At 65.1% G+C, this 57,671-nt stretch carries 46 protein-coding genes (1 of these 46 running past the window's edge); 16 read left to right on the top strand and 30 right to left on the bottom strand.

The genetic code is table 11. From position 1 onward, the window contains the following. The 4 genes from ABXH26_RS14730 to ABXH26_RS14715 form a co-directional block, all read right to left on the bottom strand. A protein-coding gene (locus ABXH26_RS14730) for a type II secretion system F family protein (protein ID WP_353567851.1) crosses the window boundary here: on the bottom strand, window positions 1-129 show its 5' portion. It extends 1,176 nt beyond the left edge of the window; only the first 129 of its 1,305 coding nucleotides appear in the window; it begins with the start codon at window positions 127-129; the stop codon falls past the left edge of the window. Between the two features lie 82 nt (window positions 130-211). Continuing rightward, window positions 212-1,888, bottom strand: coding sequence for a GspE/PulE family protein (locus ABXH26_RS14725; protein WP_353567850.1), 1,677 nt, complete (start codon window positions 1,886-1,888; stop codon window positions 212-214). Between the two features lie 27 nt (window positions 1,889-1,915). Continuing rightward, window positions 1,916-3,568, bottom strand: a complete 1,653-nt coding sequence (locus tag ABXH26_RS14720) for a GspE/PulE family protein (RefSeq protein WP_353567849.1) — start codon at window positions 3,566-3,568, stop codon at window positions 1,916-1,918. 174 nt (window positions 3,569-3,742) lie between these two features. Next, window positions 3,743-4,543, bottom strand: coding sequence for an ion transporter (locus ABXH26_RS14715; protein WP_353567848.1), 801 nt, complete (start codon window positions 4,541-4,543; stop codon window positions 3,743-3,745). A gap of 96 nt (window positions 4,544-4,639) precedes the next feature. Between ABXH26_RS14715 and ABXH26_RS14710 the strand changes: the two genes are divergently transcribed. From ABXH26_RS14710 to ABXH26_RS14700, 3 genes are read left to right on the top strand one after another with little or no spacing between them, the layout of a single operon-like run. Beyond that, the gene (locus ABXH26_RS14710) at window positions 4,640-8,095 is read left to right on the top strand and encodes a translocation/assembly module TamB domain-containing protein (protein WP_353567847.1); all 3,456 of its coding nucleotides are present in this window, start codon (window positions 4,640-4,642) and stop codon (window positions 8,093-8,095) included. After that, window positions 8,095-10,080 carry a BamA/OMP85 family outer membrane protein gene (locus ABXH26_RS14705; protein WP_353567846.1) on the top strand — a complete coding sequence of 662 codons (1,986 nt, stop codon included), beginning with the start codon at window positions 8,095-8,097 and terminating at the stop codon, window positions 10,078-10,080. Before ABXH26_RS14710 ends, ABXH26_RS14705 begins: the two co-directional genes overlap by 1 nt. A gap of 15 nt (window positions 10,081-10,095) precedes the next feature. Then, window positions 10,096-10,752, top strand: coding sequence for a hypothetical protein (locus ABXH26_RS14700; protein ID WP_353567845.1), 657 nt, complete (start codon window positions 10,096-10,098; stop codon window positions 10,750-10,752). A gap of 3 nt (window positions 10,753-10,755) precedes the next feature. Here ABXH26_RS14700 and ABXH26_RS14695 read toward each other — a convergent pair whose 3' ends face one another. After that, entirely contained in the window at window positions 10,756-11,322 is a 567-nt protein-coding gene (locus ABXH26_RS14695; protein ID WP_353567844.1) for a hypothetical protein, read from the bottom strand. Window positions 11,323-11,425: 103 nt separating this feature from the next. Here ABXH26_RS14695 and tyrS point away from each other — a divergent pair, with 103 nt between their 5' ends. Together tyrS and ABXH26_RS14685 are read left to right on the top strand one after the other, a co-directional pair. Further along, the gene (tyrS, locus tag ABXH26_RS14690; RefSeq protein ID WP_353567843.1) at window positions 11,426-12,598 is read left to right on the top strand and encodes a tyrosine--tRNA ligase; all 1,173 of its coding nucleotides are present in this window, start codon (window positions 11,426-11,428) and stop codon (window positions 12,596-12,598) included. A gap of 39 nt (window positions 12,599-12,637) precedes the next feature. Further along, window positions 12,638-12,880 carry a glutaredoxin family protein gene (locus ABXH26_RS14685; protein ID WP_353567842.1) on the top strand — a complete coding sequence of 81 codons (243 nt, stop codon included), beginning with the start codon at window positions 12,638-12,640 and terminating at the stop codon, window positions 12,878-12,880. 649 nt (window positions 12,881-13,529) lie between these two features. Here ABXH26_RS14685 and ABXH26_RS14680 read toward each other — a convergent pair. From ABXH26_RS14680 to ABXH26_RS14645, 8 genes are all read right to left on the bottom strand, one after another. Further along, window positions 13,530-13,943, bottom strand: a complete 414-nt coding sequence (locus tag ABXH26_RS14680) for a hypothetical protein (RefSeq protein ID WP_353567841.1) — start codon at window positions 13,941-13,943, stop codon at window positions 13,530-13,532. 68 nt (window positions 13,944-14,011) lie between these two features. Then, the gene (locus ABXH26_RS14675; protein ID WP_353567840.1) at window positions 14,012-15,736 is read right to left on the bottom strand and encodes a diflavin oxidoreductase; all 1,725 of its coding nucleotides are present in this window, start codon (window positions 15,734-15,736) and stop codon (window positions 14,012-14,014) included. Window positions 15,737-15,853: 117 nt separating this feature from the next. Beyond that, window positions 15,854-16,945: a glucose-6-phosphate dehydrogenase assembly protein OpcA gene (locus ABXH26_RS14670; protein ID WP_353567839.1), complete on the bottom strand. Its 1,092-nt coding sequence runs from the start codon at window positions 16,943-16,945 to the stop codon at window positions 15,854-15,856. A gap of 10 nt (window positions 16,946-16,955) precedes the next feature. Further along, window positions 16,956-18,488 (bottom strand): glucose-6-phosphate dehydrogenase, encoded by a 1,533-nt coding sequence (gene zwf / locus ABXH26_RS14665; RefSeq protein WP_353567838.1) that lies wholly within the window; start codon window positions 18,486-18,488, stop codon window positions 16,956-16,958. A gap of 727 nt (window positions 18,489-19,215) precedes the next feature. After that, window positions 19,216-19,827 carry a 30S ribosomal protein S4 gene (gene rpsD / locus ABXH26_RS14660; RefSeq protein WP_353567837.1) on the bottom strand — a complete coding sequence of 204 codons (612 nt, stop codon included), beginning with the start codon at window positions 19,825-19,827 and terminating at the stop codon, window positions 19,216-19,218. 19 nt (window positions 19,828-19,846) lie between these two features. After that, window positions 19,847-20,413 (bottom strand): 30S ribosomal protein S11, encoded by a 567-nt coding sequence (gene rpsK / locus ABXH26_RS14655; protein ID WP_353567836.1) that lies wholly within the window; start codon window positions 20,411-20,413, stop codon window positions 19,847-19,849. 19 nt (window positions 20,414-20,432) lie between these two features. Then, a complete protein-coding gene (gene rpsM / locus ABXH26_RS14650; RefSeq protein WP_353567835.1) occupies window positions 20,433-20,801 on the bottom strand; it encodes a 30S ribosomal protein S13 in 369 nt (122 codons plus the stop codon). Window positions 20,802-20,938: 137 nt separating this feature from the next. Beyond that, a complete protein-coding gene (locus tag ABXH26_RS14645; protein WP_353567834.1) occupies window positions 20,939-21,592 on the bottom strand; it encodes a 3-keto-disaccharide hydrolase in 654 nt (217 codons plus the stop codon). 109 nt (window positions 21,593-21,701) lie between these two features. On the opposite strand from ABXH26_RS14645, the gene ABXH26_RS14640 reads away from it, so the two are divergent. The 6 genes from ABXH26_RS14640 to ABXH26_RS14615 all read left to right on the top strand — a co-directional run bounded on the left by ABXH26_RS14640 (window position 21,702) and on the right by ABXH26_RS14615 (window position 29,494). Next, window positions 21,702-22,730 (top strand): AAA family ATPase, encoded by a 1,029-nt coding sequence (locus ABXH26_RS14640; protein WP_353567833.1) that lies wholly within the window; start codon window positions 21,702-21,704, stop codon window positions 22,728-22,730. Further along, on the top strand, window positions 22,727-23,626 hold the full coding sequence (locus tag ABXH26_RS14635; protein WP_353567832.1) for a DUF58 domain-containing protein: 900 nt from the start codon (window positions 22,727-22,729) through the stop codon (window positions 23,624-23,626). Before ABXH26_RS14640 ends, ABXH26_RS14635 begins: the two co-directional genes overlap by 4 nt. A gap of 339 nt (window positions 23,627-23,965) precedes the next feature. Continuing rightward, entirely contained in the window at window positions 23,966-24,445 is a 480-nt protein-coding gene (locus ABXH26_RS14630; protein WP_353567831.1) for a hypothetical protein, read from the top strand. Between the two features lie 3 nt (window positions 24,446-24,448). Further along, window positions 24,449-26,440 carry a BatA domain-containing protein gene (locus tag ABXH26_RS14625; RefSeq protein WP_353567830.1) on the top strand — a complete coding sequence of 664 codons (1,992 nt, stop codon included), beginning with the start codon at window positions 24,449-24,451 and terminating at the stop codon, window positions 26,438-26,440. Further along, the gene (locus tag ABXH26_RS14620; RefSeq protein ID WP_353567829.1) at window positions 26,437-28,635 is read left to right on the top strand and encodes a hypothetical protein; all 2,199 of its coding nucleotides are present in this window, start codon (window positions 26,437-26,439) and stop codon (window positions 28,633-28,635) included. Before ABXH26_RS14625 ends, ABXH26_RS14620 begins: the two co-directional genes overlap by 4 nt. 58 nt (window positions 28,636-28,693) lie before the next feature. After that, complete coding sequence (locus ABXH26_RS14615; protein ID WP_353567828.1) at window positions 28,694-29,494, top strand: ATP-binding cassette domain-containing protein; 801 nt, start codon at window positions 28,694-28,696, stop codon at window positions 29,492-29,494. A gap of 6 nt (window positions 29,495-29,500) precedes the next feature. On the opposite strand, the gene ABXH26_RS14610 is transcribed toward ABXH26_RS14615, so the two are convergent. From ABXH26_RS14610 to ABXH26_RS14595, 4 genes are all read right to left on the bottom strand, one after another. After that, window positions 29,501-30,415 (bottom strand): transglutaminase family protein, encoded by a 915-nt coding sequence (locus ABXH26_RS14610; RefSeq protein WP_353567827.1) that lies wholly within the window; start codon window positions 30,413-30,415, stop codon window positions 29,501-29,503. Next, window positions 30,412-31,437 (bottom strand): alpha-E domain-containing protein, encoded by a 1,026-nt coding sequence (locus ABXH26_RS14605; protein ID WP_353567826.1) that lies wholly within the window; start codon window positions 31,435-31,437, stop codon window positions 30,412-30,414. Before ABXH26_RS14605 ends, ABXH26_RS14610 begins: the two co-directional genes overlap by 4 nt. 3 nt (window positions 31,438-31,440) lie before the next feature. Beyond that, entirely contained in the window at window positions 31,441-32,871 is a 1,431-nt protein-coding gene (locus tag ABXH26_RS14600; RefSeq protein ID WP_353567825.1) for a circularly permuted type 2 ATP-grasp protein, read from the bottom strand. A gap of 72 nt (window positions 32,872-32,943) precedes the next feature. Then, the gene (locus tag ABXH26_RS14595; protein WP_353567824.1) at window positions 32,944-33,591 is read right to left on the bottom strand and encodes a lipoyl protein ligase domain-containing protein; all 648 of its coding nucleotides are present in this window, start codon (window positions 33,589-33,591) and stop codon (window positions 32,944-32,946) included. A gap of 81 nt (window positions 33,592-33,672) precedes the next feature. On the opposite strand from ABXH26_RS14595, the gene ABXH26_RS14590 reads away from it, so the two are divergent. Further along, window positions 33,673-34,488, top strand: a complete 816-nt coding sequence (locus ABXH26_RS14590; RefSeq protein WP_353567823.1) for a CbiX/SirB N-terminal domain-containing protein — start codon at window positions 33,673-33,675, stop codon at window positions 34,486-34,488. Beyond that, complete coding sequence (locus ABXH26_RS14585) at window positions 34,485-35,132, top strand: DR2241 family protein (protein ID WP_353567822.1); 648 nt, start codon at window positions 34,485-34,487, stop codon at window positions 35,130-35,132. Before ABXH26_RS14590 ends, ABXH26_RS14585 begins: the two co-directional genes overlap by 4 nt. A 272-nt stretch (window positions 35,133-35,404) precedes the next feature. Here the strand turns inward: ABXH26_RS14585 and sucB are convergent, their stop codons facing one another. Further along, complete coding sequence (sucB, locus tag ABXH26_RS14580) at window positions 35,405-36,808, bottom strand: dihydrolipoyllysine-residue succinyltransferase (RefSeq protein WP_353567821.1); 1,404 nt, start codon at window positions 36,806-36,808, stop codon at window positions 35,405-35,407. Between the two features lie 24 nt (window positions 36,809-36,832). After that, window positions 36,833-39,604 (bottom strand): 2-oxoglutarate dehydrogenase E1 component, encoded by a 2,772-nt coding sequence (locus ABXH26_RS14575; protein ID WP_353567820.1) that lies wholly within the window; start codon window positions 39,602-39,604, stop codon window positions 36,833-36,835. A gap of 141 nt (window positions 39,605-39,745) precedes the next feature. Here ABXH26_RS14575 and ABXH26_RS14570 point away from each other — a divergent pair, with 141 nt between their 5' ends. After that, window positions 39,746-40,678: an ABC transporter ATP-binding protein gene (locus ABXH26_RS14570; protein ID WP_353567819.1), complete on the top strand. Its 933-nt coding sequence runs from the start codon at window positions 39,746-39,748 to the stop codon at window positions 40,676-40,678. Between the two features lie 245 nt (window positions 40,679-40,923). Further along, window positions 40,924-41,751: a PEP-CTERM sorting domain-containing protein gene (locus ABXH26_RS14565; RefSeq protein WP_353567818.1), complete on the top strand. Its 828-nt coding sequence runs from the start codon at window positions 40,924-40,926 to the stop codon at window positions 41,749-41,751. An 8-nt stretch (window positions 41,752-41,759) separates the two neighbouring features. Here ABXH26_RS14565 and ABXH26_RS14560 read toward each other — a convergent pair whose 3' ends face one another. From ABXH26_RS14560 to ABXH26_RS14545, 4 genes are all read right to left on the bottom strand, one after another. Further along, complete coding sequence (locus tag ABXH26_RS14560) at window positions 41,760-43,304, bottom strand: cyclic nucleotide-binding domain-containing protein (protein ID WP_353567817.1); 1,545 nt, start codon at window positions 43,302-43,304, stop codon at window positions 41,760-41,762. A gap of 7 nt (window positions 43,305-43,311) precedes the next feature. Beyond that, the gene (locus ABXH26_RS14555; protein WP_353567816.1) at window positions 43,312-44,598 is read right to left on the bottom strand and encodes a type II secretion system F family protein; all 1,287 of its coding nucleotides are present in this window, start codon (window positions 44,596-44,598) and stop codon (window positions 43,312-43,314) included. Window positions 44,599-44,614: 16 nt separating this feature from the next. Further along, entirely contained in the window at window positions 44,615-46,324 is a 1,710-nt protein-coding gene (locus tag ABXH26_RS14550) for a GspE/PulE family protein (RefSeq protein WP_353567815.1), read from the bottom strand. A 328-nt stretch (window positions 46,325-46,652) separates the two neighbouring features. Beyond that, window positions 46,653-47,003 (bottom strand): nucleotide pyrophosphohydrolase, encoded by a 351-nt coding sequence (locus ABXH26_RS14545; protein WP_353567814.1) that lies wholly within the window; start codon window positions 47,001-47,003, stop codon window positions 46,653-46,655. Window positions 47,004-47,170: 167 nt separating this feature from the next. On the opposite strand from ABXH26_RS14545, the gene msrB reads away from it, so the two are divergent. Then, window positions 47,171-47,638, top strand: a complete 468-nt coding sequence (gene msrB / locus ABXH26_RS14540; protein ID WP_353567813.1) for a peptide-methionine (R)-S-oxide reductase MsrB — start codon at window positions 47,171-47,173, stop codon at window positions 47,636-47,638. 684 nt (window positions 47,639-48,322) lie between these two features. Here msrB and ABXH26_RS14535 read toward each other — a convergent pair. From ABXH26_RS14535 to ABXH26_RS14505, 7 genes are all read right to left on the bottom strand, one after another. Further along, window positions 48,323-49,525 carry a Tm-1-like ATP-binding domain-containing protein gene (locus tag ABXH26_RS14535; protein ID WP_353567812.1) on the bottom strand — a complete coding sequence of 401 codons (1,203 nt, stop codon included), beginning with the start codon at window positions 49,523-49,525 and terminating at the stop codon, window positions 48,323-48,325. Between the two features lie 4 nt (window positions 49,526-49,529). Next, window positions 49,530-50,393, bottom strand: a complete 864-nt coding sequence (locus ABXH26_RS14530) for a phosphoenolpyruvate hydrolase family protein (protein ID WP_353567811.1) — start codon at window positions 50,391-50,393, stop codon at window positions 49,530-49,532. A gap of 79 nt (window positions 50,394-50,472) precedes the next feature. Beyond that, window positions 50,473-52,023 carry a hypothetical protein gene (locus ABXH26_RS14525; RefSeq protein ID WP_353567810.1) on the bottom strand — a complete coding sequence of 517 codons (1,551 nt, stop codon included), beginning with the start codon at window positions 52,021-52,023 and terminating at the stop codon, window positions 50,473-50,475. 53 nt (window positions 52,024-52,076) lie between these two features. Further along, a complete protein-coding gene (locus tag ABXH26_RS14520) occupies window positions 52,077-53,351 on the bottom strand; it encodes a 3-deoxy-D-manno-octulosonic acid transferase (protein ID WP_353567809.1) in 1,275 nt (424 codons plus the stop codon). A gap of 12 nt (window positions 53,352-53,363) precedes the next feature. Continuing rightward, complete coding sequence (gene rsmD, locus ABXH26_RS14515; RefSeq protein ID WP_353567808.1) at window positions 53,364-53,921, bottom strand: 16S rRNA (guanine(966)-N(2))-methyltransferase RsmD; 558 nt, start codon at window positions 53,919-53,921, stop codon at window positions 53,364-53,366. Window positions 53,922-53,930: 9 nt separating this feature from the next. Further along, the gene (locus tag ABXH26_RS14510; protein WP_353567807.1) at window positions 53,931-54,665 is read right to left on the bottom strand and encodes a hypothetical protein; all 735 of its coding nucleotides are present in this window, start codon (window positions 54,663-54,665) and stop codon (window positions 53,931-53,933) included. Window positions 54,666-54,864: 199 nt separating this feature from the next. Continuing rightward, entirely contained in the window at window positions 54,865-55,560 is a 696-nt protein-coding gene (locus tag ABXH26_RS14505) for a hypothetical protein (RefSeq protein ID WP_353567806.1), read from the bottom strand. Between the last annotated feature and the right edge of the window lie 2,111 nt (window positions 55,561-57,671).

Below are 57,671 nucleotides of genomic sequence, written 5' to 3'. Positions count from 1 at the left end.
GACCACTTGGAGCGGATAGTAGCCTTGGGTGCGGAGCTGGTTGATGGCCTCGGCCTCCGATGTGGCGTCGACGGTCCCCGAAAGTTGCTCGCCTTTCGCGTCGGCGGCGGTGAATTGATACTGCGGCATGGTGGTTTTTTGAAAGTCGTTTGCTTTTTGTGGCGGATTTCCGGGTCCGGAGGCGAATCGAAAATGCGTCTGAAGAAGAAAATCAGGTGTATTTCAGGACTTCTTCAATGGTGGTTTTGCCGAGGTAAATGTTGCGCAGGCCGTCCTCCCGCAGGGTGGTCATGCCGTGCTCCATGGCCTTCTGCTTGACGACCACGGTGGGCGCGCGATCGGTGATGAGTTCGCGGACCGGTTCGTTGATATCGAGCAGCTCGTAAAGGCCGGCCCGGCCCTTGTAGCCGGTCTGACCGCAGACGTCGCAGCCCTTGCCCGTGTAGAAGTCCTTGTCACCCAACTCGTGCGGCGAGACGCCGAGTTGCGTGAGGATGGCTTCGCTCGGCTCATAGCTGGTTTTGCAGTTCGAGCAGATGGTCCGCACCAGACGCTGGGCCAGCACACCCTCGAGCGAGGCCGCGACGAGGAAAGGCTCCACGCCCATGTCAATGAGACGCGTCACCGCGCCGGGCGCGTCGTTGGTGTGCAGGGTGGAAAGCACAAGGTGCCCGGTGAGCGAGGCCTGGATGGCGATCTGCGCCGTTTCCATGTCCCGCATTTCCCCGACCATGATGCGGTCCGGGTCCTGCCGCAGGAACGCCCGCAGCACCCGCGGGAAGGTCAGGCCGATGCCCTCGTTGCAGGGAATCTGAATGATGCCATCAATGTCGTATTCGACCGGATCTTCCGCGGTGAGAAGTTTGTGGTCGATGGTGTTGATGCGGCGCAGCGCGGCGTAGAGTGTGGTCGTCTTGCCGGCCCCCGTGGGCCCGGTGACGATGAAGATACCGTTCGGCTTCACGATGGTGTCGCCGATGTACTCGTAAATGTGTTCGGGCAGGCCGAGGTTTTCCAGCGACAGGTTCACCGACGAGCGGTCGAGCACCCGGAGCACGACCGATTCGCCGTGCTGGGTGGGCAGCGAGGAAACCCGCATGTCCACCTGCCGTTCACCGACCTGCTTGACGATCCGGCCGTCCTGCGGGATCCGGCGTTCGGCGATGTTCATGTTCGCCATGACCTTGACCCGGGAAATGATCGGCAGGGCCAGGTGGATCGGCGGCGGCGCCATTTCGTAGAGCGAGCCATCGACCCGGTAGCGGATCTTGAAGTCGGTCTCGAAGGGCTCGAAGTGGATGTCCGAAGCCTTTTCCTTGATCGCCTGGTAGAGGACGAGGTCGACGTAGCGGATGATGGGCGCGGAGTTGGCCTCATTTTCCAGCTCGGCGGCGCTGAGTTCACCGTCCGGACCCCCGAACTCGAGCTGCTCGAGGATCGAATCCATGGCCGAACCGTCGCTGCCGTAGACCTCGTTGAGCTTTTCCTCGACCATGTAGTCGGGCGCCACGGCGAGGACCAGTTCGCGATCGAGCGCGAAACGAAGGTCCTCGAGGGTCTGCGGGTTCATCGGATCGACGAGCACCACGTGCAGGCCTTCCTCGTCGAAATTGATCGGCAGCGCGCCGTGGAGGCGGGCGGTGGCGGCGGGGATCAAGGCCGCGAGTTCCTCCGGCGGAGACCAGCCCTTGAGTTCGACCAGCGGGGCTCCGAGTTCGGAGGCGACGACCGGCCACACATCCTCGCGGTGCTGCACGACCTGGAAGTCCGCCAGCACTTCGGCGGCGTCCTTGCCGCTGTTGCTCGATTCGTTGAGGATTTCCTGTCCCAGCGAGCGGTCGATCATCCCGCGGCTGATGAAGAGTTCTACCAGTTGGTTGTTATCCATGGAAACGGGTTTTCAAAAAGTGTGCGATCAATCGGCGTCGGACATGGTGACGTGCAGCACCTCCTCGGCCGAGGTCAGGCCGGCGAGGACCTTGCGGATGCCGTCCTCGCGCATGGTCCGCATGCCGAGTTCGCGGGCGCGCTTGCGGAGCTGGGCGGAGGCCATGTTTTCATTGATCAGGTGGCGCACCTCGTCGTCCACCTGGAACAACTCGAAGATACCCATCCGACCTTTGTATCCCCCGCCGCGGCATTTTTCGCAGCCGACGGGGCCCATGATGGTCGCATCTCCGAGCCGGCTGGGGTCGAGATTCAGCGAGCGCATCTGCTTTTCGGTGAGCTGGGCCGGCGCCTTGCAGGCCGGGCACAGCTTGCGGGTCAGCCGCTGGGCGAGGATGGCGCGCACCGCCGAGGCGATGAGGAAGCGCTTGATGCCGATGTCGGCGAGACGGGCGACCGCGGACGGGGCGTCGTTGGTGTGCAGGGTGGAAAGCACCAAGTGACCGGTGAGCGCGGCGTTGATGGCGATGTTGGCCGTTTCCGCATCCCGGATCTCCCCGATCATGATGATGTTCGGCGCCTGGCGCAGCATGGCGCGCAGGGCGGCGGCGAAGGTCATGCCGACGTCCGCCTTCACCATCACCTGGTTGATGCCCGGCAGCTCGTATTCGACCGGATCCTCGACGGTGATGATCTTGCGGTCGGGGCGGTTGATGACGTTGAGGCAGGTGTAGAGCGTGGTCGTTTTCCCCGAACCGGTGGGACCGGTGACCAGGATGATGCCGTCCGGCAGGCCGATGAGTTCCTCGAAGGTCGCCTGGTCGTCGGAAAAGAAGCCCAGCTCCGGCAATCCGAGCACCAGGGCCGATTTGTCGAGGATCCGCATGACGATCGACTCGCCGTGGTTCGAGGGCACCGAGGAAACCCGGAGGTCGATCTCCTTGCCGCCGACCTTGAGCTGGATCCGGCCGTCCTGCGGCAGGCGCTTTTCCGCGATCGACATGCTGCCGCTCATGACTTTGAGACGGGCGATGATTGCCGGCAGCAGCTTCTTCGGGTGGTTGTCGACCTCCGCGAGGCGACCGTCGACCCGGTAACGGATGCGGACGGACGTTTCGAGCGGCTCGATGTGGATGTCCGACGCCCGCATGCGCATGGCTTCGGAAAGGAGGTTCTGCACCAGCTTGATGATCGGCGCGTCGCTGTCCTCGCCTTCCGCCCCGGGGGCACCGGCGACGTCGAGCATGTCGTGCTTGTCCTTGGCACCGTAAAACTGCTTCAGGAACGAGGCGATCTGGCTGTGGTTGGCCACCACGAACAACACCTCGCGGCCGAGCACCTGCGGCAGGCTGTCCATCGTTTCGAAATCAAACGGATCGGCGACGGCCACGCTGAGATAAACACCATCGTCGGCCACCGGCACCGCGCGGTAGCGGCAGGCGATGTCGTCCGGAATGGCGGAATTGACTTCGGGACTGATGGTCACGCCATCCAGATTCACCACCTCAAGACCCGCATTTTGGGCCAGCACGGCGGCCACGGTCGATTCGGTGAGTTCGGTGTCGGCGAGCAAGGTTTCGACCGGCGAGCCACCCTTGGCTCGGGCGTGGTCCACTTGTTCCTGGGTCACGGCACCCGCTTCCACGAGCAGGTCGGCTAGGTAGTCTTCGTTGGAGAACACTGTGGGTTTGGGAAGATCGTTCGAGGCTCTGCGGAGGTCCGGAATCCAAGGATTTCCAGCATCAGCAGTGCCGGACATTGGTCGAGCCGCCTCACCTTTGTCAACCTGTGCGGGTGCGCATTCGAGAATAGTCGTAGCTGCGGTAGGAACACGGTATGCACCATGCGCCTCCTTTTATTTCAGCGTAGCGCCGCAGCGGCGGCAGAACCGGGCATCCGGGAGGTGTCCGTGCGCCCCGCAGGAGGGACAGGTGCCGGAGCTGTCATCCCCGTCCGTGCGGGTCAGCTCCGCCGTCACGATCCCCGTGGGCACGGCGATGATCGCATAACCGGTCAGCGCCAGGAACGCCGTCAACACCTGGCCCCAGCCGGAACTCGGCGTCACGTCGCCATAACCGAGCGTGGTGATCGTGACCACCGCCCAGTAGACGCCGACCGGGATGCTGGTGAAGCCGCCCTTTTCCCCCTCGATCAGATACATGAGCGTCCCGGCGATCAGGGAAATGGTGGCCAGCACCATGAAAAAGACGGTGATCTTCGCCCGGCTCGCGACCAGGGCGCGCATCAGGTGCTCCGCTCCGTTCACATGGCGGGCCATTTTCAACACGCGGAATATCCGCAACAGGCGCAGCACCCGCACCACCATCAACGCGTGCCCGCCGGGCAAAAAGAGGCCCAAGTAACTGGGCAGGATGGAGAGCAGGTCGACGATCCCGTAAAACGACCGCGCGTAGGCTCCCGGGCGCCTCGATGCCCACAGGCGGGCCGCATACTCGACCGTGAAGAAGCCGGTGAAAATCCATTCCAGCACATAGAGTTGCGGCCCCACGGCTTTCCGGACCTCCTTCACGCTCTCCGCCATCACCGCGATCACGCTCAGCGAAATCAGGACCAGCAGCACCACGTCGAAGGCCTTCCCGGCCGGGGTTTCCGCCTCGAAAATAATCTCCCGCCACCTTTCCCGCCGCGTGGTCATGAGGTCACGCTGCCAAGCCTCCCCCACGCTAGCAAGTCCGCCCGACCTCCAAAGCGAAGGTTGCGCGATGCCGGACTCCGGTCATCGTAGCCGAGGATGTCCGACGCGGAAGCCCCCGAAACGCCCGAAAACGACCAAACGCGTCGCCGCTTCTGGAAGAAGAAGCGGTGGGGGTTTCTGGGCTTCGTGGCCGCCGCCTTGGTCTGGCTCAATGGACCCGGCTGGCGCTTCATTGCCACGAGAGTCGCCCAGCACTACCTGCCGGGGCTCGGTCTTGAAGGCGGCTTCGAGCTGACCGGCAGCCTGCTCGGCGGCGAGATCGGCATCCGCAAGCTCGACCTCAAGGGCGACGGCTCGGTCACCATCGCCGGCCTCGACAAGGCCGACATCCGCTACCGGCTCGGGGAGGTGGTCAAGGGCAAGGTCGCGAGCGTGGAGGTCGACGGGCTTTTCGTCGATGTCGACCTCGCCGCCCCGAAGATGGAAAAACCGCCGCAGGAGGACAAGCCGCCGACCGATCCCGTCGAGCTGCTGCGCTCGCTCCACCAGCGGTTGGTGCCGATGAATCTCCAGCTCACCGACCTCAGCGCGAACATCCACCGCGGGGCGGAAACGGTGGTCTCGCTCGCTTCGTCCGACCTGCGTCACAATCCCGGCAGCCCCGAGTTCAGGCTTTCGCTCGGCGATGTGCAGCTGCCCGGCGGCCGCGCGCTGCCGGCTCAGGACGCGCAACTCACCTGGGCTGAGGACTCGCTTTCCCTCGACCAGCTCAACCTGCTGCCCGGCGTCGGGATCCGCGACCTCACCGCGGTCTATCCGGAAAACGAGGACACCCGTTTCTCGGCCGGCCTGGTGATCGATGACAGCCGCCTCGACCTCGAAAGCGACCTCAAGCAGGCGACCGCCACCTTGTCCGGCGCGCCGCTCGGCATCCCGGAAACGCTGGCCCGTTTCGATCTGGAGCTGCCGATCCAGGGGAAAGTCACTTCGCTCGATGCGACGGTCACCGGCCTCGACGACGGCTTTTCCAACCCGGACATCACGGCAAAACTTGGCACCGAGGGCTTGGTTTACGACGGCTGGTTCACCGACACGCTCGAACTCGACGCCAAGCTGGCCGACCACCACGTCGATGCCGTTCTGCAGGGCAGAGCCCTCGGCTCGCCGGCCACGCTGAAGCTCGATGGCGACCTCGACCCCTCCGGCAACTGGCAGCCGCTCGCCGCCATCGCCTCGCTCGAGGTCGAGCAGGCCGTGCCGCCGCTCGATTACGTCCGCCAGCGCTTCGACCTCTCGCCGGACGCGCCTTCTCCCCCACCCTCCTCGCTTTCCGCCAAGGCCACGGCAAAGTTCGCGGAGGGCAAGCTGAGCCAATCCGCCCTGGTGCTCGACGCCACCGCCCGCGACGACTCGCCGCCGCTCCACCTCGAGGCGACCTGGGCACCCGACGCACCGCTCGGTGCCACGCTCAGGATCCCCGACGCCACCGTGGCGGGCAGCTTCGATTTCGCGGAAAAAACCTACACCGCCGACCTGGCGACCCAAGACTGGCGGCCCGAGCGCCTCAATCCCTGGACCGTGCCGTGGGGCGTCGAGCTGCCCGCCGGCATGCAAGGCACGCTGACCTTGAAAGGCAGCGGCAACCTCCCGGCGCAGACCCACACCGGCGAGCTCGAGGTCGGCTCCTTCGAGTGGCAGCGGGAGGGCGAAGGCCAGCCGCTGAAGGTCTTCGCCGAGGCGAAGTACGACTGGCCCCGTAGCGTCGATATTTCCTCGCTCAACGTCCAGCAGGGCCCGCAGAAGATCGAAACGCGCGCGCAGCTCGCGGACCAAAAGCTCCAACTCGAGGAGCTGTCGTGGACCGATGGCAGCGACGTCCTGCTCAACGGCCGCGCGACCGTCCCCGTCCCGGAAAACCCGGCCGACTGGAAGGCCATCCTGCGCTCCGACGAGAAGGTCGACGTGGACATCACCAGCACCGAGCTGCCGTTTGCGAAGCTGCATCCCTTCCTGCCGGAAAATGTCCGCTTCCCCGAGGCCAGCCGCGGCAGGATCTCCATCCAGCTCACCGGCAGCCCCGCCGAGCCGCTGCTCGACGCCACCTTCACCGCCAGCGACCTCAAGCTCGACCGCTTTTCCGATGCTCCACCGGTCGACGTGGACCTCCAAGCCACCGGCCGCGAGCACACGCTCAAGCTCGAGGGCAACCTGCGCGCACCCGGCTACCCCCCGGCCGTGATCGACGCGGTGACCAACTGGGAGCCCGAGCAATGGGCGGACGATCCGGAGACCGTCAAGCAAGCCCCGCTCGATGCCAGCGTGAAGGTCGCCGACCTCAACCTCGAGCTGTTCAAGGACTTCGTCCCGAAAGCGCGGGCTCTGGAGGGTGAGGTGAACCTCACCGCCGAGGTCACCGGCACCGTCGGCGATCCCAAGCCGCTGGCCACGCTGACCCTCGAGGGCGGCCGCTTCGAGATGAAGGACCCGGGCATGCCCCGCCTCAAGGACGGCAGCCTCCGTTTCACCGCCACCCCGACGCACCTGGAGCTGGAAAAAATGTCCGCCATGCTGTCGGGCGGCTCGCTCGACCTTTCCGGCTCCGCCGATCTCGCGGAGGGTCAGCTTTCCAACCTGAACTTCAACATCGACGGCACCGGCCTTCCCGCCGTGCGCAACGATTCGATGATCGTCCGCATCAACCTCGACCTCGGACTGCGGGGCGATTGGGAAACCGCCACCTTGTCCGGCAACATCGGAGTGATCGACAGCCTGTTCCACAAGGACATCGAGATCCTTCCCCTCGGCGGCCCGGTCCGCACCGTGGCCGAGCCGCAACTCGCGCGGGTCGATTCCGCCAAGCCGGCCGACGTCACCTCGTCGATCCCCGAGCCCTTTCGCGACTGGCGGCTCGATCTCACGGCCAAAACAGTCAACCCCTTCCTCGTCCGCGGCAACCTGGCCGGCGGCGAGGCCTACCTCGACGCCCGCGTCGGCGGCACCATCGGCAGCCCCCGCCCGGATGGCCGCGCGACGCTGCGCGAGGTGACCGCCAAGCTGCCCTTCAGCACGCTCAACATCGACAAGGGCTACGTGGTGCTGCGCCCCGACCACCCCTTCGATCCGGTGCTCGACATCAAGGGCCACTCCTCGGTGCGGCCCTATGAGATCGACATCTACGTCTACGGGCCCGTTTCCGACCCTCAGATCCAGCCGACCTCGAATCCGCCGCTGCCGGAAAGCGAGATCTACACCCTGCTGGCTTCCGGCACCACCACCGAGGGCATCGAGGATACCGATGCCGCCACCGCCCGCGCCGCGCAGCTGCTGATCGAGGAGTTCCGCCGCGGCCGGCTGGGCAACGTGCCGGCCCTGAAGCCGCTGTTCAAGGTGCTCGACAAGGTCGATTTCCAAGTCGGCGAGCAGGACCCCTACAGCAGCCGGAAATACAACTCCGTGGCCTTCGAGCTGGACGACAACTGGCTGCTCACCGCCGGCATCAGCGAGCAGGGAAATACCCGCACCAAGGTCACCTACCTCTTCCGCTTCCGCTGATGCTCCGCCATCCGATCACATTCGCCGCGGCGCTCACGCTCACCTCGCTGGCGCAGGACACCGAGATCCGCATCGTCGGCGACGACAGCATTTCGGAAACCGAACTGCGCGCCGCACTCAGCGGTCGCCTCGACCACATCCGCGCCAATCCCGCCACGCCCTTCCGCGCGGCCGACGCCGCCTTCCTGATCGAGCAGACCTATCGCGATGCCGGCTTCAACGACGCCACGCTCTACTGGAAAATCCTCGGCCCCCGGACGATCCAGATCCGCGTGGAGGAAGGCCGCCGCGACCTGCTCGGCGAAGTGGAGGTGCGCAACGTGCCGAACGAGAAGCTCAACGAGACGCTGGTCGATCTTTTCAAGCTCAACCCCACCAAGCGCGCCACGGGCTTTTCCGAAGTGCCCTTTCAGGAAGGCGACGAAGACAAGGGCCTCGACCTGATGCGCAAGCAGATGCGCAGCATTGGGTTCTACGACGCCGAGGTCTCGGTGGTGAGCCGCACCGAGCACCCGGACAGCGGCGAGATCGACTTCGTGTTGGCCGTGGATGCCGGCTCGGTGGCCACCATCGCCTCTCCCACGCTGGAGGGAAAATCAGCGCCCGGCACGCAAGCGGCGCTGGCCTCGGTGACCGGCAAGCCCGCCACCACGGGCAACCTCAACCTGCTGCGCTCGAAGGTCGTCGAAACCTACCAGAGCGAGGGTTTCCTCCGCGCGGAGGTCCGCATGACGCTCGACCAGGAAGATGGCCACGTACGGCCTCGCTTCACCGTGACCGAGGGCCAGCGCATCGTGCTGCGCGACATCAAGGTGACCGGCACGGAAAAAACCGACCCCTCCCGGATCGAAGTTCGCCTGAAGGATCTGAAAGGCACCGCCGTCGATGGCAACCTGGCCCGCGAGCGCGTCAGCGACCTGATCGCCACCGGTGCCTTCGAGTCCGTTCGCACCGAATTCGAGCCGGTCGGCGACGGCATGGTCGATGCCCTCTTGCGGGTCCGCGAAGCCGATGCGCGCGGCATTTCCGTCCACGCCGGCGTGGACTCCTACGAGGGCTTTCTGGTCGGGGCCGGCTATTACGATCGCAACCTGTGGGGCCGCATCCTCAACTTCAGCTCCGGCTTCGAGGCCTCGCAGCGCTCGCTGCTGGGGGAAATCTCGCTTACCAACCCATGGATCGCCGGCAGCGACATTTCGGGGAAAGTCCGCTTGTTCGCCAACTCGCGCGACAACGAAGGCTACAACGTGCTCCGGACCGGCCTGGAAGCCGGCGTGGTGTGGCCGGTCAGCGAGCACTACGACCTCGAGGCCACGGTCGGCTGGTCCTACAACCACCTGACCAATGACGGCCTGCTGCCAAGCGAACTGGGCGAGACGGACTACCAGAACCCCTACCTCCGCTTCAATCAGAAGCTCGACTACCGGGACAGCGCGATCACGCCGACCAAGGGCTGGTATTTTGAAACCCCCCTCGAACTCGGGGCGGCACTCGGCAACGACAGCTCCACCTACGCCAAGGCCGGCTTCGCGACCGCCTGGTTCCGCAAGGTCGGCTCGTCGGGCTTGCTCGGCCTGGGTCTTCGAGGCGACCTCCTCGTCCCCCTGTCCGGCGGCGAGAACCTGCCGATCGACCTGCGGCTCTTCAACGGCGGGGCCCGCAGCGTCCGCTCCTTCCGCGAACGGGAGCTCGGTCCTTGGTCGATCACCGGCTACCCGGTCGGCGGCCAGGCCTCGTGGGTGGCGAATGTGGAATACAGCCACCTGATTGCCGGCCCGCTGCGTGCTGTGGGCTTCGTCGATGCCGGCGGACTTACTCGTGATTGGGAAGCCTTGGGTTTCGACTCGCCGGAGGTTGCCATCGGCCTCGGTTTCCGGCTCGATCTGCCCATCGGCCCGGTGCGTTTCGAATACGGCCACAATCTCACGCGTGACGGCCATGACCCATCGGGCACTTTCCACTTCGCCATCGGGGCTGCTTTCTGAGCCCCGCCCCGACTCATGACCGCGATCATCCCGTCCTGCGAAACCGCCGTTTCCACCGTTCCCGAATGGCATCGCGCCGATGCCAAGGGCCACGAGGAGTTCATCGCCGCCCACGGCTGGTCCCCCGGCGCGCTGAACCTCGCCCAGGGCGTGGCCATGCAGGTCCACTCGCCGCTGATCCATGCGGAAAGCACGCGGCTGCTGATCGACCTCGGCCGCCATCCGGAAAGCGACGACCGCTGGAGTCAGCTCAGCCGGTCGCTCACCGAGGACCAACGCCGCCGCCTCGACGAGCGGCAGAAGAAGAACTACCTCGACACCCTCGCCAACCGCATCCGCATCCCGATGATGCGCCGGGAAACGACCGTCCACCTCTCCGTCGATACCGCCGACCTCGGCGGCGCAGCGGTCGAGATCGCCTGCGATGGACGCCGCACCGACGAGTTGGACTGGATCGACCGCTGGATCGCCGCCCTGCGCCAGGTGCTGCCCGCTGATCAGGTCCGCTCCGGCACCACCGGTTCGAACGACCTCCAGAGCTACCTGCGCGACAAGTTTCCCGGGCTGATGTCGGTCCGCCTCACCGCCGCCACCTCCAGTTTCCTGGAAAACCGGCCCGTCCGCTGGAGCGAGCTGCGCAAGGCAGTCCTCGCCACCATCCCGCGCGACTGAAACTCAGCGCCCGAGCATCGAGTTCGTCTCCTCCACCGTCAGCGAGCGTTCGCTGCGGTAGTCGCGGATCTCCGGCTGTTTCCACACCCGCCGGCGCAGGTCGGTTTCCGCATCGGAGGTCGTGGCGATGCCCTCCATCCCCGCCTCGCGGGCCGCGCCCGTGCCGATGGCATCGGTCGTGTAGTTCCGCCCGCTGTCGCGGGAAACCATCGCACCCTCGCGCGCCCCGGACGAACCCTCGCGGGCGGCGGTCATGAACCGGCTGCCATCGGTATCGCCGCCATAAACTTGCTTGGCGTAGTCCTTGGTCCCCCAGAACGACTTTTTGGCATAGTCCTTGGCCACGAACTCGCGCTTCGACAGCTCGCCTTCATACATCGAGTTGGCCTGCGAGTTCTCCATAGCCGACTTGCGGGCCCCGCCCGAGTAATTCGGATTGTAGGTTCCGAAGTCCTCCAGCGTCTTCTTGTGGGCGGCCGCCGCCACCGGCTGCTCGGCCGATTTTTCCCCGGCACACGAGGCCAGGCATCCGACCAGGACACAGGCGGTGGGAAAAAATCGATGGCTCACGGCGGGCGACGCTGCCAAAACGCCCCCCCGCCCGCAATACGGGATTTGCAGGCCTTTTCCTCGCCACTTGTCACGCGCCCCGAGCTGCCCTAGACCCACCGCCGTGACGCCCGAAGAACAACTCGCGATCCTCACCGCCGGCACGGCGCAGGTGATTTCGGAAAAGGAACTGCTCGAAAAGCTCAAGTCCGGCCGCCCCCTGCGCATCAAGCTGGGGCTCGATCCCACCACGCCGGACATCCACCTCGGGCACACGGTCGTGTTCGAAAAGATGCGCCAGTTCCAGAAACTCGGGCACCAGATCGTGATCCTCATCGGCGACTTCACCGCCACCATCGGCGATCCCTCCGGCCGCTCCGCCACCCGCCCGCCGCTCAGCCGCGAGGATGTGCTGGTCAACGCCAAGACCTACACCGACCAGATCTTCAAGCTGCTCGATCCCGACAAGACCGAGGTCGTTTACAACGGCGACTGGTTCCGCAAGATGACCTTCGAGGACGTCCTGCGCCTCAACGCCCGCGTGACCATGCAGCAAATGCTCCAGCGGGAGGACTTCAAGAAGCGCATCGCCGAGGGCACGGAGGTCCGGCTTCACGAGATCCAGTATCCCATCGTCCAGGGTTGGGACTCGGTCGAAGTCCGCGCCGACGTCGAACTCGGCGGCACCGACCAGCTCTTCAACCTGCTCGTCGGCCGCGACCTGCAGAAGGAAGAGGGCCAGGAGCAGCAGATCGTCATGACCATGCCGCTGCTCGAGGGCCTCGACGGCGTGAAAAAGATGTCCAAGTCCTACGGCAACTACGTCGGCGTGAACGACGCGCCGCAGGACATGTTCGGCAAACTGATGAGCGTCTCCGACGACCTCATGGCGCGCTACTACCTGCTGCTGCTCGGCCAGACGCTCGATCCCGCCCAGCACCCGATGGAGGCCAAGAAGTCGCTCGCCGAGCAGATCACCGCCCGCTACCACGGCCCGGAGGCCGGCAAGGCGGCGCGCGATGACTGGGACACCCGGTTTTCCAAAAAGGACCTCGCCGCTTCCGACCTACCGGAAATCCCCTGTCCCGGGGAAACCACGGTGCTGGCCCTGGCCGCGCAAAGCTTCGAGAGCGCGTTTGGCATCACCAAGTCGAACGGCGAGCTGAAGAAGCAGTTCATTTCCTCCGGCTCCGTCCAACTGAATGGCGACAAGCTCTTCGACCCGAACGCCACCGTTTCTCCGGCTGCCGGGGATGTGTTGAAGCTCTCGAAAAAGCACGCGGTCCGCTTCATCTAACGGCAGCGGCGTGGATCTTCATCCGTGCGATCCTCCACCATGCTTCCCATCCTCTACATCAAGCCCGGCTGCCCGTGGTGCATCGACGTCGAAGCCTACCTGCGCCGCCAAGGGATCGACTACGAGACGGTCAACGTCTCCCGCGACCGTGACGGCATGCAGGCGATGATCGAGCTCAGCGGCCAGACCAAGGCCCCCACGATGGACTGGGACGGCCAGGTACTGGCCGACTTCGGCGTCGACGAGCTGATTCCCTTCCTGGAAAAAGTCCGCCGGATTTAAGGGACGGCGGGCATCGACCCGGGACGGCGGGCATCGACACGGGGACGGCGGGCATCGACACGGGGGCGGCGGGCATCGACCGCCGGGCAGGGCCCCCGACGTGGGCCCGCTCAAAAAACGTCCTCCGCGCCCGGAAAAGCCCGCTTCAAAGACCTCGAAGCCTCTCCCCAAGCCCCCGCGCTGCCACCCTCCTGCCCGGCGCGCTCCCGCTCAAAAAACGTCCTCCGCGTCCGGAGACGCCCGCTTCAAAGACCTCGAAGCCTCTCCCCAAGCCCCCGCGCTGCCACCCCCCTGCCCGGCGGTCAATGCCCGCCGCCCCAACCTCATCCACTGCAGAAATTTGCCGGCCGGAGTCCACTTTTTAGAAAAAGTCCGCTGAGCGTGAGACGTCACGACCGCGAAGGGGACGGCGGGCATCGACACGGGGACGGCGGGCATCGACACGGGGACGGCGGGCATCGACACGGGGACGGCGGGCATCGACACGGGGGCGGCGGGCATCGACCGCCGGGCAGGGCCCCCGACGTGGGCCCGCTCAAAAAACGTCCTCCGCGCCCGGAAAAGCCCGCTTCAAAGACCTCGAAGCCTCTCCCCAAGCCCCCGCGCTGCCACCCTCCTGCCCGGCGGTCAATGCCCGCCGCCCCTTTCATCACTCTTGCGCGTCCTCGGCGGTACGTTCGATCCTCTCGCCCATCCGCTGCAGAAACTCGCCGGTTTTCTCGGTGGCCGTTCGAACGCCCTCGCCGGTCTTTTCGATGGCGGTATCGATCCCTTCCCCGGTCCGCTCGCCGATGGTTCGGGCGCGCTCGTCCGTCGTCTCGATGGCTTCGTCCAGCTCCTCCCCGGGCTCAACCGGCTCCTCCTCGACTTCGCCGATCCGATACTCCATTTCGCCCGCCGCTTCCTCAGCCTCGTCGCCGGCTTCCTCAATCCGGTCGGCGACTTCATCGCCATTCACGGAAACCTCGTGGTCCTCGATCACCACCGCCTTCGGAGGCTCCTCCTTTTCACAGGAAACCGACACGAGAACGAGGGCCAGCGGAGCAACACAAAGAGCTTTCATGATGCCAAGATGGCGCGCCTTGTCCGGACGCGCCATCGAAAATCCAACCGTCCGGGAACGCCCCGTCGTCAGTAGACATCGCGCTGGTAGCGCTTGTCCTTCTTGAGCTGCTTCACGAACTCGGCGGCCTCGTCCTCGCTCATGCCGCCATGCTTCACGGCCACGGCGTGAAGGGCGTCATCGACGTCCTTGGCCATGCGCGAGGCATCGCCACAGACGTAGAACGCCGCTCCCTTTTGCAGCCACTTCCACAGCTCCTCGCCGTTCTGCTGCATCAGGTGCTGCACGTAGACCTTCTCCTTCTGGTCGCGTGACCACGCGAGGTCGAGGCGGTCCAGCGTGCCATCCTTCACGTAGCCTTCCAGCTCGTCTTTGTAGAGGAAATCGGTGGCCTGGTACGGATTGCCGAAAAGCAGCCAGTTGCCGCCCTTGGCACCTTGGAGTTTCCGCTCCTCGAGGAAAGCACGGAAGGGCGCGATGCCGGTCCCGGGGCCGCACATGATCAGCGGCGTGTCCGGATTTTCCGGCAGACGGAAGGCCTTGTTCGAGTGGACGAAAACGCCGGGCGTCGCTCCCGCCGAACGGTCCGCGAGGTAGCTCGTGCAGATGCCGCCGCGCTTCCTACCATGACTCTCGTAGCGAACGATGCCGACGCACAGATGCACCTCGCCCGGGTGGGCGTTCGGGCTGGAGGCGATCGAGTAGAGCCGGGGTTGGAGCTTCTTCAGGATGCCCACGAAGTCCTCGCCATCGGCGAAGTCGGCCGGGTGGTCGATCACGAGATCGATCAGGTCGCGCCCCCAGCAGAACTCGGTGTAGGCGGCCTTGTCATCGGCCTCCACCAGCGCCCGCAGGAAGGGTGAGCCGCTGCGTGGCTGCCACTTCTTGATGATCGACTTGTTAAGGGTGCCGATGTCGTAATGCTTCAAAAGCGCCTCGCGCAGCGGCGCCTCCTTGCCGTTCGGCAGCGGTACGTCGGTATGGGTGTTGAAAGCCAGGTTGGCGAGGATCTCATCGACGACCTTGGGGTCGTTCTCGGGCACCAGGCCGAGCGCATCGCCGACCTCGTAGACAAGGCCGGATCCCTCGAGGGAAAACTCGATATGGTGGGTTTCCCGGGCCCCGCCCTGGTTCATGTTGAAGTTTTTCAGGATGGGCGACGGGAACGGCCGGTTTTTCGAAAAACCTTCCTCCGTCTGGTCGAGGGTTTCCTCGCCGGCGGGCACGGTCACCGTTTCCGGGGCCAGGACATCGACCACGGCCTCGCTCCACTGCTTGAACTCGGCATCGAATTCCACGTCGCAGTCCACCCGCTCCACGATCCGGGTGGCTCCCAGCTCGCTGAAACGCACGTCGATGTCCACGCCGCACTTGCAGAAGTCCGGGTAGTTCGAGTCGCCGAGCGCGAGCACGGAAAAACTCACTCCTTCGAGCTTCGGTGCGTCGGCCGAGAGGATCCAGTTGTAGAAATCCGCGGCGTTGTCCGGCGGTTCGCCGTCGCCATAGGTGGAGGTGATCACCAGGACGTTCTTTTCCTGCGGCAGCTGCGAGCGATCGTAGGTCGCCAGGTCGGCCACGGTGGGCTCGAAGTTGCCCTTCTTCAGGCGCTTGAGGAGCTTCTTGGCGAGCCCTTCGGCGTTGCCGGTCTGGGAGCCCCACAGCACCGTCACCGGCACGGCCGGCCCGGTCGGGGCACTGGGGATCGAAACACCGGCGAGGGTCTTGGTCAGGAATGCCTCAAGCCAAGCCCGCTGCTCGGCGGTGAAGGGGGCATCGTCGGGAAGTCGGATCATGGTCGGAATGCAGGAATTCGGCGGCTCCGCCGAGGGAGGCGGACCATGGAGTTAGAAAGATGGGGATTCAAGCGCGTTTCATACCATCCGCGGAGTGCAGACGCAGCGCGGATCAGACTAGGAATCGGCCTCCAGCAATCGCAGGAAGCACGGCAGGATTTTCCGGAACAGGGAGTTTTTTCCCCCGCGGGAAAGCTGCTCACCGACCAGCCCGGCGCACGACTCGGGATCCACCGGTCCGGGCTCCTCGATGTGGTGCCCGGGGGCCTCCAGATGACGGCAGAGATAGTTGTCGCCCTCGCAGCGGATGACTTCGATCGTCACCTCCCCGCCCCGCAGGCGGAAAAGCTGGATGGGCGGCCCGGCGTCCACCGCCTCGAGGGTCACCGTGATGCCCTGGCCGCCGCGGCTTTCGAAGGAAAACGACCGCGCGCCGCCTGCGCTCCGGTCGTCGCGCAGCGACAGCTCGCTGGCCTCCCGCCAGCCGGCTTGCGTGACCAGCCAGGCGAGCAGTTGCAAGGCCGCCATGCGATGCTTGGCATGATGGCGGATGGTGACCGTGTCGATCTTTCCAAGCACCGACTGCGCCACCGGGTCGTCGAACAAGGCTGCGGTCGAAACGCGGATCTGGAAACTGCGCGTCCACTCGAGGTCCTGCACCACCAAGGCATCGCGCGACTCGAGGGCATGGTGGATTTTTCCAAACGAAGCGACCGGCGTGGACCACTCGGAGCTGTCGAAAATGAAGCGATCCACCCCGCGGGCGAAGCGGTCGTCGAACACCCAGCTCAGCTCGCCCTGCCACCACAGCGTCAGCGGCAGGTCGGAGGCCAGGTGGGCGAAGACCGTGTTGTGCAGGCGACCGGTCGAGCGGCCGGACAGCGCGAAGGCGAGCTGTTCGCAGCACACCGACTTGCGACCGTGATGCAGGTGGCAGTGGGCGGTGATCCAGGCCCGGATCGAGGCCTCGGGGGCGTCGAAGTCCATGCTGATCAGGATGGCGCGGCAGGCGTGCTCGACGGTCAGCTCGCGCACCGCCTTCGAGTTCCGCTCGAGGCTGTCGGGCACCTCGGAATAGATCGCCAGGTTGATCAGCGAGGCGTTGGTGCGGGCATCGTCCTCGCCCCACAGCTTCTTCAGCTCGTGATCGATCGTGCCGACCGGCACTTCGCGGCCGAGTTCGGGATGGACGGAAAGGGTCTCGCTCATGACTTTCTCCTTACAGTCGACGCCATTCGTGGCCGTCCTCCTTCAGCAATTGATCGGCTTCCTTCGGTCCCCACGAACCGGCGACGAATTCTGTCATCGCCGGCGGCTGATCGGACTGGTGCCAGGCATGCTCGATGTGGTCGATGAACTTCCAGGCCTCCTCCACCTCGTCGCGGCGGGCGAACAGGGTGGCATCGCCGGCCATCGCATCCAGCAGCAGGCGCTCGTAGGCCTCCGGGCTGCTTTTTCCGAAGCTCGTCGAGTAGTGAAAATCCATCTTCACCGGCTCCAGGCGCAGACTGGTGCCCGGGATCTTGGAAACCATCCGCAGCGAGATGCCCTCGTCGGGCTGGATGCGGATGACCAGCACGTTGTTTCCCGGCAAGCCGCCGGGGGTGGCATTGAAAAGCACGCCCGGCGGCGACTTGAAGTGCACCGAGATCTCGGTCGCCTTCTTCGGCAGGCGCTTGCCCATGCGGATGTAGAACGGCACGCCGCTCCAACGCCAGGTGTCGATCAGCAAACGCAGCGCCACGTAGGACTCGGTCATGCTCTCGGGATCCACGCGGTCCTCCTCGCGGTAGCCGGGGACCGACTCGCCATCGACGTGGCCGGCGGTGTACTGGGCTCGGATCACGTTGCGGGCGACCTTTTCCGCGGTGTCCCACTGCCGCAAAGAGCGCAGCACCTTCACCTTCTCGTCGCGCACGCCGTCGGCGCTGAGATCGGTCGGCGGCTCCATCGCCACCAGACTGAGCAGCTGGAGCAGGTGGTTCTGCACCATGTCACGCAGCGCGCCGGCCTTGTCGTAGTAGCCGCCACGACCGCCCTCCATGCCGAGGTTTTCCGCACAGGTGATCTGGATCTGGGCGATGTGATTGCTGTTCCACAGCGGCTCGAAGATCGCGTTCGCGAAACGCAGCACCATCAGGTTCTGGGCGGTCTCCTTGCCGAGGTAGTGGTCGATCCGGAAGGTGTCCTTTTCCTCGAAGGTCTTGCTGACCACGTGGTTGAGGTGCTGTGCGGTGGCGAGGTCGGTGCCGAAGGGCTTCTCGACGATCACGCGCGACCAGCAGCCGTCCTTGGCCTTGTTCAGGCCGGCCTTTTTCAGGTGTTCCAGGATGTCATCGAAGAACTCCGGCGCACTGGCGATGTAGAACAGCCGGTTGCCCTTGCCGCCGCGCTCGCGGTCGTATTCGTCGAGCCGCTCGGCCAGGCGGCGGTAGCCGTCGTCATCGTGAAACTCGCTCCGGTGGTAATGGATGCTCTGCACGAAGCTCGACCAGACCTCGTCGTCGTGCCCGGAGCGCGAGACCTTGCGGTTGAGTTCCTCGAGGCCCTCGCGGAATTCCTCGTCCGATTTGTCGCGACGGGCGAAACCGACGATCTTCACGCCGGGTGGCAGTTCGCCATCGACGGCCAGGTTGTAGAGCGCCGGCACCAGCTTGCGGTGGGTGAGGTCGCCGGTGGCGCCGAAGATCACCACCGTGCACGGATCGGGGCGGGTGCGGGAAACGAGGTCTTCGCGAAAGGGATTGCTCATGAAAACGGGGCGCTGATTTGGCGGATTGGGCGGGCGAGGAAAAGAGAAATGGGTATGAATTTCGGTCAAGCGGCAGATGAGCGCAGTCGGCCTTTTGCCGCGCACCGCGATTTCGCCGGCCTCACCCCTGGGGGCGGCGGGCATCGACCGCCGGACAGGGCCTGCCGAGCCCTTCCCCCAGCCCACGTCCTCCGCGTCCCGCCCAGCCCTCCGCGGAGCCCCTCCGATTGGAAAAAGCCATCCACCCACGGGGGCGGCGGGCATCGACCGCCGGACAGGGCCTGCCGAGCCCTTCCCCCAGCCCACGTCCTCCGCGTCCCGTCCAGCCCTCCACGAAACCCCTCCGATTGGAAAAAGCCATCCACCCACGGGGCGGCGGGCATCGACCGCCGGACAGGGCCTGCCGAGCCCTTCCCCCAGCCCACGTCCTCCGCGTCCCGCCCAGCCCTCCACGGAGCCCCTCCGATTGGAAAAAGCCATCCACCCACGGGGGCGGCGGGCATCGACCGCCGGACAGGGCCTGCCATCTGACTTGATCTCGACCCCGACTTCAGCTCCCCACACGGAGGCTGCCAGGGTCGCCAAGCGAGTGCAGCAGCCGTCGAGCTTCACCGGCCCTGCCCGGCGGTCGATGCCCGCCGCCCCGCTCCATGCCCGCCGCCCCGACGCAAAACGCCCGACCACTTGCGTGGACGGGCGTTTTGAGAAAAATCGTCGGAAGGTCCGATCAGCGCGAGTAAAGCTCGACGATCAGCTGCTCGTTGACGAGCGGGTCGATTTCCGAGCGATCCGGAACCCGCTCCACGGTGCCCTCGAGCGAGTCGCGGTCGAGCGTGAGCCAATCCACCAGCGGGACCGACTGGGTCAAGTCCATCATGCGCAGGGCGAGCTGCTGGGCGGAGGGCTTGGAGCCGACCTTGATCTTGTCGCCCGGCTTCACCTGATAGCTGGCCACATCGACACGAGTGCCGTTGACGTAAACGTGGCCGTGGTTGACGAGCTGGCGGGCGGCGGCACGGGTGTTGCCGAAGCCGAGGCGGTAGCAGACGTTGTCGAGGCGGAGCTCCAGCAGTTGCAGGAGGATCTCACCTGTCACGCCGCGGCGGCGGGCGGCTTCCTCATAGTAACCGCGGAATTGCTTCTCGAGGACGCCGTATTGGAAACGCAGCTTTTGCTTTTCGCCGAGGGCGATCGAGTAGTCGCTCTTCTTCTTGCGGCCGGCGCGGAGGCCGTGCTGGCCCGGCGGGAAGCTGCGGCGTTCGAGAGCCTTGGAGGAGCCGAAGAGAGCCACGCCAAAGCGGCGGCTGATCTTGGCGCGGGGTCCGGTGTAACGTGCCATGGTAAAGGAAAAGTGGGGATTAAACGCGGCGGGCCTTCTTCGGGCGGCAGCCGTTGTGCGGAATGGCGGTGACGTCCTTGATCGAGGTGATCTCGACGCCGAGGGCCTGCACGGCACGGACGGCGGACTCGCGACCGGAACCCGGGCCCTTGACGCGGACATCGGCTTCCTTGAGGCCGTGGCCCATCGCCTGGCGGCAGGCATCCTGCGACACGACCTGGGCGGCGTAGGCGGTGCTCTTGCGGCTGCCCTTGAAGCCCATCTTGCCGGCGCTCGACCAGCCGATGGTGTTGCCGCTGGCGTCGGTGACGCTGACAATGGTGTTGTTGAAGGTGGCCGTCACGTGGACGATGCCCTTCGAGACGTTCTTCGATCCCTTGGCCTTGTGGATCTTGATCTGACCCTCTTCAGCGCCGGCGATCTCGGCGAAAATGTCGCGCTTCTCCTCTTTCTTGGGAGCGGCGGTTTCTTCAGCCTTGGCTTCCTCGGCGGGAGCGGCGGCGGGAGCCGCGGCCTCGGCGGCCGGGGCGGCTTTTTCCGGAGCCTCGGCGGCCGGAGTTTCAGCTTTGGTTTCTTCGTCAGCCATCTTGGAGAAAAGTCAGAGGTTATTTCTTCACGCCCACCGTCTTGCGCTTGCCCTTGCGGGTGCGGGAATTGGTGCGGGTGCGCTGGCCACGGACGGGCAGGCCGCGCTTGTGGCGGATGCCACGGTAGCAGTTGATCGAGGTCAGGCGCTTGAGCTGGGCCTGCTTCTCACGGCGGAGGTCGCCTTCGATGATGATGCCCTCGCTCTGGATCACGGTGCCGATCTTGACCAGTTGGTCTTCGGTCAGCTGGCCGGCACGGATGTCCGGATCGATGCCGGCGTGGTCAAGGATGCGCGACGCGGTCGTCGCGCCGATGCCGTAGATGTAGCGGAGCGATGCTTCGATCCGCTTTTCGTTGGGGATTTCGATGCCGAAAATACGTGCCATGGGAGCTTTGGGTAAGCGAGTGTCGCCTGGGGACCGGAAACCAAGAATCGCGTGCTCCGGTCCGGAGCGGGCGGGCTGTTTAGCAGAGGAATTCGGGCTGACAAGCGGGAAATCTGAATTTTCCGACGGATTTCCGCTCACAGCGGACGGATCCGCATCGCCCGGAACCAGACCTCGTCGCCATGGTCCTGAACCAGCAGCCGGCCGGGCTCCGCCGCGGCGAAATCCACGACCTTGGAGAACTTGCTGTCGCTCTTGAGCTTCCTCCACTGCTCCGAGCCGAGGTCGACCTCCACGACCTTCTCTCCGTTGAGCCAGTGGACGATGGATTCGCCCTTCACCACGATCTTCGACCGGTTCCATTCGCCCGCCGGCTTGTCCGCGCCCTTTTTCGCGGCGACCACGTCGTAGAGCGAGCCCGCGCGCTGGTCATCGGTCCTGCCATTGGGGTGACGCTCGTTGTCGAGGACCTGGTATTCCGCGCCAATCCAGGCCGGCCCTTTTTTCCGCACCCGGTATTTCACGCCGCTGTTCCCGCGCTTGGAGATCTTCCATTCGAACTCCAGTTCGAAGTCGGTGTAGCGGGCCTTTGAAATCAGGTCCCCGGAGCCGGAGACCCGGTGCAACATGCTGTCCTCCAGCAGCCACCCTTTTCCCGGTGCTCCGCCGCTCGCGGAAGTCCAGAGGGAGGCCAGCGGCGACTCCAGCAGATACTCCCATTTCCCCTCGGCGGCGATGGCCGGAGCCGCACTCATCATCACCAGCAGCATGGATCGTCGGAGCCCGTTCATGGCAGGGCCTACGCCCCCCGCCGCGCACTCCTTTCCCGGATGCCATCCCTACTCGACAAACCCCGCGCCCACCCTAGCGTCGCCCTTATCCTACTTCGCATCCGTTTCCATGGACGATCCCACCCTCTCACCCGCGCCCACCTCCGATCTACCCCCCGACGACGTCGCCGCCATCGACGAGCTGGGTAAAACCTACGCCGCCTTCCGCGAAGAACTGGCCAAGGCGATCGTCGGCCAGGAGGACGTGATCGAGCGGCTGGCGATCTGCCTTTTCGCCCGCGGGCACGCCCTGCTGATGGGGGTCCCCGGCCTGGCCAAGACCCTGCTCATTTCCACCGTTGCCCGGACCTTCGACCTCAGCTTCAACCGCATCCAGTTCACGCCCGACCTGATGCCGGCGGACATCACGGGCACCGATATCATTCAGGAAACCGACGCCGGTCACCGCGAGTTCGAGTTCGCCGCCGGCCCGGTCTTCGCCAACCTCGTGCTGGCCGATGAAATCAACCGCGCGCCGGCGAAAACGCAGTCGGCGATGCTCGAGGCGATGCAGGAAAACAAGGTCACCGTGCTCGGCCGCACCTACGACCTGCAGCCGCCGTTTTTCGTGCTCGCGACCCAGAACCCGATCGAACAGGAAGGCACCTACCCGCTGCCCGAGGCGCAGCTCGACCGCTTCATGTTCCTGATTGAGGTCGACTACCCCAGCGCCGAGGAGGAAAAGCAGATCGCCCGCGCCACCACCGGCTCCGCCAAGCCGCAGCTCCAGAAGCTCCTCGATGGTTCCAAGATCCTCGCCTACCAGGCGCTGGTGCGTCGTGTGCCGGTCCCCGATCACCTTTACGACCACGCCGTTTCCATGGTGCGAAAAACCCGCCCTGCCCTGCCCGAGGCACCCGGCTGGGTCAAGGAGCTGGTCGCCTGGGGTGCCGGTCCGCGCGCCGTGCAGTACCTGATCCTCGGTGCCAAGGCGCGCGCCGCGCTCAAGGGCCGCTACATGGCCAGCCTGGAGGACCTCGAGGCCGTCGCACCCTCGGTCCTCTGCCACCGCGTCATCACCAATTTCTCCGCCGAGTCGCAGGGCATGACCTCGCGCAAGGTCGTCGAGCGGCTGATCGACGAGCTCCACGCATCGTGAGCCACAACGCCTACGAGTTCCTCGATCACGAGCTGCTCTCGCGCCTCGGCTCGCTGCCGGTCGAGAGCCGCACGGCGATGATCGGCAACGTCGCCGGCCGCCACGCCTCGCCCCACCGCGGCTCGTCGGTCGAGTTCGCCGAGTATCGGAAATACGTGCCCGGCGACGACACGCGCCGCCTCGACTGGAAGGCCTTCGCCCGCTCCGACCGCTTTTACATCAAGGAATTCGAGGCGGATACCAACCTGCGCGCCTACTTCGTGGTCGATGCCTCCGGCTCGATGGCCTTCGCCGGCAAGGGCGAGTCGAAGGTGGCGTATGCACGGCGCCTCGCCGCCTCGCTCTCCTACCTGATGGTCAACCAGGGCGATGCCGCCGGCCTGTCGGTTTGCACCGAAAAGGTTCACCTCGAGGTGCCGCCCAGCCGCCGCCCGGCCCACCTGCAGCGGATCTTTAAAACGCTGGCCTCGCTGGAACCGGAGGGCGAAACCGGCTTGGTCGCAGCCCTTCACGAGATCGCCGAAAAAATCGGCCAACGCGCGTTCGTCGTGATCCTCTCCGATCTCTTCACCGACACCGGCGAGTTGTCCGAGGCGCTCCAGCACCTCCGCTACCGCAAGCACGACATCTCCGTTTTCCACCTGATGGACCCCCAGGAGCTGAACTTCGACTTCGAGCGGCCGCACCGCTTCGTCGATCTCGAGGACGGCACCGCCCTGGTCGCCGAGCCCTCCCTGATCGCCGATGAATACCACGCCGCGCTCGACGACTTCATGAGGAACGTCCGCGCCAAGTGCAACGACGCCACCGCCGACTACCAGCTCGTCGCCACCGATACCGCACTGGAGCCGTTATTGCGGGAGTTTCTGATCAATCGGATTCCGAAGGGGAGGTGAAGCATGGGACGCAATCGAACCGAGTTCACCTGCCAGCAGAAAGCGGAGATCTATAAGCGTGATCGAGCGACATGCTGCTTTACAGGAGCAAATTTGTGGCTGCTCGATGCTCCTCTTCGCTACACAAGCGAGACGGATTGGGTTGATCACATCATACCTGCCTCAAAAAAGGGGCTTTCGGACCCAAAGAATGGAGTTTGTGCATCTCATACATTCAACTCAAAGAAACGAAACAACTGCTCTGATACCGCCTACCTTTTTAGGAATGGCACACCCACCCCGCTTTACTACTCCCTCTACGGCCCCCCACCTCCGCTCTTACTTCAGAGACTCGAACGTATGAAGAGACTTCGAAAGCGCGACTGGTTTTTCAATGCAATGGTCGTCAACGTATTGAGGTCACTGAACTACCGCTGGTGGGGGGAGGACTATGTCCGAACGGATACCTACTGGAACAAGGCCGGATTTACGCGACTTGTGAAGTTCAAATCTGAAGGAGGAACAGCATCCGACTTGATTGACAGGGAGCTTGCAGACCCCACGTCGAACCACCAACAACAAATCCTTGCACTCATTGAATCCGAGGATCTCAGCACGTTTACGCGGCGAACACGCCGCCTCTACCCTAGCTTCCACCTTAACTCTCAAATTTGGTATAAATATTTCAATCCAGACGAATACCATACCGATCTTGCACGCTTCGACATCCATCGCATCAAGATCTACAAGGAGGCACTTAAGAAAAAGGACCGCCTTAGCGGCGACACCTTCGACTGCATCCATGCCGACTTCGCCGTCCGAGGCCTCAGCCTTACCTGATCCATGGTCTTGCTTTCTCCAACTTTTCTCTGGCTTGCGCTGGCTGCGATCATTCCGATCGCGATCCACCTGCTGAACCGGCGGCGCCACCGGACCGTGAAATGGGCGGCGATGCAGTTCTTGCTCAAGGCCAGCCGCGAGACCCGCGGGAAAAAACGGCTGCGCCACATCCTCATCCTCACCTGCCGGGCTCTCGCGCTGGCCGCGCTGGCCTTCGCCGCGGCGCAACCGGTGATCGGCGGGTTTTTCGGCCTGGGGGCCGGGAAGCCGGACGTGATCGTGGTGATCTTCGACCGCTCCGCCTCGATGGAGGCCTCACCGCTCAACACCGGCAACAGCCGCCGCGAGATCGCCATCGGCCGGCTCAAGGGCGCGTTGGACGATTTTTCCGGCAGCCGCATCGTGCTGATCGACAGCGCCAGCGGCACGCCGCAGGAGCTGCCCTCGCCTGAGGTGCTCGACGAGCTCTCGACGACCGCCGGGACCGACACGGAGGCTCATTTCCCCGCCCTGCTCGCCCGTGCGGCGGAGTATCTGATCCACACCCAGGGCCGGTCGGAGATCTGGGTCGTGTCCGATCTCCAGGCCTCGAACTGGCGCCCCGAGGACGGCCAGTGGGAGGCCACCCGTGCCGCGCTGACCACCCTGCCGCAGCCGCCGCGGATCCGCATTTTGGGAATGGTCGGCCGCAATGCCGCCAACCAGGCCATCCGGGCGCTGGGTGCCCGCCGGGCCGGAGATTCCCTCGTGCTGAGCATGGAAATCGTGCGCACCGATGAAGCCACGCAGCCGATCACGCTGCCGCTTAGCATCCAGATGGACGGAGCGGTGATCTCCGAGTCGGTCGCCATCAGCGGCCAGCAACTCCAGCTTCAGAAAACCGTGCCGGTCCCGGCCGACCGCGAGCAGGGGCATGGCTGGGTCAGCCTGCCTGGCGACGGCAACCTGCGGGACAACGTGGCCTTCTTCGCCTACGGCCCCGCGCGTCCGGTGAAGTCCCTGGTGGTCGGCGATCCCGGTGAAGCCAGCACCTATCTCACGCTGGCCGCCGCGCCGGATGGCTTCGGCGGCCAGTCGGCGACCCTGAGCCCGCCCCAGGCGCTGCCCGAGCTGTCGGAGATCTCCACGGTGTTTTGGTCCGCCCCGCTGCCCGCCGGTGAAGCAGCGAAGAGCCTCGAGCGCTTCCTCGATCGCGGAGGCCAGGTGGTCTTTTTCCCGCCTGAAGCTGACGAGGGCGGCGACTTCCTCCAGCTCGCATGGCAGGCCACCACCGAGTCGCAGGCCGACCAATTCTTCATCCTCTCCCAGTGGGACCATGGCGATGGCCTGCTGCGCGACAGCCTCGATGGCACTCCGATTCCCGCCGACCGGTTGCGCTCGATCCGCCGCCGCGTGCCCACCGGCGAGGCGGCCGTGCTCGCGTCCTGGGACGACGGTCAACCGTTCCTGACCCGCCGCGTGATCGGCGACGGAGTCGTCTGGATGGTCGGCACGCGGCCCGACTACACCTGGTCGAACCTCGGCGATGCGGACGTGCTCCTGCCCCTCGCCCAGCGCGCGGTGGAGGCCGGCAGCAAGCGTTTCGAGACGGGACTGCTGGCCGAGGTCGGCTCGCGGCGGGCCTTGGGGGCGGGAAACGAAGCGCACGAGCGGGTCGACCGCTATCCCCAGGAAGACCGGGCCGCCGAGTCCTACCTCGCCGGCGTGTTCCGCACCGGAGACGGCCTGCTCGCCGTCAACCGCCCGGCGGACGAGGACGTGGTCGGCGTGCTCGATGAGCCCACGCTCGACCTGCTCTTCGAGGGCACCGACCACTCGCTGTTCGAGGACCAGCGCGCCTCGGCCGCCGATTCGCTGGGCCGGCCGGTGTGGCAGGCGTTGATGGTCGCGATGCTGCTGTTCCTGCTCTCCGAGGCGCTGCTGTGCCTGCCGAAAAAGGCGGCCGCCGAGGCCGCGCAGACCGCCTCCACCGGACACCTCCGCTCCTTCCGTTGAACTTCACCCTCCAGAATCTGAACTTTTCGCCGAGTCCCTCCATGCTCGTCATCGGGGTGGTCGCGCTGGTCGGGGTGGCGGTTCTTTCTTTCCTGATCTGGAAACGCAGCCTGCACCCCGGACGCACCGCGGCGGTGGAGGCCCTCCGGCTGCTGGCTACGGTGCTCGCCGTACTTCTGCTGTGGAAGCCGGAGTGGCGGACGGTGATTCACCCGGAGTCCAGCCCGCAGGTCATGGTGCTGACCGATGCCTCGGGCTCGATGGACACCGTGGACGCCGAAGTGGCGGGCGGCGAGGTCATTTCGCGCCGCGAGTGGGTCGACCAGGTGGCCACCGAGTCGCTGGTCGAGAAGCTCTCCGCCAACGGTGCCAATGAAGTCCAACGCCGCGCCATCTGCGTGCCGGATGAGGACGTGCCTTTGTCCGGCACCGACCTCACCGCCCCCATTTCCGACCTGCTCGAGGAAGAGTCGAACCTGCGGGCGGTCGTTTTGTTCTCCGATGGCGATCACAACCTCGGCCAGCCGCCGGTGGTGGCCGCCCAGCGCCTGCTCCAGCGTGGCATTCCGCTCTTCGCCGTGCCGGTGGGCAGCGAGCAGCGGCTGCCCGACCTCGACCTGATCGCGGTCAACGCCCCGACCTACGGCATCGTCGGCGAAAACGTCCAGATCCCGTTCACCATCCGCTCGTCGCTGGACCGCGAGGTGCGCACCACCGTCCGCATCCACGATGCCACCGGCCGCTTGCGCAGCAAGGAAGTGACCCTCCAACCAGGGGTGGAAAACTACGACTCGATCCTGTGGCGCATTGAGGACGAGGGCACCACCACGCTGACCATGGAGTTTCCCATGGCCGATGGTGAACGAGTCCGCGCCAACAACCGCCGCGAGTTCAACCTCACCGGCCGGCCGGAATCGATCAAGGTGCTGGTCATCGAGACCCTGCCCCGCTGGGAATACCGCTACCTGCGCAACGCCCTCTCTCGCGACCCCGGCGTGGAGCTTTCCTGCCTGCTTTTCCACCCCTCGCTGGGCATGGGGAAAGGGCCGGACTACATCGAGCAGTTCCCGTCCCAGCCGGAGGAACTCGCCGCCTACGACGTGGTGATGATCGGGGACGTCGGCACCGGACAGCTCACCCCGGACCAGTGCGCGATGATCGCCGGGCTGGTCGAAAACCAGGCCAGCGGCGTGGTTTTCCTGCCCGGAGACCAAGGCAACCAACTCAGCCTGCTCGGCACCGCGCTGGGCGAGCTGATGCCGGTCATTCCGGATGCCAACCAACCGCAGGGCATCGTCGATCCGACGCCCTCGCCGCTCGAGCTGACCAGCGAGGGCCGCAGCTCGCTGCTCACGCTGCTGGCCGACACCGAGGAGACCAACCCCGAGGTGTGGAACTCGCTGCCCGGCTTCACCTGGCACGCCGCCGTCACCCGCGCGAAGGGCGGCACGCAGGTCCTCGCCGTCCACGCCAACCGCCGCAGCCAGTTCGGCCCCACGCCGATCATCGTCACCTCCTCCGCCGGCTCCGGCAAGGTGCTCTACATGGGCATCGACTCCGCCTGGCGCTGGCGCCGCGGCGTCGAGGACAAGTACCACTACCGTTTCTGGGGCCAGGTGGCGCGCTGGATGTCGTACCAGCGGAACATGGCGCCCGGCCAGCGCATCCGCCTCTACTACACGCCCGAGCGTCCCGAGCCGGGCGATGGGGTCACCTTTCACGCCAACGCCTTCGATGCCAACGGTGCCCCGCTTCAGGACGGCGAGGTGGTGCTGGAGGCGGTGGCGCCGGACGGCTCGTCCACCAGCATTTCGCTGGAGGAAAGCGATGCCGCCTGGGGCTCCTACAGCGGCCGGGTGAGGATCACCCAGCCCGGCCAATGGAAGATTTCCGCGCGCATCGTCGGCGATGACGGCTCGTCCGTGGAGACCAAGCTGCTCGCCCAGGGCGTGGAGCTGGAAAAGGTGGGTCAGCCGGCCCGCCCCGAGGTGCTGGAGGAAATGGCGCGCATCACCCGCGGCCGCGTGATCCGCCCGGCCAACCTCGGCGCGCTGGCCGATGAAATCCGCGCCCTGCCCGCCCCGCGGCCGATCGAGCACCGGCTTCCGCTGTGGTCGAACTGGACGGTGGTTACGATCCTCGTTCTCGTGCTCGGCGCTTTCTGGACCGGCCGCAAACTCAACGGCACGTTCTGAGCTTTCCATCCGCCGGTCGGCGCTTGCCGGCCTCCCCACCAACCTGCAGCTTCTCCCCGTGGCCTACCTGGAAATCGACGACCTCAAAACCTACTTCCACAAGAAGAGCGGCATGCTCTTTTCCTCAACGGTGGAGACCATCAAGGCCGTCGATGGAGTCAGCCTCCACGCCGAAAAGGGGGAAATCCTGGGCCTGGTCGGCGAGTCGGGCTGCGGCAAGTCCACCCTTTCCCGCACGGTCATGCAGCTCCAGCCCGCCACCTCGGGCCGGATCGTGCTCGATGGCGTCGAGCTGACCGCCCTGCCGTCCCACGCGGTGCGCCGGCGGCGGCTGGACTTCCAAATGGTCTTCCAGGATCCCTACGCCTCGCTCAACCCGCGGATGAACGTCTTTTCCACCCTGGCCGAGGCCATCCGCCAGCGGCATCCGTCCGCGAGCGGGAAAAAGCTCGCCGGCCGGGTGGCCGAGCTGATGGAAACCGTCGGGCTGGATCCGCGGTTCCAGAGAAAATACCCGCACGAGTTCTCCGGCGGCCAGCGGCAGCGGATCGCCATCGCCCGCGCCCTCGCGCCGGAGCCGAAGCTGATCATCGCCGACGAACCGGTCTCGGCGCTGGATGTCTCGATCCAATCGCAGATCCTCAACCTGCTGAAGGAACTCCGCCAGCAGTTCGGGCTGACGATGATCTTCATTTCCCACGATCTCGGCGTGGTGCGCTACCTGGCCGACCGGATCGCCGTGATGTACCGTGGAAAAATCGTCGAGGAAGGCGAGGCGGAACAGGTCTTCCGCTGGCCGAAGAACGCTTACACCAAGGAACTCATCTCCGCGATCCCGAGCATGAGCACGCTGCACTGACGCGGCTCAGAGCTTTTCCACATCGACGGTGACCGACAGCCGGCAATGCGCCGTGCCTCGATAGCTGCCCTTGATCGGTGCCACATCGTCGTAATCACGGCCGACCGCCACCTTGATGAAGCGCTCGTCGGCCAGGCAGTTGTTGGTGGGGTCGAAGCCCACCCAGCCGACCGCCGGCAGGTAGACCTCCGGCCAGGCGTGCGAGGCCTGGGCGCCGACCAGCGAGTCCCGCGGGCCGTTGTAAAGGTAGCCGGAGGCATAGCGGGCCGGGATGTCGATGGCCCGGCACAGGCCGAGCATCACGTGGGTGAAATCCTGGCACACGCCCCTGCGCCCGGCGAAGGCCTCCTCGAGATGGGTGCTGACGTGGGTACTACCCGCCTCGTAGGTGAAGTTCTCGTGGATCCATTCCATGATCCGCGTGGCGCGGTCGTAGACCTTGGACACGTCGCGGGTGAGATCGATCGCCTGCCGCCACAGCTCCGGATGGCGGGAAACGAAGCGGCTTTCCTGCAGGTAGGCCCAGATGCGCTCCTGCGTTTCGGCATCGGAGTAGCAGTCCATCTCCGCCTCGCGGGCGGCGGCCGGGATGTCCAGCGGCAGGTTCACGACCCGGAAGCGGCTCTCGATTTCCAGCCGCTCGTGGGGCTGCAGCACCTCGAAGTAGTGGGTGATGTTGCCGAACAGGTCGGCGTAGTTCCGCAGCCGCGTGGCCGGCAACACGCGGATGGTGGCCATGATCGTTTTCTGGAACGGGAAGGTGCGCGGCTCGAGGTGCAGCGAGTTCACGCTGTCCTTCACCGGCGCGCCGTAGATGAAGGTCGTGCGGTGGACGACGTTGAACTTCGGCCCCGTTGCCGGCTTGCCCGAGGACTGCTGCTGATGACCGCCCGAGGATTGTTGCTGGAACGCGGACATCATTGCTGCTGCTGCTCCATCTGCCAGGCTGCCACCGCCGACACGGTGCTCGTCGGATACGATGGCTTGACCTCGGCCTTGTCCGGCAACAGCACGTAGGTCTCGAACACCTCGGATCCCACGTCGTTGATCCCGCTCTGGAGTTCGTCGAGGTAGGGGTGGAGGCCGTCGCCTGCGATCGCGGTCAGGTCGCTGAATGAAAGCTCCGACAGCAGCTTGCCCGAGCAGCGCTCCGCGGCATCGCCGTAGCCACCCCGGGGGCGGCCGGAGATGTTGTGAAGACACTCGTCCACGCGATCGATGCTGAAGGCGACCGAGCGTGGGAATGATTTCTCGAAGAGCAGGAATTTCACCACCCCGTCGCGGTCCACCGGGCCCCGGTTGAGCGTGCGGTAGGCATCGAGTGCTCCACAGGACTTGAGGATCGACATCCAGTGATCGGAAGAAGCCGCGTATTCCGGCGGCAGGAAGTAGGCGACGTCGAGGAAGCGCGTGGTTTTGTCCGCCCGTTCGAGATAGCGGCCGAGCTCCATGAATGCCCAGGCCTCGCGCCGCAGCGTGGTGCCCGCGGCGATGCCGTGGAAGCAGAAGGTGCTGCGGCGGATGGCACTGAAATAGTCGGCCCGGTCACTGCTCAGCATGCGCTGCGCCGCGTCGGAATTGACGAAAAGATAGAGCGAGTTGATCTCCTCCCACAAGGCCTCCGACAACTGGTCGCGCACCATGCGCGCGTTCTCGCGGCCCAGGGCGATGCAGGAGACGATGCTGTTCGGGTTCTTGCGGTCGCTGGTCAGGAAATGCACCACCGACCCGGGGCCGTCCCCGCCGGGATTGAGCTCGGCGTAGAGTTCCTCGTCCCCCGTGCTGGCGATGATCGGGCGCCAGAAGGTTTCCTCCCGGCTGCCTTCATCGCTGCCGAAATCGAGCAACACCCGCTCGTTGACCTCGATCAGGCGCGCAAGGTTGTCCGCCCGCTCGATGTAGCGGACCATCCAATAAAGACTGTTGGCGACTCGTGATAGCATGACTCAATCCCTCAAAACCCAGGTATCCTTGCTGCCCCCGCCTTGCGAGGAATTCACCACCAGCGAGCCTTCCCGCAGGGCGACGCGGGTCAGGCCGCCGGGCACGATTTTCACATCGCTGCCATAGATGATGTAGGGCCGCAGATCGACGTGGCGGCCGGCCATGCTGCCATCGCAGGCCGTCGGACAGCGGGAAAGGGAAACGACGGGCTGGCCGATGTAGTTGCGCGGGTCGTTCAGGATCAGCTCGCGGAACTTCGCGATCTCCTCCCTGGTGGCCGAGGGGCCCATTAGCATGCCGTAGCCACCCGACTCGTTGGCCGCCTTGACCACCAGCTCCGGCAGGTGGTCGAGCATGTATTTCCGGTCCTCCTCCTCCGAAGCGAGGTAGGTCGGCACGTTCGGCAGCAGCGGCTCCTGGCTCAGGTAGTAGCGGATCATGTCCGGCACGAAGCGGTAGATCACCTTGTCGTCGGCCACGCCGGTGCCGACCGCGTTGGCCAAGGCCACGTTGCCGGCCCGGTAGGCATTCATCAGGCCGGGCACGCCGAGCACCGAGTCCTTGCGGAAAACCGTCGGGTCGATGAAATCGTCGTCGATCCGCCGGTAGATCACGTCCACCCGCACCAGGCCCTTGGTCGTGCGCATGTAGACGAAGTCATCGACCACCGTCAGGTCGCGGCCCTCCACGATCTCGATGCCCATCTCGCGGGCCAGGTAGCAGTGCTCGAAATATGCGCTGTTGTAGCACCCCGGGGTGAGCAGCACGCACACCGGATCGCCTTCGCGGTGGGGCGACACGTGGTGCAGCATCTTCCGCAGCTCCACCGGGTAGGCATCCACCGGCCGCACCTTCGAGCCGGAGAAGATCTCGGGAAACGCCCGCTTCAAGGCGTTGCGGTTTTCCAAAAGGTAGGAAGCGCCGGACGGGCAGCGGCCGTTGTCCTCCAGCACGTAAAACTGGCCGTCATCGCCGCGGATCAGATCGGATCCGCAGATGTGGATGTAGATGTCGCCCGGCACATCCACGCCGCGGAACTCGGGACGGTAGTGCTTGGCGCCCTTGATGTGGTACTCGGGCACCACGCCGTCCCGCACGATCTGCTGGCCGTGGTAGATGTCGTGGAGGAACAGGTTGAGCGCGATGATGCGCTGGGTCAGGCCGGCCTCCAGCATTTCCCACTCATCGGCCGGAATCACCCGCGGCACGGGATCGAAGGGGAAGATCCGCTCGGTGCCTCGGTCGTCGTGATAAACCGTGAACGTGACGCCCTGGCGGAGAAAGTGCTCGTCGCAGGCGGCCCGCCGGCGCTCGAAATCGTCGTCGGACATCTTCTCGAACTTGGAGAGCACGTCCGCACAACTCGTCCTCACCTCGTCGGAAGAGGCGAACATTTCATCGTAGAATTCTCCCGGGTCGTAACCTTCAAACATGGGCCTTGAGTGGAATGGGAAACCCTGAGCATGGCTTGGGCCAAGTGTTTCAAAAGCATGGTTTCATGACACTCAGCGCCGATGGTTCCAAGCTCCATCTCCATAGCGCAGGTTCACCAGTTCGGCCACTCTCCCCGGATCGGGCTCGACCTCGGTCTCCCGCACCCCTTCCGCCAGCTTGCGGGCGAAGCTCCAGGCCTCCTCCGGCCGGAGAGAAACGGCGAGCGACCCCTGGTGCAGCAATCCCTTTCGCGTCCTTCGCTGCCCCGCCCCGGCGAGCTTCCGACCCGTGGCATCGACCAGATCGTGCTCCACGGCGGTGGTGAAACACGCCCCCCCCCGCGCCGGCGGGCGCTCCCCCGCCAATGACACGCCCCGGCCAGACAGCGCCGCCGCCAGCGCCGCATGGATGATCCGGTAGCTGCTGCTCCCCTTGGCCTCGGCCAGCCTTTCGCCACGGGGGATCACCAGGGTGTAGGTCCAGTCCGCACGATGATCGACGATGCCGCCGCCGGTCCAGCGCCGGACCCATGGGATGCCGCCGAGCAGCGCCTCGACCTCTCCGGCAGGCACGAAGTAGCCACAGGTCCCCCACTCGCCCCGCCAGCCGTAGATCCGCAGCAGCGGGGCCTCGACCGTTTCCAGCAGCCATTCATCGACCGCCATGTTTTCCGGCCCCTCGCGCGGCATCTCATCGAACCACAGCTTCAGCAAGCTCACACGGCGATCCTCTGAATCCGCCACGATCTCGGCAACCCTCAAACGGCTTGCATCCTCGCCCCGCCCGCGCAGCTTCGGCGCATGCCCATCGCGCCCAAACCCGACTGCGCCCTGCTCATCGTCGGCCACGGCTCCACCGAGAACCCGGACTCTTCCACGCCCTATTTCGACCACGCCGACGAGCTCCGCCAGCGCGGCCAGTTCGCCGAAGTCCACTGCTGCTTCTGGAAGGAGGAGCCCTCCATGCGCGAGGCCCGCTTCCTGATCGACGCCGCCGAGGTCTACGTCATCCCCGATTTCATCAGCGAGGGCTATTTCACCCAGGAGGTCATCCCGCGCGAGCTCGAGCTGGACGGTCCGACCACCGAGCGCCACGGGAAAACCTGGCACTACACGCTGCCGGTCGGCGTCCATGATTCGATGACCGACCTGCTCCTCCGCCGCGCCCGCGAGGTCGCCCCGGACGTCGATCCCGCGCAAACCACCCTCTTCATCGTGGGCCACGGGACGGGCCTCAACCAGAACTCGACCAAGGCCATCAAGGACCAGGCGGCGCGCATCACCGAATCCGGTGCCGGCTACGCCGCGGTGCTCGATGCCTACATGGAGGAGCAGCCCTTCATCGCCGAGTGGGACCGGCTCGCCGAAACGCCGAACGTGGTCGTCGTCCCTTTCTTCATCGCCGACGGCCTGCACAGCTATCAGGACATCCCGGTGCTGCTCGGCATCGAGCCCGAGGTCGGCCCCGCCGCCAGCGAGCGCGAGGTTTTCCGCCACAACCCCCACTCCCTGCGCGGCAAGACGCTCTACTACTCGTCCGCCATCGGCACCGAGCGCCACATGGCCGACGTGATCCTCGACCAGATCGCCGACTTCGACCGCACCCACCGCTCATGATCGCCGAAAAGCTTGCCCAGGCCCTCCGCGACGGCATCCGCCAGATCGGGGAAATCGCCATCCTGCCCGATGCCGCGGGTGCCGCCTTCGCGCTTTGTCACCTGGAGGATGTCGATCGGCTCGACGCCCTCGAGGTCCGTCGCGATCCCGCCGCGGCGCGGGATTTATCCACCTGGGCGGCGGACGGCCACTACCGCTTCACCAAGAGCGAGCTGTCGCTCAAGCGCGGCTGGCTGCTGCTGCTCGATGATGTGGGCCAACTCCGCACCGCGCTCGACCTCTTCTACCCTGCCGCCCTCGGCGTATGGCTGGCGCACCAGTCGGGCGATCCCGGCATCGAGAACCTGCGCGACAAGCTCAACCGTCAGACCGGCATGTATCGCTTCGCCAGAAACCTCAGCACGCCCGGCGCCCAGCGTCTTGTTAGAGAAACTTGCGGCCCGGAGAACTGCTGTGTGAAGAGGATCCTGTGGCAGATCGACGACGAGACGCCGCTCGAAGACAGCGAAGCCAGCCGCTTCCCCGGCTATCTTGAGACCGGCCGCCCGGCGATCCCGCTGCTTTGCCGCGAGGCCTGCAACCACTTCGTCGCCGAAGCACGAAAGGCGTCAAAAGCCGAAGCGGACGCCGCGAAGGCGCACTAAAGGGGGCGGCTGCCACCGGCTGCCGGACAGGAAAACCGCAGCCCAACCGCTCACCGCGCCCCTTCGAGTCCCCCGCAGCCCAACCGCTCAAGGGACCACTCAAGCCGACTTCACAATCGGCGCTCCAAAAGGGGGCGGCTGCCACCGGCTGCCGGACAGGAAAACCGCAGCCCAACCGCTCACCGCGCCCCTTCGAGTCCCCCGCAGCCCAACCGCTCAAGGAACCACTCAAGCCGATTTCACAATCGGCGCTCCAAGCAGGCCCTCCCTCATCACATCTCCAACATCAAGCGCGTCGGATTCTCGATGCACTCCTTGATGCGGATCAGGAAGGTTACCGCCTCCTTGCCATCGACCAGGCGGTGGTCGTAGCTGAGCGCGAGATACATCATCGGGCGGATCTCGACCTTGCCGTCGACCGCCACCGGCCGCTGCTGGATCGAGTGCATGCCGAGAATCCCGCTCTGCGGCGGGCTGAGGATCGGCGTGCTGAGCAGCGAGCCGTAGGTGCCGCCGTTGGAGATGGAAAACACCGCACCTTGCAGGTCGTCGAGCTGCAGCTTGCCCTCGCGGGCCTTGGTCGCGTAGCCAATGATGTCGGCCTCGATTTCGGCAAAGCTCTTCTTGTCGCAATCGCGCAGCACCGGCACGACCAGGCCCTTCTCGGTGCCGATCGCCACGCCGATGTCATAAAAATGGTTCTCGACGATGTCAGTGCCGTCGATGCTGGCATTGACCTGCGGCACGTCCTTGAGCGCCTGCACCACGGCCTTCACGAAGAAAGACATGAAGCCGAGTTTCACGCCGTGTTTGGCCACGAAGCTCTCTTGCACGTCCTTGCGCAACTTCATCACCTGCGACATGTCGGCCTCGTTGAAGGTCGTCAGGATGGCGGCGGTCTGCTGGGCGTTGACGAGGTGTGTGGCGATCTTGCGCCGCAGCATGCTCATCTTTTTGCGGGTTGTGCGCCCGCTGTCGTCCTTGGCCGCCGGCTTTTCCTCTTCGGTCTTTTCCACCAGCGAAATCTTCGGCGCCGCCGGCTTGGCGGGCGGGGCGGCCAGCTTGGGCTCGGATTTTTCCTTCGCAGTCTCGGGCTTCGGCGCCGCGGCCGGTTTTTCCGCCGGGGCGGCCCCGGTGGTGATGCGGGCGATCTCGGTGCCGATCGACACCTCCTCGCCCTGCGCCACCAGGATCTCGAGCGTGCCCGCGGCGTCGGCTTCGAGTTCGCTGGAAACCTTGTCCGTTTCTAAGGTCACCAGCACCTCGCCCTTGGCGACCCGGTCACCGTTGCGCTTGTGCCAGTTGGCCACGTTGGCGGAAGTGATCGACTCCCCGGCCGCCGGCACCTTGATCGAGATCACCTCGCCTTCCCCGCTCGCGGCCGGAGGCGCGTCGTCGTGCTTTTCCGACGACGTTTCCTCCTGCTCGGTGGCGGGCGCGGCCTCGGTGTCGATGGTCGCGATGACCGCGCCGATCGCCACCTCCTCGCCTTCTTCAGCCAGGATGCGGATCTGGCCAGAGGCCTCGGCGGTCAGCTCGTTGGAGACCTTGTCGGTTTCGAGCGTCACCAGCACGTCCCCGGATTTCACCGGGTCGCCGTCCTTCACCCGCCAGTTGGCAACGCTGGCCGAGGTGATCGATTCACCGGCGGCGGGGACTTTCACTTCGATAGCCATGGAATCAGGAAATGGGATGGAAAGTTAGACCGAGAAGGCTTGTTCGATGAGCGACTTCTGCTCGCGGTAATGCATCGCCTTGGAGCCCGCGGCGGGGCTGGAGGCGCGGCCGCGGCCGGCGTAGCGCACGCGATGGTCGAGCACCTTTTCCAACCGCGGGAAGATGTAGGACCAGGCGCCCATGTTGAGCGGTTCCTCCTGCGCCCAGACGAACTTGGCGGCGTTCGGATACTGCCCCACCAGCGCGGCGACCATTTCGTCATGGAAGGGATAGAGCTGCTCCATGCGCAGGATCGCGGCATTGCCGATCTCCTGCTCCTCGCGGTAGGCGGCCAGGTCGTAGAACAGCTTGCCGGTGCAGAAGATGATGCGGTTCACCTGCGACGGATCCGCGAAGGTCTTCGGATCCGGCAGCACCTCTTGGAAACACGAACCCTCGAGGAAGTCGCCGATCTTCGAGACCGCCTCGGGCCGCGTGAGCAGGCTCTTCGGCGTCATCAGCACCATCGGCTTGCGGAACTCCCGCTTCTTCTGGCGCCGCAGGGCGTGGAAATACTGCGCGGGCGTGGTGAAGTTGCCGACGATCATGTTTTTCTCCGCGCACAGCTGCAGGAAGCGCTCCAGACGGGCGCTCGAGTGCTCCGGACCCATGCCTTCGTAGCCGTGGGGCAGCAGCAGCACGATGTCGCTCGGCGTCTGCCACTTCGACTCGGCGGAGGAGATGAACTGATCGATGATCACCTGCGCGCCGTTCGAGAAGTCGCCGAATTGGGCCTCCCACAGGGTCAGCATGTTCGGGGCGCCGAGCGAATAGCCGTAGTCGAAGCCGAGCACCGCCATTTCCGACAGCAGTGAGTTGTAAACGCAGAACTTCGCCTGATCCTCCGACAGGTTCTGGAGGGGGATGTAGCGCTCGCGCGTTTCGGAGTCGTAAAACACCGCGTGGCGCTGGGAGAAGGTCCCGCGGCGACAGTCCTGGCCGGAAAGGCGGACCGGGTTTCCCTCCACCAGCAGGGTGCCGAAGGCGAGCGCCTCGGCAAAGGCCCAGTCGATCGGAGTGCCCTTCTCCAAGCCCTCGATCCGGCGCGGCACGAAGCGTTTGGCCAGCGTCGGGTGCAGGTGAAAGCCGTCCGGCACGGTCGTCAGCACGCGGCCCACATGGTCGATCCGCTCCTTGGACACGCCGGTCGGCACCGGCGCGTGCTGGTATTCCGGCTGGGCCACCGCGGTGGAGCCGGAAAACACGTTGCGGTCGCCCTTGGCCTCGTGCTCGCGCATCTTTTCGTAGCCCTCGTCGAGGCGCTTCTGGATCGTCTGCTCGATGCCGTCCGCCTCTTCCTGCGACAGCGTGCCGCTCTCGATGAGCCGCTTTTTGTAGAGCTGGCCGATGGGTTCGCGACTCTGGATCTGGCGATAGATGTGCGGCTGGGTGAACGCGGCCTGGTCGGTCTCGTTATGGCCCTGGCGACGGTAGCAATACATGTCGATCACCACGTCGCGGCCGAACTTCTGGCGGAATTCCAACGCAAAGCGGGCGGCCCAGTAGAGCTCCATCGGCTCCTCGCCGTTCACGTGCAGGATCGGGGCCTCGATCATCTTCGCCACGTCGGTCGCATAGGAGGACGACCGGGCGTCGGCCGGCATCGTGGTGAAGCCGATCTGATTGTTGATGATCAGATGGATCGTGCCGCCGGTGCGGTAGCCGGGGAGCTGGGAAAGGTTGAGCACTTCGGCGACCGAGCCCTGTCCGGCGAAGGCGGCGTCGCCGTGGATCAGGATCGGCAGCACGCGCTTGCGGTCGGTCTTCACCCCGTCGTCGCCGATCTGGCGCTGGCGGGCGCGGGCCTTGCCCTCGACCACCGGATTGACGGCCTCGAGGTGGCTCGGGTTGGCAGCCAGCGCCACGCGGACCTGGCCATCGGGCAGCTCGCGCACGCTCTCGTAGCCGAGGTGGTATTTCACGTCACCGTCTCCCGCCACCAGGTCGGGCACGTAGTTCGGCGTGAACTCGTAGAGGATCGTCGGCAGCGACTTGGCCACGAAATTGGCCAGCACGTTGAGGCGGCCGCGGTGGGCCATCCCCATTTCGATCTCCAGCACCCCGGCCGAGGGGCAGGCGCGCAGGATGGCGTTCAGCACGACCATCGCGCCCTCGCCGCCTTCCATCGAGAAGCGCTTTTCCCCGAGGAACTTCTTGCCCAGGAAACTCTCGAACAATTCGGCCTCGAGCAGCCACTGCAGCGCCAGCGCCTGGCGTTCGGCGGGGTCGGGCTCGCGCATCACCCGCGACTCGATCTTTTCCCGCACCCAGTGGCGGACGACCGTGTTGTGGATGTGCATGAACTCGAAGCCGATGGCACCCGAGTAGGTGGCCTCCAGCGCCGCGAACATGTCGCGGAGCTTCATCGCCTCGCCATTGCGGAAGAACGGATTCGACGCCTCGCTTTCCAAGTCGGCCTCGCTGAAGCCGAACTGGTCCGGAACCAGCCGCGGGTTGTGCTCGGCGGCCCCGAGCGGATTGATGTCGGCCTGCGTGTGGCCCAGGGTCCGGTAGTTGTAAACCAGGCTCACCACCTTGCCGTAGAAGCCGAAATCGCTGGCCGTGCCGGCTCCGGAAGTCGTCGCGGAGCTGCCTTGGGCGGCAGCTCCCCGCTCCTTCGGCTGGGCCACACCGAGTTCGAAGCCTTCGAAAAAGGCGGCCCAGGTCGGCTCCACCGAACGGGGATCTTCGCTCCACTGGGCGTACTTTTCCTCCAGGAGCGCCAGGTTCTGGCGAGCGGAAACCGACGAATTCATGAGCAACGGATGCGACGTGCGCGGCCGAGGGGCGTGCATTTCCCGCTTGGCCCCCGCCGCGCAGCGCTTAGGTAAGGGGCCGTCCGGGAAGCGTCAACCGCACACCTCGCAAATCCGGCCAATTTCGCACCTTTTTCCCGCATGATCGAAGTCCGAGACCTCACCAAACGGTTCGCCCGACATACCGCCGTCGATGACCTCAGCTTCTCCGTCGGCAGCGGCGAGATCGTCGGCTTTCTCGGGCCCAATGGTGCCGGCAAGACCACCACCATGCGCATGCTCACCGGCTACCTCCCGCCCACCTCCGGCAGCATCGAAATCGGCGGCTGCGACGTGTTCCGGGACTCGATCAACGCCCGGCGCAAGATCGGCTACATGCCGGAAAACGTGCCGCTCTACGACGACATGCGGGTCCGCGAATACCTCAAGTTCCGCGCCCGCCTCAAGGGCCTGAGCGGACGCGAGGCCCGCCAGCGGGTCAGCCACGTGATCGAGACCTGCGGCTTGGAATCCGTCCGCCGCAAAATGATCAAGGTCCTGTCCAAGGGCTACCGGCAGCGGGTCGGATTGGCCGATGCGCTGGTCCACGATCCTGATTTGCTGATCCTCGACGAGCCGACCAACGGCTTGGACCCCAACCAGATCCGGCAGATCCGCGAACTGATCAAGCGCCTTGGGGAAACCCACACCATCCTGCTTTCCACCCACATCCTCAGCGAGGTGGAAATGACCTGCGGCAGGGTGATCATCATCGATGGCGGCACCATCCGCGCCCAGGACACCCCGAAGGCGCTGGTCGACAACATGCGCGCCGCCGGCAAGGTGCATGCGGAAATGCAGGGAGATCCCGCCGCCATGGCCGAGGCGATCGGCAAGCTCGACCACGTCAAGCGCGTCAACCACGCCATGCTCGACGACGGCTGGGCCGCCCTCGAAGTGTTGGTCGATTCCGGCACCGACGCCCGCGAGCGGATCCATGACCTGGCCGTGCGGAAGCAGTGGCCCGTCCGCAGTCTGTTCCGGAAAGAATCAACGCTGGAGGATGTGTTCGTCGAGTTGACGCGACGGGACTAGTCGGTCCCAGGGTCCCGAAAAATTGCGGAAAACCACGCGCCGGAGAAAATCCATCGGCGATTGGATATCAAGGAACCACGAACAACAGGCGCCTTCTTCGTTTCCATAGAGCCCTGTTGATGAACAACTTGTAAAGCCCCCGCTGGAACCCGTGATCCAAACCTTACCAGCCGACTCAGGGAGTTTGACATTCCGCGGCTCGGTCAACTAGCAGGCGAGTGCCTCAATTGAACGGCACCTCCCTTATGAAATCCCCCCTTGCTCTTCTTGGAGCCTTCGTAGCCTTCGGCTTCGCCGCTGCCAGCGCCCAGGTTTCCATTGGATCGGACTACTACGTCCGCCCGTATCTCAACCTTAACACCGGCGGCATCATCGACGGCTTGATGGTCGGTGGCAGCACTTCCAGCAGCCAGAGCTTCGCCGATGGAACCCGCACCTTGTTTTCCGAAGCGGATCTGGGAAATGGGGCGCTGCGTTACCTGGTGGACGTGAACGGCCCGAATCAATCCGGTGTCGGGCTGGCCGAGTTCGGTGACCGACTGACCTTCACCGGGGGTGCCGGCACCGACGTGATTCTAGGTCTGGGGGTGGATGGCCGGCTTTTCACCGATGATGGCGCTCTTCCCGGCACCACGCTCCAGTTGTTCGCCAATGCCGCGTTCGCCATCTTCGATCCCGGCGTCGCCAGCTGGAACAATTGGGTCGAACTGGCCAACAACGGCTCCGCCGTCTATTTCGACAGCTGGTTCGAAGACCTGCGCCCGGACACGTCGGTCGACCTTGAAGTGTCGGAATTCCTCGGGACCACCATCACGCTGGCTTCCAACCATCAGTCGTTCGACGTGTTCTATCGGATTCAGGGCGCCATCGCCACGAACGAGAACCCGGTCCACGCGACCCTGGATTTCTCGAACACCGCCACCGCGAGCGTCGATACCGCTCCGGGAGTCGATTTCAGTTCTGAATCGACCGTGTTTCTGACCGGCTACAACGTCCCGGAACCCTCCACCGCCCTTTGCACCATGTTGGCCATGGGCGTCTTCGCGGGCCGGCGTCGTCGCCCGCTCGCATAGCCCGGGATTCAGGCGCTGAAGAACGACCGGATCCTCCTGGCCAGGGAAACCCGCTGGTCGCCGGTCGCCGCGCCGCCCGACCAGGCCGCGCCGCCCTTGCTGGCCTCGGCGGTGGCGAGGTGGCGCTTTTCCAGCAGGCCCCCCATCCGTTCGACCAGCTCGGGGACCTCCTCGAACAAGGGAGCCAGGTCGGCTTTGCGGATCTCCAGCAGCAGGACGTCGCCCTCAGCCCGCACAGTGGCCGATCGCTTCTCGCCGGTCAGCAGCGACATTTCCCCGAAGCACTCACCGACCCCGAGGTGGGCCAGCGTGATGCGCGCTCCGGAGGCATCGCGGCCGGTCACGGCAACCTTGCCATCGAGGATGACGAACATCGAGCTGCCCTCCTCATCGCGACGCACGATGGCCTCGCCGCTGCCGTGGATGCGAATGCCGCCCTGGCGCACCAGGTTCTTCGCCTGGTCCTCGGAAAGGCAGGCCAGCACGCCGCTGGAGAGCACCGTCGCCACCGCCCCGCCCTCGGCCTTGCCAAGGTGGTCCGGCACGTTCGGCGTCCGCTTCTCAAGCGTCCGAATGGGAAAGGGAATCCGCAGGTCCCGGCGCTTCAGCTCGTACCAGAGCTGGGTGCGGATCTGGTCGCAGGTGAGGTTGTAAAGCCGCGCCTGGCGCATCCACACGCGGAGTTCGTAAATGATGGCCGAGTCACCGTAGTCGATCAGGAAAACGTTCGGCTCCGGCTTTCCCAACACGCCCTGAACCTCCGCGGTGGCGGCGAGGATCGCCTCCTTCGCCACATTCGGTGGCACGTCGTAGTCGAGTCCGAACCGCATCCGGACCGCATGCTCTTCGCCGGGCCGGTTGAGATTCACGATGCGCCCTTTGACGATCTCGCTGTTCGGCAGCTCAAAGGAAACCTGGTCGTTGTCGAGCAGGCGGGTCGACCGCCAGTTGATCTCGCGGACCTCGGCGCGGCGGCCGTCATCGAGCAGCAGCCAATCCCCCACCTTGTAGGCATGGGTCATGTGGATGCTGAAGCCGCCGATGACGTTCGCGATCAGGTCCTGCATCGCGAAGCCGACGATCACCGCGGCGACGCCGGAGGTCGCGATGAGCCCCGTGATTTCCTTTTTGTAACCGAATGTCAGGACCGCGGACACGGCCGCCAGCAACACGCCGAAGCCGATCAGCTGGCGCAGGATCATCGGCATGTGCACCGCCCGACGCCGCTGGAAGCGAGCCGAGAACACCAGCCGGTCGACCATCGACCACGCCAGCATCGCGCCCGCCACCCAGGCCACCGCACCGGCATGGTTGACCCAGGTTTCGCCGGGGAAAGACCACGCCCCCGCCCCCCAGGTGGCGATCGCCGCCGCGGCGAAGTCGAACACCAGCCCGGGCCGCTTGCCGGCGGGCTTCAGTGCGAGGCGGGCGAGAAACCAGAGGGCCAGCACGAGCAGAACGCCCGCACCGACCGCCATGGCGACCTGAGTCTGGAAGCTACCGAGGATGATCGCATCCAACAGAATCCACCGGCGCTTGTCGAGCGCCGGCACGCCCTGCTCAGTGGGCGTTGAGCTTGCTGATGGTGTTGAAGATCGCGTTGATCATCAGGTAAGCCATGGTGCCGATCATCATCGCCATCACGATGAGGATGGTCGGCATGATCAATGCCATGATGCGGTTGAGGTCCTTGTTCAGCTCGCGGTCGTAGCGCTCGGCGGCGCGGCGCAGGGACTGGTCGATCTTGCCGGTCTGCTCGCCCACGGCGACCATGTCGATCAGCAGCGGCGGGAAGTTTCCCGTGCGGACCATCGCCTTGGACAGCGCGCGGCCGTCGCCGACCTGATCGATCACCTCGTTGAGCGAGGTGCGCAGGGCCAGGTTCTGGGTGGCGTCTCGGGAAAGCTCCAGGGCCCGCAGCAGCGGCAGACCGTTGCCCACCAGGTTGGCCATCGTTTCCAGAAACTGGACGAAGAAGCGGCTGGAAATGACCGGCCCGGCCAGCGGCAGCTTGAGCTTGATCCGGTCCCAGGTCGGTCGGTTGTCCTCGTTATCTTTCCACGCCTTGAAGAACAGCCCCGCGGCCACGATCAGGATCAGGTAGACATACCAGTAGGCACCCATGTGATCGCTCACCGCCACCATCAGCCGGATCGGACCGGGCAGTTTGCCGCCCGGGGCGGACTCGATGAGCTGGGTGAGCTGCGGGATGAGAATGGTCACGAACACCACCGACACGCCGATGCCGGCCAGGATCAGGAAGGCCGGATAGATCATCGCCAGGATCAGCCGCGACTGCAGCTCGGCGAGGGTCTTCAGGTAGTGGGCCTGGCGCTTGAGGATGGTATCGAGAGCGCCGGAGGCCTCGCCCGCCGCCGCCAGCGAGCAGTAGAGCGGGCCGAAGCTCGGGCTGACGCGCTTGAGGGCCACGGAGAAGTTGGTGCCGTCGCGCACCTCGTTGCGGATCCGCTGGGCGACTTCCTTGAGCGAGCCGAGCTCCTGGCGGTTTTCCATCGCCCGCAGGGCCGGCTCGAGCTGCAGGCCGGCGCCGAGCATGTCGGACAGCTCCTCGGTGAAAAGGACCACGTCGGCCCGCTTGAGCTTCAGCTGGCCGGTGTTTTCCCCGGGCTCGTCGGTCTTGGCGCGCGGCGGAGCCTTCTTTTTGGCGGTCTTGGTTGCCTTCTCCTTCGTGCGGGCCGCGGTTTCCGCGGAGACCTGCTGCAGGCTCACCGGTTGCAAGCCGCGCCGCTCCAGAAGTTTCAGGGCCTCGCTGCGGTCGCCGGCATCGACCAGGCCGGTCTGCACCCCGCCTTTCGCTCCCAGCGCCTTGTAGTTGAATGAGGGCATCGCGTGTCGGGAAAAATCAGGCTCCTCCGGCGTCGGTCGAGGTCACCGAAATCACCTCCTCCATGGTGGTCAGCCCCTGCATGACCTTGAACCAGCCGTAGCCGCGCATCGGGATGTAGCCGTCCTTCACCGCCTGCTTGCGGATCTCCGCGGCGGTGGCGCCGTGGGCGATCAGGTCCTGCATCACGCCGCCGATGACGACCACTTCGTAAATCGCCAGCCGCCCCATGAAGCCCGTGTCGCGGCAGCGGTCGCAGCCGACCGCATCGTAGGCCTGGCCCTGAATCTCATCCGGAATCCCGAGCTCCTGACGATCCTCCAACGTGACCTCGCGCGGCACCTTGCAGTGATCGCACAAGCGGCGCACGAGGCGCTGCGCGAGGAACGCGCGCACCGCGGCCGAGACGAGGAAGGGCTCCACGCCCATGTCCGTAAGCCGGCTGATGCCGCCGAGCGCGTCGTTGGTGTGGAGGGTGGAAAAGACCAGGTGACCGGTCAGCGAGGCACGAATCGCGATCTCCGCCGTCTCGAGGTCCCGGATTTCCCCGATCATCACCGTGTTCGGGTCCGCCCGCAGGATCGACCGCAGGCCGGCGGCGAAGGTCAGGCCGATGTCCGACTTCACCGCAATCTGCATCACGCCCGGCAGCTTGTTTTCCACCGGATCCTCGATGGTCACGATCCGCTGGTCGGGGCTGTTGATTTCGCTGAGGAAGGAATAAAGGCTGGTCGATTTGCCCGAACCGGTCGGGCCGGTGATCAGGATGATGCCGTTGGGCAGCTTGAGCAGGCTCTCGATGCGGCGGCGGACGAAGGGCTCCATGCCAAGGCGATCAACGTTGAACTTCTGCTGGTTGAGGAGTCGCAGGGAAACGCTCTCACCCTCAACGGTCGGCACGGTGGCGACGCGGACGTCGATGGTCTGGCCTTGGAATTCGAGATTGATCCGGCCGTCCTGCGGCAGCCGTCGCTCGGCGATGTCGAGCCGCGACATGATCTTCAGACGGGCGATCACCGAACTCTGCAGCGCTTTGATGTTTTCCGGAACGGTCACCTCGATCAGCCGGCCATCGAGCCGGTAACGGATCCGCAGGTTGTCGGCCAGCGGCTCGACGTGGATGTCCGTCGCCTTCTGATCGAGCGCTTCGCGGATGATCTGGTTGACGAACTTGACCACGCTCGCCTCCTCGTCCTCATCGGCATCGATGACGTTGGCTTCATCGGCCACTTCGAGGTTGGCGAAATCCATTTCGCGGCCCTCGAGGATCTGCTCGAAGGTATCCGCGCCCACACCGTAGAGCCGGCGCAGGGCCTCGTGGATCCGGCGGCGGGAGGCCATCACCCACTCCACCGGCATTTCGATCTCCCGCGCGACCGCCTGGCGGGCGACGAGGTTGAAAGGATCGAATGTCGCCAGCTTCAAGCGCGGATGGTCATCATCGCCGGTGATCTCGATGGGCAGCAGGCGATGCCGCAGGGCCACCCGCGGGCCACACGCTTCACGCAAGGGAAGAGGGGCTTCCGGCGTGGGAATGCTCGGCAGCCACTCCATGCCCAGCTCGGCGGCGAGCTCACGCATGTAGGGCTCCTCGTCGACCAGTCCCGCATCGAGCAGGTCATCGATCGGCGAACGCTGGCGAATCGCCGCGCCCTCCACGATCTCCTCGAGCTTCTCCAGTTCCTCACATCCGCTCTTTCTCGCGGGATCGATCAACAGTTCAGTCATGCGGCTGTCATTCTTGTCCGGTAAAACCCTCAGGGGGGCAACCTTGTCTCTCGAAAAATCCTCGCGACCGCAATGACCCGAACCTACGTAGATGCCCTGAAAAGCACGGAGCAATAATAGTTTGCAAAGCTAAAGTATCCGGGCTTTCTTCCGACTGTGCTTCGGCACACGTCCGTTTGGACCGAAGGTTCCGCTCATGATTGGAAAGCGCTCCGGGGGGAGGTCTTGCCGATCTGGGTTCCGAGGTTTGATCCGGGCTCAGAAAAGGCGCGAGTCGCGAATCCGGGGGGAATCCGACTCGCGTCTTTCTGTGTACCGATCGCCGCCGCTAAAGCTGATCGTATTTGAGGTTGTTGCCGCGGCACTTGGCGACCGGATAGCGCTCTTCATTGAGTTCGATCTTGGCCGAGATGGCTTTCCCCAGGTCGATCCCCGTGCGGTCCGCCATTTCCATGAGCAGGATCGCGACATCGGCCATTTCGCTGGCGATCTCCTCCTTCCGGTCTCGCACGCGGGCTTCGATCTGGTGCTGCTGTTGCCACACGAAGTGCTGCATCAACTCGCCCGCCTCGGCGGCGATCGCGACCGCCATGTCCTTGGCGTTGTGGAATGGCCCCCAATCTCGCGCATCGCAAAACCCGCGGATTCGAAGCGTGAGTTCGTGAATGGAGTCGGACATGCGGTGAACTTGCGCGTTTTCCCGCGGCCGCCAAGTCTCGGGAGGACGGTCGGTGACTTGCGGAAACGATGGGGACGCTCCATGGTGCCGCCATGAGCCGCCTGTTCCTGCTCCTTCTTTGCCTCCCGCTTGTTGCCTGTGGGGACACCGATTCCAAAAAACAAGTCATGGAAACCGCCGACCACGCCCCTGAACAACCCACCGGCCCGGTGGAAAAAACCGACGCCGAATGGAAGCAGGAACTCACGCCCGAGCAGTACGCCATCCTGCGCAAGGCCTCGACCGAAGCTCCGAACGGCAAGGTCTACGAGGAATTCAAAAACCAGGGAGCCGGCACCTACTACTGCGCCGCCTGCGGGGCGGAACTCTTCAGCTCCAAGGAGAAGTTCGACTCCCACTGTGGCTGGCCGTCATTCTATGACCCGGCCAATGCCAAGAACGTGAAGACCTCGGTCGACTACAAGATGGGCTACGCGCGCACCGAAGTCCTGTGCGCGGTATGCGGAGGCCACTTGGGCCACGTCTTCAAGGGCGAGGGCTTCGACACCCCGACCGACCAGCGCTACTGCATCAACGGCACGGTGCTCAAATTCGTGCCCGCCGGGGAATCCCCCGCCGGAAAGAAAAGCGAGTAAGCGGCGGTCACGCGGACGCGGCCGGATCCTGCGGCGTCGTTTGGGAAAAAAGAAGATGGGGCTCACGCGTCTTCCCCCGAAAACCGCATGGCCCCATCTTCATTGCCCGTCCTGCGGGCACCGCTAAGCAGCCCACTCCGTGGTCCAGCCCCCCAGCTGGAAATCACGAGAGCGCGCCAGGACGGGTTTCTCTGTGAAGAAAGACAGGACAACGCTGAACAGTTTCCCCCTTACCCGATCAGCGTCGTCCTTCACTGCGCCAGCCCGATGGTTCCCGTCAGTTTCTGCCATGCGGAAGCCCCCCGACTTCCGACTGTGGGCAGCGTCCGACGGTGGGACCGGCACATGATTGAAATCGTTGCAGCCCGCGGCGTCAGCGCGCGCGGACTCAAGCCCTCTGCTTCCGAGATCCTGCCTACAAATACAGAATCCCTCCAGAGCGCGGTCACCGTGAATCGGCATCCGGGTTGGAGGGGAGCTCGTCATCACAGACTCCTATCGTCATCGGTGACCTCGATTTCCAAATTCATCGGATTTTTCCCAAACCAAGACCATTCGGAAACCAGTTTGATCCGGCATCACGAATTAAAATTCCCGCGAACTTGTTGATTCTCAGCCTGAGAACCGGACCACCCGTCGAACCCGCGGATCATGCATGAGTCGAAAAAACGCGCGATCCGGCGATCAAGCTCCGGTCATCCAAGCCAGCAGCCTGCGAGCGCAGGCGGCGGCGAAGACAGGGTCGTTGATCGCGGCCGGAATCCGCTCGACCTCCCGCCTGCAGGCGTCCTCCACCGCTGCGAACAGGGCGGCGTCCGCCTCCGGGTCATGAAAAGGCCCGCCTTCTTCGCCAATCACGCTCAACCCGCCGGCAGGAAGCATGATGGCGACCGGACCTCGGTAGGAGTTCGCTTTTTCCGCAAGGATCCGGCCGAGCTCGCGGCTCTCTTCCACCGAGGTGCGGACCAGGGTGACCTGGGGATTGTGCGGGTAAATCACCCGCTCCTTGAAGCGCTCCGGCACCGTCGGCCGCTCGCCGAAATTGATCATGTCGAGGCAGCCCGGTGCGATCACAGCCGGAATCCCGGCCTTGCCCGCCGCGTCGAGCCGCGCCGGGCCGGCGGAAAGGATCCCGCCCGCCAGCTCGTCCGCCCACTCGGTGGTGGTGAGGTCGAGCACCCCGGCCACCATTCCACTCCCGATCAGCGCCTCCATCGCCCGACCCCCCGTTCCCGTGGCATGGAACACCAGCACCTCGTAGCCCGCTTCCTCGACGATCCGCTTCGCTTCGTTCACGCAGTCGGTGGTATTGCCGAACATGCTGGCCACCACGAGCGGCTTCCCTCTGGCCGCCTCGGCCGGGGCCTCGACCATGCCGCAGATGGCTCCCGCCGCCCGCGAAAAGACGCCGCGCGACACGGAGTTCAGCCCGGCCACATCCACGATGCTCGGCATCATCACCAGATCGCTGGTGCCCACGTAGGCGGCGGTGTTGCCACTCGCCAGCGTGGTGACCATCAACTTCGGGAATCCCAGCGGCAGCGCCCGCATGACCGCGGTGCCGATCGCCGTTCCACCCCCGCCGCCGGCGGAAATGATGGCCTGGATGCGACCCTCCGCCACCAGCCGGGAAACGAGCACCGGCGCCGCCGCGGACATGGCGGTGACGCACTCGCCGCGGTCCCGGCGAGCCACAAGACCTGCGAGATCGAGCCCCGCCGCCGCCGCGATTTCCTGCCGCGAAATGTCCGGCCCGATCGATGGAGGCGCGCCGCTGCCGACGTCGATCAGCAGCACCTCGTGACCCCGCGCGCGGATGCACCCGGCCAGGAACGCGTGCTCCTCCCCTTTCGAGTCGAGCGTCCCGAGAACGGCGATCGTGGCCATGGCCTCAGCGCTTCAACGGCACCGACTTGAACTCGCGCGTCAGGCTCGTCAGCGACTCTTCCACGCCCATGCGCTCGAGGCTCGAGGCCCCGACGAAGCCCACGCAATCGGTCGCGGACAGCATCCGGTCCACATCCTCCGGCGTGTTGATCGGCCCGCCGTGGCAGAGGTAGAAAATGTCGTCCCGCACCGACTTCGCGGCGTCGATGATCTCCTGGGTGCGCTGAATCGTATCGTCCCAGGTCGCCACCGCACCGGTCACACCGATCGAGCCGCCGACGGTGGTGCCGACGTGGGCGATGATCGCGTCGGCGCCGTTTTCGGCCATCCGTTTCGCCTCCTCCGGCGAGCCGACGTAGACGATCGAAAACATGTCCATGCGACCGGCCAGGCCGACCATTTCGAACTCCTTCTCGACGCTCATCCCGGTCTCCTCCAGCACACCGCGGAAGTGGCCGTCGACGATGGTGTGGGTGGGAAAGTTGTTCACGCCGGAGAAACCCATGTCTTTCACCTTGAGCAGCCAGTGCCACATGCGGCGGCGCGGGTCGGTGGCGTGGACGCCGCAGATCACCGGGATCTCATTGACCACCGGCAGCACCTCGAACTCACCGATTTCCATGGCGATCGCGTTGGCATCTCCGTAGGCCATCATGCCCGCCGTCGAGCCGTGGCCCATCATGCGGAAGCGGCCGGAATTGTAGATGATGATCAGGTCCGCGCCGCCCTTCTCGATGAACTTGGCGCTGATGCCCGTCCCCGCACCCGCGGCGATGATCGGCTCACCCTTCGAAAGGGTATCGTTCAGGCGTTCGATGACTTCCGCACGGGTGTACGGGTTTCCGGTTCCGGTCCAGGGATTGGGCATGGGTCAGTGAAAAGGATGGATTTCCCGACGGTCTAGCGGCCGGTTCGGAGGCGGACAAGCTCGGGAAATCCACCTCCACCTATCGACGGTCCCCGCGCCGGCCGTGGACCTTCAGCGCCGCGATCCGGCCCCGCCGCGCCAGGCGGCGCGCCCACTGGCGTTGCTCGCCCCGCAGGGCTCCGAGCCGGCTTTTGCTGAGGCGGCTGATCTTCCGGATGGTGCGGGCGTGGCTCTTGACCTTGGCCTTGCGCACCCTCGGTCCGGAGGAGGATTTCCGTTTCTTCTTCTTGGCCTTGGGGGCCGCCTTTGCCGGAGCCGGGCCTTGGCGTCGCTTCGGCAGGACCAGCCGTCCATCATCGAAAAGCAGCACGTGACCCTGCGTCAGCAGCCAGAACAGGTCGACCAGCCACTCCTTCGGCGGCTCCTCGGTGCCCTCCGGCAACAAGGACTTCCACAGATCCTTCAGCTTCGCTTCGGGGTTCGCATCGAGGAAATGGACGATCGCCGACGGGCGCTGCGAAAGCTCCTCGAAGGTCTCCAGCGGATGCGGTCGGGCGGGACCGCAGAACAGCTTGCCCTTGGTTTTGAAGATCGCGAGATGGTCGGACTCCAGCGCCCGGCACAAGGAAGGAATCATCATCGCCGGATGCCGGCGGGCATGGCTGCCGGCGATCCGCACCGCGGCCAGGATGCCGATCGAGATCGAGCGCGCATCGACATCGCCCGGCAGCTCGGCCTGATGCGTTTCCTCGAAGAATTCGCCGAAGCGGTTCTGCGAGAAATCGCGGTCGATCTCGCCGCGGTCGAAGGTCCACGCCTCCTCATCGGCCCCCTTCGGACGCCAGCGGGTGCGCTTTTTCATGCTCTCCAGCCAGGCGTTGACCGCCTCCTCGCCGCGCTCGGTGCGGACCCTGGCCGCGTAGCGCTCGAACGACATGTTCGAGAAACGCTCGCGGTGCAGGCGACGCAGGTTCGTCTGGTAGGAGTGGAAATTCGGCGGGCCGAGCCATTCGCCGGAAAAGCCGCACTTCGCCACCACCTGGAAATTTCCCGACGGGGCTTCGGTCTCGATCTCCTCGCTCTCGTAGCACTCCTCGAACACCGGGGAGGCCAGGAAGTGGGCGATCGCCTCCTCCTTGGTGAGGAAAAGCGAGGCGTCCTTCACGCCGCGGAACATCGGCGGCCTGGAGGGCTCCATCGCGACCTCCAGCAGATAGCTCGTGCGATGGTTGAGGAACATCTTCGACACGTCGAACAGCGAGTAAACCCGCGCCCGGTGCTGGATTTCCTTTACCAGGCGGTGTGCCGCCTCCATCGCCGGCTGGAGCGTGACGCGGACTCCCGGCGCGGGATCCGGCAGCTCGCGCCGTGGGTCGCCATCGCGGCGACCCGAAAACTTTCCTCCGCCCCCACCCCGGCGATCCTCGCGCCTTCCCCCGCCTTGCCGGCCGCCCCCGCCCTCGAAGCGGCGGCCTCCGCCGCCTCCCGGGCCGCCGCGTCCGCGACGCGGGCGTTCCTCTTCGCCACGATGGTTGTCGTACTTCTTCGCCGGTGCGTTGTCGCGGGCCCAGGCAGGGCCCAGATCGAACGCGGACAGCAGGTCGTCCTGCTCGTTGGATGGGTCGGTCACGCCGCGACTTTAGCGACCCGTTTGGGAATGACAAACTTGTCGTGAAAGGAATCTCACCCGCGATTCCGGGAGTTCCCGAGCAGCCCGATCACCCGATCCACGGCGCCTTGGTGCCGGGAAAGCACCGACCGTCCCGCCGCGGTCATCCGCTCCCGGCGGCTCGGATTTTCCAACAGATCCCGCACGATTCCCGGCAGCGCCGCCACGCTCACCCGCGCGGCTCCGCCCGCATCGACCAAGCGGCTGGCCAGCGGCTCGAAGTTCTCCATGTGCGGGCCGAAGACCACCGGCTTGCCGGCCTCGATCGCCTCCGCGGGATTCTGCCCGCCCTCGGCCAGGAAGCTCTTCCCGATCACCACCACCTCCGCCTCCGAGGTCCACGCCCGCAGCTCGCCCGTGCTGTCCACCACCAGCACCTTGCGGCCCGCCGTCGGCGCGGAAAAGTCCGACCGCAAGGCCACCGCGAAGCCCGCCTTTTCCAGCGCCTCGCGCACCTCGAAACGTCGCTCCGCATGCCGCGGCACGATCACCGGAAAGCCGCCCGCCCGCTCGATCGATGCCGCCAACAGCGGCTCCTCCCCCACATGCGTGCTCGCCGCCAGCACCACCGGCCGGCCGTCGTTCACCGCACCGATCATGTCGCGAAACTCCGGCCGGGCCACCGTTTCGCGACGCGGCCCGGGATCAAACTTCAGGCTGCCTGTGGTGCGGACCTTGTCCGCGGAAACGCCGAGCGTCACCCAGATCTCGGCGTCGTCCTTTTCCTGCACCGCGACTCCATCGAGATGGCGAAACACCGGCCGCACCCACTCCGCCAGCTTATCATAGCGGCGTCGGGACCGGGGCGACATGCGGGCGTTCACCAGCCGCACCGGGATGGCGCGGCGCGAGCATTCGAGCATCAGGTGCGGCCACATCTCGCCCTCCACCAGCACGATCTGCGACGGCTCGAAGCGCTTCAGATAGCGCCGCACGAGAAAGCGGAAATCGACCGGCTGATAGACCACCCTCACCCCCTCCGGCGCGGTCTCGAGCGCGACCTGCTTGCCGGTCGAGGTGGCCACGGCGAGCACGAACTTTTTCCCCGCCTCCGCCGCCTGCCAGGCGCGGATCAGTTTCAGCGCGAGCATCGCCTCGCCCACGCTCACGGCATGCACGTGGACCTCGCCGCAGGGCTCCCATTCCAGGTCTTCACGGTAAAATCCGAACCGCTCCGCCAACCCGCTGCCCATCCCGCCACGGCGGACCATTTTCAGCCACCAGCCCGGTCCGGCCGCCAGCACGTAGACCGGCAGCAGCAGGCGGTAGATCAGCAGCGGCCACTCCATCGGGCGGCGACGCTAGGACTCCGCCGGATGGCCGTAAAGCAGGATGGCGCAGTTGCCATACTCCCGGCGGTCGATCAGCCGCAGCCCTCCGGCCGGCGGCAGGTCGCGCTCGGCCGGCTGCTCGACGATCCAGTAGCCGCCGGGCGCCAGCATCGCCGCCGCGGCCGGCAGGGCCAGCAACTCGGCGAGGTGGTCGCGGTCCAGCTTCGACTTGGCATACGGCGGATCGGCGAAAACCAGGTCGAAGGTGGCCGCGCAGCGCTTCGCCCAGGCATGGACGTCGCCCGCGGTCACGTGACCGCCCTCGAGCCGGGCCTTCTCCAGATTCGCGCGGATCACCCCGGTCGCCTTCCGGTTCTGCTCGACGAATTCGCAGCTCGCCGCGCCGCGGCTCAAGGCTTCCAAGCCGATCGCGCCGGAGCCCGCGAAAAGATCCGCCACACGGGCGCCGTCGACCTTTTCCCCGAGGATCGAAAAGACGGCCTGGCGCACGAAATCCGTCGTCGGCCGCGTCACCTCGCCCGGCACCCGGATCGCCACCCGGCCCGCCTTTCCGGCAATGATCCTCATCGGCGGAAATCAGCGCGCGGGGCCCTGCAGCTCCTCTTCCTTGAGGATGCCGGCATCGCCCAGCGGGAAGCGGATCACGATGCTGTTATCGTAGAGCGGCGTGCCCTCGGCGGACACCTCCTGCATGCGGTAGACCAGCATCCCGTAAACGCCGTCGCTGGTCTTGCCGACCGCGAAGTTCTCCTTGGTCTTGCCGAGGCTCGACTCGTCCTGGAAGCGCCACTCATGGCCTTCCCAGGCGCCGAGGATCGAGTCCTTCTCGGCCTTCACGTCCTCGAGCTGCTCCATCTCCCCATTCGGCGAAATGAAGACGCCCTTCTTCGGATCGTACTTCAGCGTGGAAATCGGATACGCGCCCCCGGCGGTGGTGATCTTCCACATCTTGTCCTCGGTCTGCTTGAGCTGGAGGATGATGGGCTCCACCGCGCGGAATTCCCGGGTCGCCCAGATGGCCAGATACTCGTCGTACTGCTTCTTCGTCAGCCCGAGTTTCTCGTCGTAGGGCAGCGGCACCCCCGGGGCCGACTTTTTCGAGTGCTCGGCGAACCACTCCGGATCCTTGCGCGCCGCGGCCTCGACGATCTCCAGATACTTGTCGAGCTCCTTCGGCGGCACCACGGCGATGGTCGCGCCCTTCACCAGTTTCCCTTCGGGCAGGACATTGAGCGCCTTCGGCACCTCCGCGGCGTGGGAAAAAGCGACGGCACAGGAGGCGGTAAGGACGGCGAGAAGCGGTCGATTCATGGGCAGGCGGCGAAGCTGCGACTTCCCCGGCGGAAACTCAAGGGGCAATCCCCCCACCCCGGCCATCAGGCTCCAGAGTCCCCTGCACCCCGCACCGCATTCCGCCACGGATTCCTTGCACCGGCACGGCAGACATCACGCGCGGCGGCGGTCGACTCCCATCCAGCCGCGGCGGGGCATGGGCCCGCGAACCCCTTCGTCATGCTTGATCCGGCTCAGGCTCCCCTGCAGCCGTCGGGTTCTCCAGCAGCGATTGATCGAAGAAAATCGCGCACTTTGCCGGATCCTTCGTCGCCATCGCCAGGGTCAGCAGGTTCACGAAAAGACGATCCTGGAGGGCCGCCTTGGCGGCATCGCGGTCGCCGCGCCCGTCGGCCCGGCCGCCCTTGCGCTCCATCTGCACCTCACGGGCGGAAAGATAGCCGTCGGCCAGCTCATCCACCTTCGCCTTGAAATCCGCACCCAACAGCGCCGCATGGGTCGCCGCCGAGGCTTTCGCACGATTCACCAGCGTCTGGCCCTGCGGCACGGTCGCCGAATGATACTCGCTGAGCCCCAGCGGGAAAAACTCCGTGTAAACCGCCGATGGCTTCTCCGCCCGGTCCTTCACGCGCGCCTCACCGCGGGTCGTCATCCATTTCACAAACTCCGCCCAGCGCGAGTTCATCGTCTGCGTCGCCGCCTTCTGCAGCGCCATCCGCAGCGAAGCATCCGTCAGCCCGCCGAAGTAAGCCTCATAAGCCGCCGATCCATCGGTCAGCAGCGCATCCCAGATCCCCTCGTCATTCGCCGCCGCCAGCTTCGCCAAGTGGTCCTCGGCAAACTTCTGCAGCTCCGTGTTGCTGATGGCCCTGTCCGTGAAGGGGTTGTTGAAGAAGCGGTTCAGATCGATCATGACTTTCGTGGTGAAGTTCGGTTCGGGCCGGATGCCCCTGAGACGGACCATCCGAGCCATCGGATACGAAAAAACCCGAACTCCGCCCAACTTGTCGAGCTTCCCGTGTGTCTCCCACCGGAACCCCTCGTTTTTGAAGGTGCCCTCCCCTGCTTTCCAGCCGCCTCACCAAAACCTGCGACCCGACCGGAAAGCCTTCCAGCGCCCTCACCAAAACCTGCAACCCGACCGGAAAGCCTTCCAGCGACCTCACCAAAACCTGCAACCCGACTGGAAAGCCTTCCAGCGACCTCACCAAAACCTGCAACCCGACTGGAAAGCCTTCCAGCGACCTCACCAAAACCTGCAACCCGACTGGAAAGCCTTTCAGCGACCTCACCAAAACCTGCAACCCGAGTGGAAAGCCTTCCAGCGACCTCACCAAAACCTGCAACCCGACCGGAAAGCCTTCCAGCGACCTCACCAAAACCTGCAACCCGACCGGAAAGCCTTCCGACGACCTCACCAAAACCTGCAACCCGACCGCAGAGATTTCCAGTGCCCTCGCCGAAACGTGCATGCCGACCGGAAACCCGTTCCGCAACCACCGGACAACCTGAAAGCCTGCCGGATAAGCGCATCACCGCATTTGGCAATAAACCAAAATCGAGCATGACAGGCTCTCCCGCATGACAGGGTTCTCCTCACCTTCCGCCCGAAATGCCGGTATATCAGCCCAGCGCCCCGCCGTCCTCCAGCCCGTCCCACGCGCCCCTGATATCACGCTCCAAACCTCCCATTTTCCTTGTCAAATCAATAAACCGCCTGTCATCCTACCCCTCGGTGGCGCCCGGGATAGACGATCCGAATCGCCTACTAAACAAACGGTTCGCTAAGAATATGAAGAACCTCGGGTACATGCTCATTGCCTTCTGGACCTGCGTGACAACTTGCGACGCCGGACTGGCCGGGTGGCTGTCTCAGGAGCAACGCGACTGGACCTTCATCGAGTCTGTCGGAGGGATGAGGGTGACCCTCAAGAGCAAGGAGCTTGATGTCGATTGCGATGTCTCAGGGACTCGCCACATTACGAAGAAGCCCACTATCGTGAATTCCGGTATCGGCGTCAGGAAGTTAAGATGGACCCGTGCTGGCTCAACTATTCGATTGTCCGTCGTGACAAGCGTCTTCGAGAAGGGAATGAGTTCTTCATGCGGGAGCCTCGATTTATCCAAGGTTCCTTCGGGCTCATATGCGGTGGAGTATTTGGATCCAGACGGGACTACTCATCCACTCGGGACGATCACGCTGCCATAAATCGAAGAAGCGAACCCCGAAGATAGCTTCGGGCGGTAGCCCCGAAGCTATCGGTTGTTGAACGGGCCCAGGCGGGTTGGACGGGCGGTGGGGCTATCGCTCTTGCGGTTTCAATCCACGTCTGTGCATCCCGCTTGTCGGTTTTCACGCAATCGCCGGAGCGCGTGGGGATGAGCGAGGGGGCGATGACCTCGCAACGCACGCCCATCTGCCGGAGCCTGCGGGCAATCCAGAAGCCGCAGCCGCTGGCTTCGTAACAGACGTGGAGGTCGGAGAGCTTGCGGCCTTGTGATTTCGCGATGCGACGCAGGCGCGCTCCAGCGCGTGCTGGGAGGTGGTGACCGATCCATAGAGACGGGGTCCCGCCTCGCGGGATGCCTCCAGGATCGCGATGACCGTTTGTTCTTTATGGACGTCGAGTCCGAGGTAGAGTGTGCGGGTCGTGTCTGAGTTCGTTTTCATTCGCTCTAATCGATTGCTGTTGGATAGGTCGCCGCGACCGCGTGCCGCGGCGATAGCCCACGGATTGAACCAGACATGACACCTCCTTTCCAACCTTCAACCCACCCCGGAGGCGCCCGACTGCTTCAATTCGCAGCCATAGGGTCTCGGCAATAAATAGTGCATCGTCGACGTTACATCTCGATTGGTATCGTCTTGATCGCGTCCATAGGAGGATTGGCGTTGTGTGAGCCGGACCCCGAAAATCGGTCCAATGGTTAAGCTATGATTGTGGAGCGTGGGTTGGTACCGCAAACCGAACCGAACACGCACAAAATGAAAGGCAAACGCAGAAGACACGACCCCGAGTTCAA

This window comes from Haloferula sargassicola, assembly GCF_040362925.1.
GTDB lineage: Bacteria > Verrucomicrobiota > Verrucomicrobiia > Verrucomicrobiales > Akkermansiaceae > Haloferula > Haloferula sargassicola.
Note: the sequence above shows the minus strand (reverse complement) of the source record. Positions and strands in the feature narration are given on the sequence as shown.

Excerpts from the sequence above, each read along its gene's own strand:
- ABXH26_RS14585 (WP_353567822.1), top strand. The coding sequence starts at position 34,485 with ATGATCGCCGAAAAGCTTGCCCAGGCCCTCCGCGACGGCATCCGCCAG.
- ABXH26_RS14725 (WP_353567850.1), bottom strand. The coding sequence starts at position 1,888 with ATGGATAACAACCAACTGGTAGAACTCTTCATCAGCCGCGGGATGATC.
- ABXH26_RS14630 (WP_353567831.1), top strand. The coding sequence starts at position 23,966 with ATGAAGAGACTTCGAAAGCGCGACTGGTTTTTCAATGCAATGGTCGTC.
- rpsD (WP_353567837.1), bottom strand. The coding sequence starts at position 19,827 with ATGGCACGTTACACCGGACCCCGCGCCAAGATCAGCCGCCGCTTTGGC.
- ABXH26_RS14685 (WP_353567842.1), top strand. The coding sequence starts at position 12,638 with ATGCTTCCCATCCTCTACATCAAGCCCGGCTGCCCGTGGTGCATCGAC.
- ABXH26_RS14605 (WP_353567826.1), bottom strand. The coding sequence starts at position 31,437 with ATGCTATCACGAGTCGCCAACAGTCTTTATTGGATGGTCCGCTACATC.
- ABXH26_RS14505 (WP_353567806.1), bottom strand. The coding sequence starts at position 55,560 with ATGATCGATCTGAACCGCTTCTTCAACAACCCCTTCACGGACAGGGCC.
- zwf (WP_353567838.1), bottom strand. The coding sequence starts at position 18,488 with ATGAGCAATCCCTTTCGCGAAGACCTCGTTTCCCGCACCCGCCCCGAT.
- rpsM (WP_353567835.1), bottom strand. The coding sequence starts at position 20,801 with ATGGCACGTATTTTCGGCATCGAAATCCCCAACGAAAAGCGGATCGAA.
- ABXH26_RS14705 (WP_353567846.1), top strand. The coding sequence starts at position 8,095 with ATGCTCCGCCATCCGATCACATTCGCCGCGGCGCTCACGCTCACCTCG.
- rsmD (WP_353567808.1), bottom strand. The coding sequence starts at position 53,921 with ATGAGGATCATTGCCGGAAAGGCGGGCCGGGTGGCGATCCGGGTGCCG.
- ABXH26_RS14510 (WP_353567807.1), bottom strand. The coding sequence starts at position 54,665 with ATGAATCGACCGCTTCTCGCCGTCCTTACCGCCTCCTGTGCCGTCGCT.
- ABXH26_RS14565 (WP_353567818.1), top strand. The coding sequence starts at position 40,924 with ATGAAATCCCCCCTTGCTCTTCTTGGAGCCTTCGTAGCCTTCGGCTTC.
- ABXH26_RS14520 (WP_353567809.1), bottom strand. The coding sequence starts at position 53,351 with ATGGAGTGGCCGCTGCTGATCTACCGCCTGCTGCTGCCGGTCTACGTG.
- sucB (WP_353567821.1), bottom strand. The coding sequence starts at position 36,808 with ATGGCTATCGAAGTGAAAGTCCCCGCCGCCGGTGAATCGATCACCTCG.
- ABXH26_RS14590 (WP_353567823.1), top strand. The coding sequence starts at position 33,673 with ATGCCCATCGCGCCCAAACCCGACTGCGCCCTGCTCATCGTCGGCCAC.
- ABXH26_RS14545 (WP_353567814.1), bottom strand. The coding sequence starts at position 47,003 with ATGTCCGACTCCATTCACGAACTCACGCTTCGAATCCGCGGGTTTTGC.
- ABXH26_RS14625 (WP_353567830.1), top strand. The coding sequence starts at position 24,449 with ATGGTCTTGCTTTCTCCAACTTTTCTCTGGCTTGCGCTGGCTGCGATC.
- ABXH26_RS14600 (WP_353567825.1), bottom strand. The coding sequence starts at position 32,871 with ATGTTTGAAGGTTACGACCCGGGAGAATTCTACGATGAAATGTTCGCC.
- ABXH26_RS14555 (WP_353567816.1), bottom strand. The coding sequence starts at position 44,598 with ATGCCCTCATTCAACTACAAGGCGCTGGGAGCGAAAGGCGGGGTGCAG.
- ABXH26_RS14610 (WP_353567827.1), bottom strand. The coding sequence starts at position 30,415 with ATGATGTCCGCGTTCCAGCAACAATCCTCGGGCGGTCATCAGCAGCAG.
- ABXH26_RS14550 (WP_353567815.1), bottom strand. The coding sequence starts at position 46,324 with ATGACTGAACTGTTGATCGATCCCGCGAGAAAGAGCGGATGTGAGGAA.
- ABXH26_RS14535 (WP_353567812.1), bottom strand. The coding sequence starts at position 49,525 with ATGGCCACGATCGCCGTTCTCGGGACGCTCGACTCGAAAGGGGAGGAG.
- ABXH26_RS14570 (WP_353567819.1), top strand. The coding sequence starts at position 39,746 with ATGATCGAAGTCCGAGACCTCACCAAACGGTTCGCCCGACATACCGCC.
- ABXH26_RS14710 (WP_353567847.1), top strand. The coding sequence starts at position 4,640 with ATGTCCGACGCGGAAGCCCCCGAAACGCCCGAAAACGACCAAACGCGT.
- ABXH26_RS14675 (WP_353567840.1), bottom strand. The coding sequence starts at position 15,736 with ATGATCCGACTTCCCGACGATGCCCCCTTCACCGCCGAGCAGCGGGCT.
- rpsK (WP_353567836.1), bottom strand. The coding sequence starts at position 20,413 with ATGGCTGACGAAGAAACCAAAGCTGAAACTCCGGCCGCCGAGGCTCCG.
- ABXH26_RS14640 (WP_353567833.1), top strand. The coding sequence starts at position 21,702 with ATGGACGATCCCACCCTCTCACCCGCGCCCACCTCCGATCTACCCCCC.
- ABXH26_RS14645 (WP_353567834.1), bottom strand. The coding sequence starts at position 21,592 with ATGAACGGGCTCCGACGATCCATGCTGCTGGTGATGATGAGTGCGGCT.
- ABXH26_RS14670 (WP_353567839.1), bottom strand. The coding sequence starts at position 16,945 with ATGAGCGAGACCCTTTCCGTCCATCCCGAACTCGGCCGCGAAGTGCCG.
- ABXH26_RS14575 (WP_353567820.1), bottom strand. The coding sequence starts at position 39,604 with ATGAATTCGTCGGTTTCCGCTCGCCAGAACCTGGCGCTCCTGGAGGAA.
- ABXH26_RS14530 (WP_353567811.1), bottom strand. The coding sequence starts at position 50,393 with ATGCCCAATCCCTGGACCGGAACCGGAAACCCGTACACCCGTGCGGAA.
- ABXH26_RS14715 (WP_353567848.1), bottom strand. The coding sequence starts at position 4,543 with ATGACCACGCGGCGGGAAAGGTGGCGGGAGATTATTTTCGAGGCGGAA.
- msrB (WP_353567813.1), top strand. The coding sequence starts at position 47,171 with ATGGAAACCGCCGACCACGCCCCTGAACAACCCACCGGCCCGGTGGAA.
- ABXH26_RS14700 (WP_353567845.1), top strand. The coding sequence starts at position 10,096 with ATGACCGCGATCATCCCGTCCTGCGAAACCGCCGTTTCCACCGTTCCC.
- ABXH26_RS14680 (WP_353567841.1), bottom strand. The coding sequence starts at position 13,943 with ATGAAAGCTCTTTGTGTTGCTCCGCTGGCCCTCGTTCTCGTGTCGGTT.